The organism is Methylocella silvestris BL2 (assembly GCF_000021745.1).
Classification (GTDB): Bacteria; Pseudomonadota; Alphaproteobacteria; order Rhizobiales; family Beijerinckiaceae; genus Methylocapsa; species Methylocapsa silvestris.
In genome coordinates this window covers 112,164-169,116 of the sequence record NC_011666.1, presented here as the reverse complement: position 1 = coordinate 169,116, position 56,953 = coordinate 112,164, and the positions used below count along the sequence as shown (strand labels likewise).

Below are 56,953 nucleotides of genomic sequence, written 5' to 3'. Positions count from 1 at the left end.
TCTATGAGAGCTTCATCCATCCTGTGACAATTCTCTCGACGCTGCCCTCGGCCGGCGTCGGCGCGCTGCTCGCCTTGATCGCCTTCGGCTTTGAGCTCGACGTCGTCGCCGTCATCGGCGTCATTTTGCTCATCGGCATCGTCAAGAAGAACGCGATCATGATGATCGATTTCGCGCTGGACGCCGAACGCCATCAGGGGCTTGCGCCGGAAGACGCCATCTTCGAGGCCTGTCTGTTGCGTTTCCGGCCGATCCTGATGACCACCATGGCGGCCCTTCTCGGCGCCTTGCCGCTGATGCTGGGACAGGGCGTCGGCTCGGAGCTGCGCCAGCCGCTTGGCGTTTCCATCGTCGGCGGCCTCATCGTCAGCCAGGCGCTGACCCTGTTCACGACGCCGGTCATCTATCTTTATTTCGATCGCCTCGCGCGTCGCCTCAGCGGCCGCGCCGCGCCCGGCGCGATCATCGAGGAGGCCGTCTGAGGTGAATATCTCGGCGCCCTTCATTCGGCGTCCGGTCGCGACGATTTTGATCGCCGCGGGGATCGGCCTTGCCGGCGCGCTCGGCTTTCTGAACCTGCCCGTCGCACCTTTGCCGCAAGTCGATTTTCCGACCATCGCAGTGTCCGCCACGCTGCCGGGCGCGAGCCCGGAAACGGTCGCATCGAGCGTCGCCAGCCCGCTCGAGCGCTCGCTCGGCCAGATCGCCGCGGTCACCGAGATGACCTCGCGCAGCACCATCGGCCAGGCCACGATCACGCTGCAATTCGACATCGATCGCGATATCAACGGCGCCGCGCGCGACGTCCAGGGCGCGATCAACGCGGCGCGCGCCGATCTGCCGACAAGCCTGCGCAGCAATCCGACCTACCGCAAGATCAACCCCGCCGACGCGCCGATCCTGCTGCTTGGGCTGACCTCGAAGACGAAGACCGCCGGCCAGATCTATGACATCGCCACCAACATTTTGCAGCCGCGCCTGTCACAGATCGAGGGCGTCGGCCAGGCGAGTCTCGCCGGCTCGGCGCTGCCCGCCGTCCGCGTCGAGATCAATCCGCATGCGCTGTCGAAATATGGCATAGGCCTCGAGGACGTGCGCGCTGCGCTGGCCGGCGCCAACGCCAACAGCCCGAAGGGCTCGATCGAGGGCGACGACCGTCATTTTCAGATCTATACCAACGATCAGGCCAATGTCGCCGCGGACTACCGCAATCTCGTGATCGCCTACCGCGACGGCGCGCCGGTGCGTCTTTCCGATGTCGCCGAGGTCCTCGATTCCGTCGAGGATCTGCGTAATGAGGGGCTCATCAACGGAAAAACCGGCGTCCTCGTCGTCATCTCGCCGGAGCCCGGCGCCAACATCATCCGCACGGTCGACACGATCAAGGCGGAACTGACGCATCTGCGTGCGGCAATGCCCGCCGACATCGACATGATTGTCACCGGCGACAGAAGCAACACCATTCGCGCCTCGGTGCAGGACACTGAGCAAACACTCCTGTTCTCGATCGCCCTCGTCACGCTGATCGTTTTCCTGTTCCTGCGCGACTGGCGCTCTGCCTCCGTTCCCGCAGTCGTGACGCCGCTCTCGATCATCGGCGCGTTCGGGGCCATGTATCTTGCGGGCTTCAGCCTCAATATTCTCTCGCTGATGGCGCTGACCATCGCGACCGGCTTCGTCGTCGACGACGCCATCGTCGTTCTGGAGAATATCGCGCGCCATATCGAGGAGGGCGCCCGGCCGCTTGAGGCTGCGCTCGCCGGCGCGCGCGAGGTCGGCTTCACCGTCATCTCGATCAGCGTCTCGCTGATCGCCGTGTTCATTCCGATCCTGTTCATGGGCGGCATCATCGGACGTTTGTTCCGCGAATTCGCGCTGACGCTGACCTTCGCCATCATCATCTCGCTCGTGCTGTCGCTGACGCTGACGCCAATGATGTGCGCGCTGGTGTTGAAGGCGCGGCCTGTGATGGCGAGGGCCTCGCGCCGCTTCGATCCCTTTGCAGCGCTCCAGCGCGGCTACGGCCGCACGCTTGGCTGGGCGCTGCGCCACAGCGGCTTCGTCATGCTGGCGCTGTTCGCCACCATCTGCCTCAATATCTCGCTGTTCACGATCATCCCCAAGGGCTTCTTCCCGCAGGTCGACACCGGCCGCATCATGGGCTCGATCGTGGCGGATCAGAGCATCTCCTTCCAGGCCATGCGGGAGAAGCTGCGCCAGCTGCAAGATATCGTTCAGCGCGACCCGGCCGTCTCGAGCATCGTCGGATTCACCGGCGGCAGCGAAACCAATTCCGGGCGGTGCTTCATCAATCTGAAGCCGCGCGCCCAACGCGACGTCTCGGCCGATGAGGTGATCGCGCGGCTGCGCGGCCCGCTCGCGAGGGTGCCGGGCGTCACGCTCTACCTGCAAGCCGTGCAGGATCTGCGCATGGGCGGACGCCTCGCCAATGCGCAATATCAATATACGCTGCAGGGCGACGACGCGAATGAGATCTACCGCTTCGCGCCAAAGCTGGTCGAGGCCTTGCGCAACAGCCGCGTAATCGCCGACATCAACGCGGATCAGCAACAGGGCGGCCTCGCCTCGCAGATCGTCATCGATCGCGACGCGGCCGCACGGCTCGGCGTCACCATGAACGAAATCTCGCAGACGCTTTACGACGCGTTCGGGCAGCGGCAGGTTTCGACGATCTTTTCCGCCGTCAACCAATATCATGTCGTGATGGAGGTCGCGCCGCGCTATTGGCAGGACCCGTCGATCCTGAAAGACATTTATGTCAGTCCCGCCGGCGGCAATCCCAGCGGCTCCGCGCAAAGCGCTCTGCCCTCTGGGACGGTGACCAGCGCCGCGAACTCGAGCGCGTCGGCCTCCGCGCAGGCGGCCGACGATTCAGCGCGCAACGCCGCGACAAATGCGATCGCTTCAACCGGCAAGTCGAGCGCCTCCGCCGGCGCCGCCGTCAGCACGTCGAAGGAAAAAATGATTCCGCTGGCGGCGCTCGCACATTTCGAACCGGGCAAGACCTCCCTCAATATCAATCATCAGGGGCTCTTCGTCGCCAGCACGCTCTCCTTCAATTTGCGGCCGGGCTTCTCGCTCGGACAGGGGATCACGGAAATCAACAAGGCGTCGGCGCAAATCGGCATGCCGGCCTCGATCCGCGGCGTCCCGCAGGGCGCGGCGCAAGCCTTCCAGGCCTCGCTCGGCAACCAGGGCGTATTGTTTCTGGCGGCGCTCGCGGCGGTCTATATCGTGCTCGGCATTCTGTATGAGAGCTTCATTCATCCGATCACGATTCTGTCGACCCTGCCCTCGGCCGGCGTCGGAGCGGTGCTGGCGCTGCTGGCCTTCCATCTCGAATTCAGCGTCATCGCCATGATCGGCGTGATTCTCCTGATCGGCATCGTCAAAAAGAACGCCATCATGATGATCGACTTCGCCCTCGCGGCCGAGCGCTCCCGGGGCCTCAGCCCAAGGGAGTCGATCTTCGAGGCCTCGATGCTGCGGTTCCGGCCGATCATGATGACCACTTTCGCGGCGATTCTCGGCGCCGCGCCGCTGGCGCTCAGCGCCGGCGAAGGCGCCGAATTGCGTCGGCCGCTCGGCGTCGCGATCGTCGGCGGCCTTATCGTCAGCCAGATGCTGACGCTGTACACGACGCCGGTTCTTTATCTCTACATGGACCGCTTCCGCCTCGCCGCGAAGGGGCGCTGGCGCCGGCTTTTTCCGCGGCTCGCAACGCCTTCGACCGACCATGCAAGCTGAAGCTGGCGTCTGCTAACCCCTTGTTTTGATGGCTCACACCATTCTGAAAGATGGCGTCCTTTTCGGCAAAAGGCCGCGACCGCTTGCGTCGGGGTCAGCAATTCCTTGACTTCGCGGAGCGAAATCGCCAGTTTCCGCCCTCCCCGGCAACCGATTATTTGACCATGACCTTTCCCGTTTCTCCGCAAAACCAGGCTTCGCCGCGGCCGGCCTCGACGCGGAGCTATCTCGATTTCGAAAAGCCCGTCGCCGAACTCGAGGCGAAGGTGCAGGAGCTGCGCTCGCTCGCCGCCGACGGCGAAGGCGTGCAAATCAGCGACGAATTGTTCCGGCTCGAGAGCAAATCCGAGAAGGCGCTGGCCGATCTCTACGCCAGCCTGACTCCGTGGCAGAAGACGCAGGTCGCGCGCCATCCGCAGCGCCCGCATTTTGTCGATTACGTCAAAGGACTCATCACCGATTTCAGCCCGCTCTCCGGCGACCGGCAATTCGGTGAAGACGCGGCGCTGATCTGCGGCCTTGGCTGGTTTCGCGGCTATGCCGTCTGCGTCATGGGGCAGGAGAAGGGCACCGACACCGCGGCGCGAATCAAGCATAACTTCGGCATGGCGCGCCCCGAAGGCTATCGCAAGGCGGTGCGCGTGATGCAGCTTGCCGCTCGTTTCAATCTCCCGGTGATTTCGCTGGTCGATACGCCCGGCGCCTTTCCCGGCGTCGACGCGGAAGAGCGCGGCCAAGCCGAGGCGATCGCGCGCGCGACGGACGCGTCCCTCTCGCTCGGCGTGCCGAATATCGCGGCGATCGTCGGCGAGGGCGGATCGGGCGGCGCCATCGCCATCGCCACCTGCAATCGCGTGCTGATGCTGGAGCACGCGATCTATACGGTCGCCTCGCCCGAGGCCTCGGCCTCGATTTTGTGGCGCGATGCCGCGAAAGCCGAGGACGCCGCGACGACCATGAAGATCACGGCGCAGGATCTCTACCGATTCGGCATCATCGACGCGATCATCGCCGAACCGATCGGCGGGGCTCATCGCGACCCGGCAGCTGCGATCCAGGCGGTCGGCGACGCCGTGCAGCGGGCGCTCGAAGGCCTGTTGCCGCTGTCGCATGAGGAGATCAGGCGCAGTCGCGCCGATAAATTTCTGGCGATCGGCCGCACGATCTGAGCTTGAGCAGGCGCCCGCGAGCGTGGCGCCACGGCAACGCCGGGCTGGAATCGACGGCCGCGCGCAGGCGCCATGATCGGCCGCAGGCTTCAGACAAGGTTAGCGAGAGATAAACCGCCCGGAGATAAAGCGCGCCGTCGGCCGGCTTTGCTCTCGTCTGCGGCTCGTTTCTGGCGCGAGAACGCGATATCGCGCCCATTTTTCGGCTTTTCAGCCGTAATTTTCTTGAAAACGGCGCAAAACGCTCCGGCTGGCCGGCCAAGCACGTGGCGTCTTCGCGCTTGCGGAGCATGACGGCTCCGCCACATTCCCGCCGTAGTGACGGCTGAGGCTGGGCCAACCCAAGCTCGACGGGCGGCATTGGCGCCCCGATTCTGGCGCCTAGACTTTTCCGGCCTTCTATGCTGGGCGAATTAGCCTTGGCCAAAACGCCCCGTTACTGAAAAAGCTAAGAGTTTATTTACCGTTTTGTGTAAAATTGCTGGGTCTCAACTCACTTGCGAGGATTGGCTCGGCGCGGTAGACTGCATCCGCATCATGGATGCAAACCTTATAAAACGCGCGAGACGCCCATGAGTTCCAGTCGCGACTTCCCCGTCCGCCTCGGTCTTATCGCCATGGCCGCCGCCGCCGCCATTTCCCTGGCCGGTTGCGAAGACGCAGGCCTCAACAGCATCAGCGCCCGCGCCAACGCTCCCGTCCCGGCGGAAACTGTCGCGTTGATGAAGGAAAAGGGCACGACCCCGGACGCGCCCGTCCTGATCCGCACCTATAAGAAAGAATCCGAGCTCGAAGTCTGGAAGATGAAGGCGGACGGCAAATATGCGCTGCTCAAGACCTATCCGGTCTGCCGCTGGTCCGGTCAGCTCGGTCCGAAGACGCGCGAAGGCGACCGGCAGGTCCCCGAAGGCTTCTATTCGATCACCCCGGCGCAGATGAAGCCGAATTCGGCCTATTATCTCGCCTTCAACGTCGGCTACCCCAACGCCTATGACCGCGCGCTCGGGCGCGACGGCGGCGCGATCATGGTGCACGGCATCTGCTCCTCGGCCGGCTGTTTCTCCATGACCGACCCGCAGATCGGCGAGATCTACGCCCTCGTCCGCGACGGTTTCTCCGGCGGCCAGCGCGAAATCCAGATGCAGTCCTATCCCTTCCGGATGACCGCCGAAAACATGGCGAAATACCGGGCCGATCCGAATATCGGCTTCTGGAAGCAGCTCAAGGAAGGCTCCGACAATTTCGAGGTGACCAAGCAGCAGGTCGCGGTCGGCGTCTGCAGCAAGCGCTACGTCTTCAACGCCGAGCCTGCGACCGGCCGCTTCGATCCCTATGGCCCCTGCCCGCAACTGAAGCAGGATGAGAGCGTCCGCAGCGAGGTCGCCGCCAAAGCCGCTCGCGACGACGTGAAGGTGGCTGAGCTCGCAGCGCAGGCGAAGCCAATCCGCACCCTCTATGTCGATGGCGGTCAGCATCCGCAATTCGCCTCGCTGTCCGCCTTCGCCAGCCGTCCGGAGGCGCTCGCGCGCGGGCCGGTCGACATTGTGATCGAGGACGCGAAGACAAAACTCGCCTCCGACGATGGCAAGGCCCGCAAGACCCGCGTCTCGCCCGTCGTCCAGATGGCCAAGGCCGCTCCGCCTTCCGCCGCTCCCGCCGTCAAACTGGCCGACGCCGGAGACGTCACTGGGTCGGTGGGCGGCGCTTCCGCCAAGGAGCCGGATCGGCTGGCGATGATTACGGGCTGGTTCGGCGGCAAGAAAACCGAGCCGGCTGCGGCCGTCGCCGCTCAGGAGCCGCTGGTGCCGCAATTCGCCGATGTTCCGACGCCCCCGCAGCGCGCCGACGCCTCGGCTAAACCGGCGACCGCGACCTCCGCAACGGCCGGCCCCGCGGCCATGGCCCAGATTGTCCGCCAGTAAGGTTCGCGCGACGCAGGCGCCGGACCCGGCGTCTGCCCGTCGCGCTTGAAGCGGACCGGCCCGCGGCCCATCTTGCTGGGATGAGCAAGGCTTTTACCAAGGAAAGCGAGAGCGACGACGTCGATCTCGACGATGAGGCGCCAGCCCTCCCGGCCGGCGTCAAGAACTACATCACGCCCGAAGGGTTGCGACGGATGCAGGACGAGTTCGATCGCCTTCACCGGATCGAACGGCCCAAAATCGTGGAGACCGTGACCTGGGCCGCGGGCAATGGCGATCGCTCCGAAAATGGCGACTATATTTATGGCAAGCGCCGCCTGCGCGAGATCGACCGCCGCATGCGCTTCCTGCGCAAGAGAATGGAGATCGCCGAAGTCGTCGATCCCGCGCGCCAGACCAATCGTGACCGGGTGTTTTTTGGCGCGAAGGTCGAATATCGCAACGCGCGGAACGAGATGAAGACGCTGCGAATCGTCGGCGTCGACGAGGCGCGCTCCGAGCTTTCCGAAGTCAGCTGGATCTCGCCGATCGCAAAATCGCTGCTCAAGGCCGAGGAAGGCGATGTGGTCGAGGTGAAGACGCCAAAGGGAACCGAGCGGATCGAAATCGTCAAGATCAGCTACTGACGGTCGGGCGGCGGCGCCATTTGCGGCGCATCAAACTGTAACGCCGGTCTGCGATATAGTCTGCCCTGCTGGGATAGAGGAGATCGACGCTCATGGCCGACGCGCCAGCTGCGACTTACGACAAGACAACGATCTCGCTGCATTGGGCGAGCGCCGGTCTTATCGCCCTGCTCTGGATCGGCGGCCAGACCGGCGACTGGTTTTCCGGCCAGCCGAAGCTCATCGCCTGGTCGACGCATGTGACGCTGGGCTTCGCCCTGACGCTTGTCCTTGTTTGGCGACTGGTCTGGCGCAGGAGCAGTGGGCGGCATCTGCCCCCGGCGAACTCCGGCGCGTTGCAAATCCTCGCGCAATCCACGCATCACCTGCTCTATGGGTTGCTGCTGATTGTTCTCGCGCTCGGAATCGTCAACGCTTTTGTGCGCGGCTTCAATCTGTTCGGCGTCGCCAGCCTGCCGCAACTTGGCGACCGCGAATGGCGCAAGCCCATCACCGAACTGCACGGGCTGGCCGCCAATATCCTGCTCGGCCTCGCCTTTCTTCACGCCGCCGCCGCGCTGGCGCATCATTATCTGCTCAAAGACGGCGTGCTGTCGCGCATGCTGCCTGAGCGCGCCTCCGAAAAGCCGTCGGTCCATTAATCCAGCGCGGCGGCTGAGGCTGTCGCCACTCTCGTGACGCTCCCGTCTCTCCGTCAGAAGCGACAGTCCGTTGGCTGGCCGATTGCACACTGAAGCCCATCTTATCGACCGAATCGGCTGGCTGCGCGCCGCCGTCTTGGGCGCCAATGACGGCATCATCTCTACCGCAAGCCTGATGCTGGGCGTCGCCTCGGCCTCGAGCGCGGCGAGCGAAGTGCTGGTGGCCGGGATCGCCGGGCTGATCGCCGGCGCGATGTCGATGGCGGCGGGCGAATATGTCTCGGTCAGTTCACAGGCCGACACGGAGCGCGCCGATCTCGCGCGCGAGCGGCAGGAGCTCGCCACCGATCCTGAATTTGAAACGCGCGAGCTGACGCAGATTTATGTGCGCCGCGGCGTCGATCCGGCATTGGCGCGAAACGTCGCCGAGCAGCTCATGGCGAAGGACGCCCTCGGCGCGCACGCGCGCGACGAACTTGGAATATCCGAAGCCGTCACAGCAAAGCCGATTCAGGCGGCGTTGACGTCCGCCGCGACCTTCGCGGTCGGCGCGGCGCTTCCAATCGCCGCCGCGCTGATCGCCCCGCCGCACCTTTTGCAATGGGTGGTTTCCGGGCTGTCTTTGATCTGCCTTGCGGGCCTTGGCGCTGTGGGCGCGAAGGTCGGCGGCGCCAAAATTTTGAAGCCGACGCTCCGCGTCGCCTTTTGGGGCGCGCTGGCGATGGCGATCACCGCAGGCATCGGCGCGCTGGTCGGCCGAGCGGTCTGAGGCCTCCTCACCCCAGATTCAGCTCTTTGAAGAAATCATTGCCTTTGTCGTCGATAATGATGAAGGCGGGGAAATTCTCGACCTCGATGCGCCACACCGCCTCCATGCCGAGTTCGGCATATTCCAGCACTTCGACCTTCTTGATGCAGTCTTGCGCCAACCGCGCCGCGGCGCCGCCGACCGAACCGAGATAGAAGCCGCCATGCTTGGCGCAGGCGTCGCGCACTTTCGGCGAGCGATTGCCCTTGGCGAGCATCACCATGGAGCCGCCAGCGCCCTGGAACTGCTCGACATAGGAATCCATGCGTCCCGCCGTCGTCGGGCCAAAGGAGCCGGAGGCAAACCCCTGCGGCGTCTTGGCGGGGCCGGCGTAATAGACGGGATGATTCTTGAAATAATCCGGCAGGCTCTCGCCGCCCTCGAGCCGCTCGCGGAGCTTGGCATGGGCGAGATCGCGCGCAACGATCATCGGCCCCGTCAGCGAAAGGCGCGTCTTGATCGGATATTTGGTGAGTTCGGCCAAAATTTCCGGCATCGGCCGGGTGAGGTCGATCTTGACGACGTCGCCGCCCAACGACGCTTCATCGATCGCCGGCAGGAAGCGCGCCGGATCATGTTCGAGCTCCTCCAGAAAGACGCCGTCGCGGTTGATCTCGCCGAGCGCCTGCCGGTCCGCCGAGCAGGACACGCCAAGGCCGATCGGCAGCGACGCGCCGTGCCGCGGCAGCCGCACGACCCGCACGTCATGGCAGAAATATTTGCCGCCGAACTGCGCCCCGACGCCCGATTGCTGCGTCATTTTCAGGATTTCCGCCTCCATTTCGAGATCGCGGAAGGCGTGGCCGTCCTCGCCGCCCTGGGTCGGAAGCTGGTCGAGATAATGGGTCGAGGCGAGTTTGACCGTCTTGAGATTGAGCTCGGCGGAGGCGCCGCCGATGACGATGGCGAGGTGATAGGGCGGACAGGCGGCGGTGCCGAGCGTCAGGATTTTCTCATGCAGAAAATCGAGCAGGCGGTCGCGCGTCAGCAGCGAGGGCGTGCCCTGGAACAGAAAGGTCTTGTTGGCGGAGCCGCCGCCCTTGGCGACGAAAAGGAATTTATAGGCGTCCTCCCCTTCGGCGTAGATCTCGATCTGCGCCGGCAGATTGTTTTTCGTGTTGACCTCGTCGAACATGGTCAGCGGCGCGAGCTGCGAATAGCGCAGATTTTTCTTTTCATAGGCGTCCCTGACGCCTTCGGCGATCGCGCTGGCGTCATCGCCCTCGGTGAACACCAGCCGCCCCTTCTTGCCCATGACGATCGCAGTGCCGGTGTCCTGACACATCGGCAGCACGCCGCCGGCGGCGATATTGGCGTTCTTCAAAAGATCATAGGCGACGAATTTGTCGTTCGAACTCGCCTCCGGATCGTCGAGAATTTTGACGAGTTGCGCCAGATGGGCCGGACGAAGGAGATGGTTGATATCGATCATCGCCGCCTCGGACAGCGCGCGGATGGCTTCGCGGTCGACGACCAGGAATTCGCGCGATCCAAAGTTCTCCACCCGCACCCCGCCGCATTCGATCTTGCGAAAAGGCGTCTTGTCCTTGCCGAGAGGAAAAGGCGAATGATATTGGAAAGTCATGGCGATGGCCTCGTTCCTGCGATTCCGGTCCTGCGTTTGGACGAATTCTAGAACAATGGACGAAAAAACGCAGGCGTTTTTGCGCGGACGAAAACGAGACGGCGCCACGCGAGGGAACCCTCGCGCCTGTCGACGCTTTCCCCGCCTCTAAACTTCGGCGCGAGAGTATGACTCATGCTCCAGTGGAGAAAGGCGTTCGCTTGGATTTTCCTTTCCCGATCATGCTGTGCGACATCGGCGGGACGAACGCCCGATTCGCCCTGAAATCGGCGCCCGGCGCCCCTCTTTTGCCGGGACCGCCGATCAAAACGGCGGATTATTCGTGCTTCGAGGCGGCTCTTTCGACTGCTTTCGTCGGTTTTGCAGTAAAGCCGCGATCGGTGATCGCCTGCGCGGCGGGTCCGATTTCCGGACGCAGCGCCAAGTTGACGAACGCCGCCTGGGAGATCGACGGAGCGGCCATCGCGCGAGAATTGTCGCTCGACCAAGGGCTGCTCCTCAATGATTTTGAGGCGCAGGCCTTGACGCTCCCCGTGCTGGAGCATGACTGGACGACGCATATCGGGCCCCCGGTCGAGGCCGCGCCCGGCGTCCGTCTGGTCATCGGCGTCGGCACCGGCCTCGGGGCGGCCGCGCTCGTCGAGGTCGAAGGCCGCTATCTTGCCCTCGCAAGCGAAGCCGGACATGTCGATTTTGCGCCGGTCGGCGCGGTGGAGGCCGCGATCTGGCCGCATATCCGCATGTCCGACCAGGGCCGGATCAGCGCCGAGACGATCCTGTCGGGTCATGGCATTGCGAGGCTACATCAGGCGCGCTGCGCCGCGGCCGGCCTGCCGCCGCCGACGCTCGACGAGATCGGCGTCGTTCGAGAAGCGCTGGCCGCGCCGGACGGCGAGGAGGCCCGCACGCTGGGGCTGTTCTGGGTGCTTGTTGCGCGCTGCGCCGGCGACCTGACGCTCAATCTGCTGGCCAAGGGGGGCGTCATTTTTTCAGGCGGAGTGCTGCCGCGCCTCACCGCTTTTCTCGATCCGGCGCAGTTTCGCGCCCGCTTCGAGGACAAGGCGCCGTTCGGCGAAATGATGCAGCAGATCGGAACCCGCTTGGTCATCGCCAATGAGGTGGTGCTGCCAGGACTGGCGGCAATCGCCGTCGATCCGGACCGTTACATCATCGACTATGCGGCGCGCGCCTGGCGATGAGGCGCGTCAGGCGGCGTGCGAGGCCGCTTCCTCGGTCAACACCGAATACAGCGCGTTGACGTCGCGCGCGGCGCGCAGCTTTGTGGTGATCGCCGGTTCGCGCAGCATACGGGCGAGGCGGGCCAGCGCCTTCAGATGATCCGCTCCGGCCGATTCCGGCGCGATCAAGAGGAAGATCAGATCGACCGGAGCGCCGTCAATCGCCTCGAAATCGATCGGGCGTGGGGCGCGGGCAAAGATGACCAGCATCCCGGCCGCCTTGGCGAGCTTGGCGTGCGGGATGGCGATCCCGTCGCCGGCGCCGGTGGAGCCGAGACGTTCGCGCTGCAGCAGCGCGTCATAGATCTCGCGGGCGGAGAGGCCGCCAAGCTCGGCGGCGCGATCGCTCAATTCCTGCAATGCCTGTTTTTTGCCGGTCGCCTTCAAGGCGGGAATAATCGCCTCGGGTGAGATCAGATTGGTCAACACTGTTTGTCCAAGCAGTCTGAGCAGCGCCGGGGTTGCGGCCGGGCGGCTCGAGGAAATTGAAACGCTGCGCCCGCCTAGCGCGCCCGCCCGCCGAATGGATCATTCGTTGGACGAGAAATCGCGCCCGATTCAAAAGGTTGAGCACATTCTCGTCGATCGGATCGATTCAATCTCATCGGAATAGGCCTCCGGTCGCGACGCGCCATGGCCGCTCGTGATCCTGCAAGCGATATCGAACCGTGCATGGACGCCGAAGATGGCTGCGCTGTGACGGCGACGGCTTTATCCCCTTGAGAGAGTCTCATCCCCGATGAACAACCAAGTCCAAGTTTCACGCCGGAGTTCCGCGCTGCGCTTGCAAGAGAGCGCCGCCTTGGCGCTTCTGCCGATCGACAGATAGGGGTTCGTCCCAAAAGCGCAAAGCCATTGTCTTCCTCCGCCTCTGGCCCCGATGCCGGGTCCTATTTTTTGGCAGAGTTAGGCGGCTCGATCAATGAAGTCAAGAGTCTCGCGCCCGACCCTAAATGGCGAGGCCCGGAAAGATTGTGCAACAAAAAAAGCGAACTCGAGCCTTCCGGCGGCAACCGGACGTTGCGTTGTACAGGTGTTTTTGTGAGCAAACATTTTACATATTCTAATTCTGTCCCTCACAAATTGTGAGATCACGACTTTGTTCTTGTCATCGAAGCGCTTCTTCCGCACGGCGAAGCTTAATACATGTGAGATTTTTCGCGCCGCCGCTCCACCGAGGAGCGGATTTTGAGGCTCTCGCGATATTTGGCGACGGTGCGCCTCGCAATGTCGATGTTGACGTCCTTGAGTTTGGCGACGATCGCATCGTCCGACAGAATGTCGGTCGGGCTCTCCTGCTCAATCATGTGGCGGATGCGGAAGCGCACCGATTCCGCCGAATGAGCGTCGCCGCCATTGTTCGAGGCGATCGAGGCGGTGAAGAAATATTTCAGCTCGAACAGGCCCCGCGGGGTCGCCATATATTTGTTGGAGGTGACGCGCGACACGGTCGATTCATGCATTCCGATCGCTTCGGCGATGGTCTTGAGATTCAGCGGGCGCAGATGTTCGACGCCTTGGCGGAAGAAGGCGTCCTGCTGGCGGACGATTTCACTCGACACTTTCAAAATCGTCCGCGCCCTCTGCTCGAGGCTCTTGGTCAGCCAGTTCGCGGTTTGCAGGCAGGTCGACATGAAGGTCTTGTCGACATCGTTCGACTGGGATTTCGTGACGCGCGCGACATAGCTGTTGTTGACCAGAATGCGCGGCAGCACCTCGGTGTTGAGTTCGACATGCCATGCCCCGCCGGGCGCCGCGCGGACAATGACATCGGGCACGAGCGGCTGAATCGAGCCGCCGCCAAAAGCGCGGCCAGGCTTCGGATTGAGCTGGCGAATCTCCCCCAGCATGTCGGCGACGTCCTCCTCGTCGACATTGCAGATCTTGCGCAGGGCCGCGAAATCGCGCTTGGCCAACAGACCAAGATTGGCGACCAGCGCCTGCATCGCGGGGTCGAAGCGATCTTTTTCGCGCAGCTGAATGGCGAGGCATTCAGCCAAATCGCGGGCGCCGACGCCCGAGGGATCAAAACCCTGAATGATCGACAGCACGCGCTCGACGCGCGCGATCGGCGTCTTCAGCCGGGCCGCCGTCTCGGCCATATTGTCGACGTAGTAGCCGGCGTCGTCGATGCAATCGATCAGCATCAGGCCGATCATTCGCTCGGCGGGGTTGGAGGTGGCGAGCATCAGCTGAGCTTCGAGATGATCCTTGAGATTGGTCGGGTTCGCCGCATAGGCCTCGAGATTGGCGCCTTCGCCGTCGCCCTGCCCGGCCGAGGAGCCGGTCCAGGATGTCGCCGACAGGCCGGCCCCTTCGGCAAAATCCGCCGCTGGCGCGGTGCGGTCATCGTCAAAAGCGTTGCTCAGCTCGGTCCCGAGACTGGCCTCCAGCGCGCCGCGATCGACGGCGAGCGACTCCGAACTCCAGTCCGTCTCGCCCGGATCGTTGAAATCGACGCTTCCGCCGCTTTCGGCGGCGTCCGACAGGGGCTCCACGTCAGCGAGCAAGGCATGCGGATCCGGCGCGTCATCGGTGCGCTCGAGCAGGGGATTGCGTTCAAGCTCCTCCTCGACGAAGGCGTTGAGCTCCATGTTGGAGAATTGCAGAAGCTTGATCGCCTGCAACAGCTGCGGGGTCATCACCAGGGACTGTCCCTGGCGCATCATGAGCTTCGTGCTGAGAGCCATGCTAACTCGGCCTTGTAAAGCGAAAAAAGGAAACGGCCCGTTTCTTGCTTTACACTATAAAAGCCTAGGTTGCACGCCGTGTCCAAAAAAAATTTAGCCGATTGGGGTGAGACATTAGGAAGCAAGCATCGCTTCCCTTATTGCCCGAGGGCCGCGCCGGGCGCGCTCCATCGTCCAGCGCCGGCAATCGCCCTGATTTCGCGCCGGCCGAAGACCGGCGGCTACGCCCTCGCGCCAAAGCGTCACATGGGCGTAACGATGTTGCGCTAGGCGCCCGCGGCGCCGATCCGCCTGTCAAGCAGGCACGCCCGTCGACCCAATCCGATAGCCGCGTGTTTACAGGACGAAATCATCGCCGAGATAGAAACGCCGCGCCTCGGCGTCGGCGACAATATCCGCCGGCGTTCCTTGTGTCAGCACGCGCCCGGCGTGAATGATATAGGCGCGGTCGATAAGGCCGAGCGTCTCGCGAACGTTGTGGTCCGTGACCAGCACGCCGATGCCTCGCGTCTTCAAATGCTGCACGAGAGTCTGGATGTCGGCGACGGCGATCGGATCGATGCCGGCGAAAGGCTCGTCGAGCAGGATGAAAGACGGGCGGCACGCGAGCGCGCGGGCGATCTCGCAGCGCCGCCGCTCGCCGCCGGATAGCGCCACCGACGGCGACCGCCGCAGCGCCGCGATGTCAAACTCCTCCAGCAAAGCGTCAAGCTCGCGCTCCCGCTTCTGCTTGTCGCTTTGGGTGATCTCCAGCACGGCGCGGATATTGTCTTCGACGGTCAGGCCGCGGAAGATCGAGGGCTCCTGCGGCAGATAGCCGATGCCGAGCCGGGCGCGGCGATACATGGGAAGCCGCGTCACGTCATGACCGTCGAGCTCTATTCGGCCGGCGTCCGGCCGGATCAGCCCGGAAATCATGTAAAACAGCGTCGTCTTGCCGGCGCCGTTCGGACCGAGCAAGCCAACGGCCTCGCCGCGGCGCACGGTGAGGCTCACATCCTCGATGATTCGGCGCATCTTGTAGGATTTGCGCAGGCGCATGACCGAGAGCACGCCCTCCGAATCGGCAGCGGCGGCGGCATGATCTTGTCCGCCCTCGGCGAAGGAGCGATCGCCGAACGCGTCCGCCGCGGAGGTCATGCGCGCGGTCGGCGCGGCGCTCGCAGCGGAGGCCTCGCTGCGAGACGCGCCGGCGATCTGATCCGCCTTGGGCCGGCGCCGGAGCGCCCGCGGAGCGCCCCGCCCGCCGAACCCCATGAGGGCGACGGCGCAGGTGAAATCTGGAAGCAGGCGCAGCAGCAATCGCGGACGTCCTTCGCCGATCGCCCGCCGATGCCGGGCAAGGGCCGTTCAAAATCTCTGCGCAGCCTCGGCGCGAGAGCAGCGCAAAACCGGTTATTGGCATAGTCGGGGGAAGAGGTCCAACATTCCGGTCGCCGCGACGCCGGCGCGGGCTCGCGGAGGCGATTTAAGTTTTCGGCTTCTTGGGCTTGGCGGCGTCGTCTTTCGGGGCAGCGCTTTTCGCGGAATTGTCTTTCTGCGCCGTGGTTTCCGGCAGGAACATGCTCTTCACGCGGCCGGTCACGATCGCCTTTTTCGTCGTGAGGTCATAGGTCATTTTGTCGCCCTTGGTGACATTGGTCCCCTGGGTCACAGTCACGTTATCGTAAAGATAGAGCTTGTTTTCGGCCTTCTCATAGACGCCGCGATCGCCCGTGCTGACCTGGTCCTTGGTGATCATCGTCACTGGGCCGGTCGCCTCCATGCGGCGCAACTGACTCGAAGAGGACGGCACGCCAGCCTGATCGGGATCGGATTTCGGCGTCAGATATAAAATGAGGATCGTCGATTTGAGCGTGCTTCCGCCCTGCGTCGCGACGACGTTTCCGGTATAGATGAGCTTCTGCTCCTTATCGAAATAGTCGAGCTTGGCCGCCTCGATATGGATCGGCTCCTTTGAATCGCCGCCGGGCAGAATCGAGCTGCCCTGCTGCTCCGCCGCGCGCGCGGCGACGCTCAGCGCCAAAGCGGCGAAACCCGCAGCCGCAAGCGCGAGGCCAGGGCGGTTCAAACGGATCAGGCGTTGCGTCAATTGCCCTACTCGGTCACCGGAGGGGTTAAAGGCAGCTCCTTGGCGTCGGAGCCGGAGTCGATCGTCGATCTGACCTCCCCCTCGAACGAAATAACGCCGTCATTGCCGATGTTCATTGTGTCCGCGGCGACATGTCCACCCTTGAGCACCACTTTGACCGGCTCGCGGGAGATCAGTCCGCCGGTCTTGAAATCCATCTGCGCGGTTTTCATGAAAATAGCATATCCGACCTCGTTGCGGATCTGCGCCGACCCGTCAAGCAAAAGACTGTCATGCTGATTGTCGTACGAGCCGTGTTCGGCGGTCAGTTTCAGGGTCGAGGCGTCGCGCATGCCGATTCTGGCGTCGATGCCGTTCAGTTCGACGAGATTGGGGTTGGTCGTGTCCTGCAGACCCGTGCGCGCCGTGATCTCATAAGGCCGGCCGTCTCTTTGGAAGCCGCTGATCTTCGGCGTTTCAACCGTGATCCGGGTCCCGTCGACGTGAACCTGCCCGATCGTAATGTTGCCGGGAAGCCGGCGGAACGGATCGAACAGGCCGACGATCGCCACCGCCGCGCCAGCGACGACGCAGAAAATGACAATGGACCAGCGCAGGAAACGCACGCGCGCAGAATGGCGCCCCGCCGCCTTGACGGCGCCGCGCCAAGGCGATTGCGCGACCTCCAGGACATCGCCAAGACGCTGCCTTGGCCGTTCACGCAGAAGCTCGCCCGCGGTCTGCGCCGGCCAGTCGGTATCGCCTGAGACATCCGTCATTCGAAATGCTTCGTTCCAAAGGTCCGCGGGGCGCGGCCCGCGGAAAGGGCCTTCCCTCAGACAGCAAGCAAGCAAGGCGAAGTCAAGGCGAGGTAAATTTTGGGCTCATTGGTGCGAAAAAATATCCGAATCGCCCCAGCCCATCAAATCGAGCTTCGCCCGGGTCGGCAAAAAGGCGAATGACGCCTCGGCGAGCGCCCTGCGCCCCTCTCGCTCGAGCATGGCGTCAAGCTTCGTTCGCAAGGCATGCAGATGCAAAACGTCCGACGCCGCATAGGCAAGCTGCGCCTCGGACAAAATGTCGCCGCCCCAATCCGAAGATTGCTGCTGTTTCGACAGTTCGATTCCGAGCAGCTCCCGCGCCAGATCCTTGAGGCCGTGCCGGTCCGTATAGGTCCGCGCTAGTTTCGAGGCGATCTTGGTGCAATAGATCGGCCCGGTCATCACGCCGAAGGTTTTGTAGAGGACAGCGATGTCGAACCTTGCGAAATGGAACAGTTTCTCGACCGCTGGGTCCGCGAGCAGGCGCGTCAGATTGGGCGCAGCGGTCTGAGCCGGCGCGATCTGGACAAGATCAGCCGAGCCGTCTCCGCGCGACAATTGAACGAGGCAAAGCCGATCGCGGCCGGGCACGAGACCCATCGTCTCGGTGTCGATCGCAACGGCGCCGGAAAACGCCTCGCCCTCCGGGAGATCGCCCTTGTGTAGGCGGATCGTCATGGGCGGAGGCTTTTTAGCGATGGGATTTTTGGCGTGGCGTGAAGGTTCTGCATCCGGGGCGCCTAGCATTCCGCGGCGTTCGAAGCAAGCGCCGCGCCCTCCGCTCCCGACTTTTTGCCGGAACCCGCAGTGCTCGGGGGCGTTAGGCCGCCGAAATCCGAACAGGGTGGGAGACCAACATGCAGAGAAAGTTTGGGATCGCCGTCGTGGCGGCGTTGATCGCGACCCCGGCCGCCTTGCAGGCGCAAGGTCTTGTCGGCGGCGCGCAAGGCGGCGCCCAACGCGGCGCGGCGCAAGGCGACGCCCTCGGAGGCCCCATTGGCGGCGTCGTCGGCGGAGTAGTCGGCGGCGCGACGGGAGCCGCGACAGGCGTTCTTGGCCTCGATCAGGCGCCGCAATTTCGCGACTACGCGCTGCGCGAACACCGCTCCAGCTTCCGCTTTGACCGCCAGCTTCAGCCGGGCGAAAGGCTGCCCTTGAGCGGAGTGACCTATTATCCGGTTCCGAAGGAATATGGCGTCGATCCGCGCTATCGTTACACCGTGGTGAACGACCATGCTGTGATCGTCGATCCGCAGACACGCCGCATCGTGCAAGTCATCGATTAGGTTGGAAGCGACGAGAGCGCCCTTTGAGGCGCTCTTTTTCATTCAATCGGCGTTCAGGCGGCGACGATCTTGCGATAAAGCCTCCAGGTGGCGAAGCTGAGCACCGGGACGGCGACCAGCAGACCGAGAAAGAATGGCAGCGCGGCGACGAAAAGCGTCGCGAAAACGATTCCCGCCCAGATCAGCATGGGCGCCGGGCTTGCAGCGACTGCGCGCAGACTGGTGATCATCGCGGTGACGAAATCCACCTCGCGGTCGAGCAGCAGCGGGACGGATATGACCGTCAGCGAAAACACGGCGAACAGCGCCGCCGCGCCGAGCAAATTGCCGACGATGAGGAAGAGCCAGCCTTCAGGCGTCGTTACAACCAGACCGAGAAACCCCGTCAGCGTCGAGAACGCGCGCAGGCCAAAGAAGATGGCGACAAGCATCTGCGCGGCATACATCCACGCCATGAAGACAAACAGCGTCACGAACGCCATCCAGGCGAGTTCGGCGCCGCCCTGCGCGACCAGCGTGCGGGCGATCGCGCCCCAGGACGGACGCTCGCCCCGTTCCTTCAGCCGGCTGACCTCATAGAGACCGACGGCGGCAAAGGGGCCGATCATCGCGAAGCCGATGATGGCGGGATACATAAGATAGCTGAGGCCGCGTTCATACGCCCAGGCGGCGATCGCGATCCCGCCGAGGGCGAAAATCGCGCCGAAGACGAGGCCGTAAACTGGCGCGTTTTGGAAATCGCCCCATCCCTGCCTCAGCGCGTCATAGACGTCATCGGTCGAGATCGGGCGGACAATCAAGGCCGCCCCTGTGGAGTCGCGCGCCGTATGCGTCGCGTCAATGGGAATTCTCTCGCTCATGGCGCCCTCGAAATAACGTCTCTCCCCGGCGCCGCTTCGTGGCGGCGCTCCGCTCCAAGAGTGCATCTGCGCGCGAGATTTGGCAACGCTTCTTCGATCTTTAGAAGCGAGAACGGATGGAGCGCAAAGGATCAAGGGAAACGCATGGCGCGCGCGCTGCATCGCAACATCAAGCCTTTGTAGACAAACTAACTGGCAGTGGCGCTGGGGCGCAGCGCAGACCAAGCTGTCGGCGCCGAATTTGTTGCTGCACGAAGGGTTAGAGGCGGGCATCGACCTGCCGCAGCGCCCAATAACACCAAAGCACGAAACTTAAGAGCGTATTTGCGACGGCTTTGCGCTCAAGCGGAGCAGGGAAGCAACGGGGGACGGGAATACCTGGCGTTGCCGGCCGCCTGCCGTCTATGCACCGGTTCAACCCTTGTATTGCTTGAGGACTTGCGCGGCGTCAAACGCCCCCTGCGCGCCGGATTCGTTAGCATGGAACATGGTCATAGTAACGCCAACGCTGGCTGTTCGACGGTATAGAGGCGTGGAGAATCCACTCCCGTTGACCGTAGCGAAGTTCTGGCCCCCTGAGACCGTCGCGTCTCCCGAACTATAGGTCCCTGCGTATTCAGAAGCTTGGCCGACCTGCGCCTGATCGAATCGAAAGTGGGAATAGCCATTCTGCAACGTTAACTCGGCGGCACGGCGCATCGTTTGAGCTGGAGCCTGCCCAACAAATAAAAGCCCGGACGCCTGAGTGTCTAGACGAATTACATTCGGTGCAAGAGGCATTTCTTGCGTAGTAACGCACGCAGCGCAGAAAAAACCCCCAGCAACGATTCCAATAATTCTAATTGCAATGGTCATTAAAGTCCCACAGACATTTTATGTATATTCGAACGTAATATCCGATCAAATTCACATTTGGTCCATGACAAGGAGGCTTTCCGCCGCGAGCTGAAGTCTGGCGCAACGATCAGGCAACGCTGTCAGCCAAAAATAGCCGTCGTCAAGGACAGTCAAAGCCACAGATGTATCCCCCAACGTATCACTGGCTGGGCCGCTGCGGGAGACCTAAGGCCTTGAAAACTTGCGGAAAAACACCAAAAGACTTGGTGCCCTGGAGAGGACTCGAACCTCCACGGCTTTCACCACTGGTACCTGAAACCAGCGCGTCTACCAATTCCGCCACCAGGGCACTTGCCGCTCTGATACGCAGGCCGGTTCCGTATTGTCAATCGGCGCCAGCGCCCGGCGGCAAAAAGCTGCATGGGTTTTGGCTCTCGTCCGCGAACGCATCAAACCGCTGTTGACGGCTCCTCTCAGGCCTGTACAGGCGCGGGCTTGGCGCTTAAAACGGCGCGGGAGCGCATCGACCTCCCGCGGCGAGGACGAAAACCATGGCGGATCAGCTGATCAGGACGAAACGGCTTGCAGTCGTATTCGGCGGCTCGGGCTTCATTGGCCGGCACGTCGTTCGCGCGCTGGCCAAGGACGGCTGGCGCGTCCGCGTGGCGTCGCGTCGGCCCGATCTTGCGTTCCATTTGCAGCCGCTGGGAAACGTCGGCCAGATCCACGCCGTGCAGGCCAATCTGCGCTATCCCGACTCGATTGAGCGCGCCCTGCGCGGCGCGGACGCCGCGGTCAATTGCGTCGGCATTTTGAGCCCCGCGGGCGAGCAGACGTTTGACGCGATCCACGCCTCGGGCGCCGAGGCCATCGCCAAGGCGGCAAAGGCGGCGGGCGTGAAATCCTTCGTGCAAATCTCGGCGATCGGCGCTGATGACGCCAGCGCCTCCGCCTATGCGAAGACCAAGGCCCAAGGCGAGGCGCTCGTCGCCGCGGCCTTCCCCGGCGCGGTCATTTTGCGCCCCTCCGTCGTGTTTGGCCCAGAGGATGAATTCTTTAATCGCTTCGCCGCCATGGCCCGCTTCATGCCCGTTCTGCCGCTGATCGGCGGCGGCGAAACCAAGCTGCAGCCGGTGTTCGTCGGCGATGTCGCCCGCGCCGCGGCGCTTGCGCTCGACGGCAAGGCAAAGCCCGGCGCCATCTACGAGCTCGGCGGGCCGGAAGTCGCGACCATGCGCCGAATCATGGAGTTCGTCTTAAAGGTGACCGAACGCAAGCGGCGGCTCGTGACGCTGTCCTTCGATCAGGCCAGAAGCGTCGGCGGCGTGACGGAAGTTCTCTCAAAACTGTCGCTCGGCCTGCTGCCCAAAATGTTCGAGATCACCCGGGATCAGGTCGAGCTTTTGAAACACGACAATGTCGTCTCGAAAGCCGCAATCGTCGAGGGACGGACATTGCAGGGCCTTGGCCTGGCGCCGGAATCCTTCGAGGCCTTCACGCCCACCTATTTGACCCGCTACCGCGCGACCGGACAATACGCCGACCGCCGCATGGCCTGATCTAAGTCTGATAAGGCGGCGTCGCGGGTCTCGCTCGCCGGATCGCCGCGGCGATCCGCGCCATGAAGGCGGCGCCAAAGAGCGGCGTCAGCAGATTGAGAACCGGAACCGCGAGCATGGCCGCCATGACGAGGCCCGCGCCGAACAGCTGCGCGGCGTTCGCCTTGCGCAGGCGGGCGACTTCCGCCGGGGGCAGATAGCGCAGCGCGGCAAGTTCGAAATAGCCGCGGCCGAGCAGATAGGCGTTGGCCCCGAAAAACGCGACAAGATTAACCCCCGGAGCGAAAAGCAGCAGCAGCGCCACGAGATTGACGGCGAGCGCGACCGCGGCGAATTCCACCGCGACGCGCGTCGCGAGCCCGACCGGCATTGGGCGGCCGATATCTTTCGGATCGAGCCCCGCCTCGACATGTTCGGCAAGGTCGTCGAAGAAAAAGCCGGCGACGAGGAAAGAAACCGGCGTCACCAGAAAAGCGAGGCCAATGAAAAGTCCGACGCCGCCGACAAACGACAGCGCCGTCGCAACCCACGGATAGGCCGCCATCGACGGCAGCGCCAGGCCGGCGATGATCAGCTTTTCGAGGCCGATCCAGACCAGCGCCAGCAGCGCGAGCGTAAGGCCGAGCGTTTTCCAAAGAACGCCGCGAAACGGCGGCGTAAAGATCTGGCCGGCGGCGGCGACAGCGGCGTCGAACACATTTGTCCCTTCGATTTTACTGGACATGAGCGGCGCCGCGCTTGAGCCATTTTAGGATCAAGTCTGGCGCGACCTCAAAAGGCCCTAGCGGCGTGGGCCGAGCGCGCGGCCGATTTTCTCATCCGTTTTGAACTGGCTCAGCGCATAGACCGCCCAAAGCGCCGCCGGAATCCATCCGATCAGGGTAATCTGCAAAATCAGGCAGATCACGCCGGCGACCGGCCGTCCAATGGTGAAGAACAAAAGCCAAGGCAGGAAAACTGCGATCAGCAGGCGCATGGACGTCCTTTCAATTTCGCGGCGGTCCCGATAGGCGGCGCGCCGGTCGCCCTAAAGATGCTCATGCGCCCGCGTTTCGCAAGGCTCCGCGCGCGTAAAGACGGCGCCCCGCCGCCCCGGCTCGGGTTGAAGCTGCGCTTTCATTCCTATAGCCTTGAGCACAGATCCCGTCGCTTCCCATCGCGGCGGCGAGCCGGCGCACAGCCGAAAACGCACTCCGGAAAGCGAACGCATGACACATCAGGCCGCCGACCCGTTCACCCGGCATGATTGGACTCTCAGCGAAATTATCGAGATCTATAAATCGCCGCTGCTGGAGCTGATCGCGCGGGCGAATGCGATCCATCGCGAATTTCATGACGTCAACGACGTGCAGAAGGCGAGCCTCCTCAGCATCAAGACCGGCGGCTGCCCGGAAAATTGCGGCTATTGTCCGCAATCGGCGCATCACAAGGAAGTGCATCTCGACCGCATCCATATGATGAAGCCGGATGAAGTCCTTGAGATCGCGGCGCGCGCGAAGGCGGCGGGCGCAGACCGTTTCTGCATGGGCGCGGCCTGGCGCAGCGTGCGCGACGGCCGCGAATTCGATTCGGTGATCGAGATGGTGCGCGGCGTGCGCGAACTCGGGCTGGAGGCCTGCGTCACGCTCGGCATGCTCAATGCGGCGCAGGCCGGGCGGCTTAAGGAAGCCGGCCTCACGGCCTATAATCACAACCTCGACACCGGCCCCGACTATTACGACAAGATCGTAACGACCCGCAGCTATGACGACCGGCTCGATACGCTGAAGGCCGTGCGCGGCGCCGGCATCGAAATGTGCTGCGGCGGCATTGTCGGCATGGGCGAGAGCGTCGCCGACCGCGCCGCGATGCTGCAGACGCTGGCGCGCTTTGATCCGCATCCCGAAAGCGTGCCGATCAATGCGCTGGTGCCCGTCGAAGGCACGCCGCTGGGCGAGCGCGAACGGATCGATCCGCTGGAATTCGTGCGCATGATTGCGGTCACGCGCATCGTGCTGCCGGCCTCCCGCGTGCGGCTTTCGGCCGGCCGCTCCGTGCTGAACCGCGAGGCGCAGGTTCTGTGCATGGTGGCCGGCGCGAATTCGATTTTTTATGGCGAGCAGCTGTTGACGACGCCGAATGTCGGCGAAACCGATGACGACGCCCTCTTCGCCGCGCTGGCGCCGCAATGCCAGCTGAAAGACGCCCTGCCGACGGATTAAAAGAAGAGCCGCCAAAATGGTCTTGAGGGAGAACGCCCGCCGCAACGGGGGCTGCACGTTGATGCTCGGCGCGCTGGCGCTGTTTGGATTGGTTCTTGGTCCCGCTTGGGCGCAGGAGACTGCGCCAACGCCCGCAGCGCCGGAGATGCCTCTCGACCCCGGGATGGCCGCCCGCCACGCCGCCGCTGCGCGCCTCAAGCCGAATCTCGCCAAAATCAAGCTGCCGCCTGGCTTCGAGATCAGCGTTTTTACCGTCGCGCCCGGCGCGCGCACGATCGCGGTCGGGCCGCAGGGCAAAGCGATTTTCATCGGCACGAAGGACGAAAAAATCTTTGTGGCGCCCTACCGCCATGAGCAGACATTCACCGACGAAGTGTCCGAGTTCGTCACCTCGGCAAATATGAAGATGCCGCACGGCCTTTGTTTTGCGCCGGACGGCACGTTGTTCGTTGCGGAACAAAACCGTATCCTATCCTACGCCAACGCCGAATGGGGATATCACGACCCGTTCCTGCCTGCGGAGACGGTCGTCGCGCAGGGCAAACTGATCCCCGCGCAATTTGAATCGACGAACCACTCGACGCGCGTCTGCCGCGTCGGCGCGGACGGCAAGCTCTATGTCTCGCTCGGCCAGCCTTACAATGTGCCGCCGAAAGACAAGCAAGCCAATTTCGTCAAGCTCGGCATCGGCGCCATCATCCGCATGAATCGGGATGGATCGGAGCGCGAGATTTTTGCAAATGGAATCCGCAATTCGGTTGGCCTTGATTTCAACCCCGCCGACCAGACGCTGTGGTTTACCGACAATCAGGTCGATCAAATGGGCGACGACCGGCCGCCCGGCGAATTGAACCGCGCAACAGCGAAAGGCCAGAATTTTGGCTTTCCGTGGTATGGCGGCGGCCATGTGCGGACCGACGAATACAAGGATGAAGCGCCTCCCGCGGGATTGGTTTTTCCCCAGGTCGAAATGGATGCGCACGCCGCCGACCTCGGCATGATTTTTTATCGCGGCGCGCAGTTTCCATCCGACTACAAGGGCGGGATTTTCTCCGCCCAGCACGGCTCATGGAACCGCACGACGCCGATCGGCGCGCGGATCATGTTCACGCCGGTAAAACCGGACGGGACCGCCGGCAAGGCAAGAGTCTTCGCCGAAGGCTGGCTGGAAAAAGACGGCTCCTATTGGGGCCGCCCTGTGGATGTGGCGGAGCTGCCGGACGGCTCGCTTTTGGTCTCCGATGACTACAATGGCGTCATCTACAGGATTGCGCGCACACAACAGTAACCCGCGACAGTTCCGTTCCGTCGCCGCCCCGCTTTACATCCCGCCGAGGTGTTCGGCGACGGTGAAAATATCCTTGTCCCCGCGGCCGGAAATATTCACCACCATCAGATGATCCTGCGGCTTCAACGGCGCGATGTCGCCGACCTTGGCCAGCGCATGGGCCGGCTCCAGCGCCGGGATGATGCCCTCAAGCTTCGAGCATTGCTCGAAGGCGGCCAGCGCTTCCGCGTCGGTCGCGGACAGATAGGTCACTCTGCCGGATTCCTTCAGCCAGGAATGTTCGGGGCCGATGCCCGGATAGTCGAGGCCGGCCGAGATCGAATGGCCTTCCTCGATCTGGCCGTCCGCATTCATCAGGAGATAGGTGCGATTGCCGTGCAGCACGCCGGGGCGCCCGCCCGCGAGCGAGGCGGCGTGCTTGTCATCAAGGCCAAAACCCGCCGCCTCCACCCCGTAAATCTCAACCGACGGATCGTCGAGGAAAGGGTGAAACAGGCCGATGGCGTTCGAGCCGCCGCCGATGCACGCCAGCAAGGAATCCGGCAGGCGGCCCTCGGCCTCGCGCATCTGACGCCTCGTCTCATCGCCGATGATGCATTGGAAATCGCGCACCATCGCGGGATAGGGATGCGGCCCCGCCGCGGTGCCGATGCAATAAAAAGTATCGGCGACATTGGTGACCCAGTCGCGCAGCGCCTCGTTCATGGCGTCCTTCAGCGTCCTCGCGCCCGATTCCACCGGCACGACCTTGGCGCCGAGCAGTTTCATGCGAAACACATTGGGCTTTTGCCGCTCGACGTCGACCGATCCCATATAGACGACGCAATCGAGCCCGAAGCGCGCGCAGGCGGTGGCGGTCGCGACGCCATGCTGGCCGGCGCCCGTCTCGGCGATAATGCGCGTCTTGCCCATGCGCCGCGCCAGCAGAATCTGCCCGAGCACATTGTTGATCTTATGCGCGCCGGTGTGGTTCAGATCCTCGCGCTTGAAGTAGATTTTTGCGCCGCCCTCGCTTCCGGCGTCGGCCGCTTTGCGTCGAAAAAACTCGGTCATGCGCTCGGCATAATAGAGCGGGCTCGGCCGGCCGACGTAATGGGTAAGGAGATTATCGAGTTCGGCCTTGAAGGCGGGATCGGATCGTGCGGCCTCATAGTGACGCTCGAGGTCGAGAATCAGCGGCATCAGGGTTTCGGCGACGAAGCGGCCGCCAAAGACGCCAAAATGGCCGCGCTCGTCGGGGCCGGTGCGATAGGAATTGAGGTTTTGCGCAACAAAAGCCTGGCTCATTTGGCCGCCTGTGATCGGACGAGGGCCGCGCCGCGCCAAGAGCCGCAGGCTGGCGCTGCGCGCCGGACCTCAAAAAACGAAAATCTCGCGTGTTTCCAATGCCGCGCCCGCCGGCGCAAGCGCCCTCTGTCTAGCCGTTTCGCCGCGCCAAACCAAGCTTCTCCTGCAGCCCGGCCTTGCCGCGCGGCGCGGATTTGGCGGTTGGGGCGACGCCCGGCGCTTCGGCGCGCGCGGCCTGGATGAAGGCGGCGATCTTGTCGGCGTCCTTGACGCCCGGAGCGCTCTCCACGCCGGATGAGACGTCGACGCCATGCGCGCCTGAAGCGCGCAGCGCCTCCGCCACATTGCCGGAATGAAGGCCGCCGGCGAGCAGCCAGGGCCGGCTGATTTTCTGCCCGGCAAGCAGCTTCCAGTCGAATGGAGCGCCATTGCCGCCGGGATGCGCAGCATTCGCCGGCGCCTTGGCGTCGAACAGCAGCATGTCGGCGACCTCGTCAAAGATGCGGATTCGGTCGAGGCCGGCGCGGTTCTCGATTTCGATCGCCTTGATGACCTTCAGACCGAAATTGGCGCGGATGGCGGCGACCCGCTCAGGCGTCTCCTTTCCGTGCAATTGCAGATAGGCGGGCCCCAGCGCGGCAATCGCGGCGGCGAGCAACGCATCGTCGGCGTCGACGGTCAACAGCACCTTGGCGACGCCCGGCCCGACGCGCGCGCCCAGCTCCTGACCCTGCTGCAGGGAAATATGCCGTGGGCTTTTTTCGAACACGACAAAGCCGACCATGTCCGCGCCGGCGGCCATGGCGGCGTCGACGGCCTCGGGGGCCTTGAGGCCGCAGATTTTGATCAATGTGCTCATGATGCGCCTCGGCGCTGCGCCTTTGCGGCGGCGGCCTGCAGATGTTTCACTTAACGCGCATTCCGGCCGGACGATCGCATACCGCGCCGGATAATTCGCGTCATGGTCCTGAATGGATAGGGATCAATCCGTTAGGAAGCGGGGCGGAACTTTGCTCTTTGATTGACGCATCCCCATTGAACCGAAAAGTCTGCGACTTCTCGGCGCGATGCTAGACGCCCTTGCGATGCTCGATCGCCGGATGCAGCGTCTGGCGCGCCCGTTCCGCATTGACGCGGCGCAACTCGGCGCGGGCGCGCCGGCCCGCCCGCCGCTGGGCGCCCTGCCCCATCCAGGTCGCGACGCCGCCAAGCGCCACGCCAACCATCAGCGTCAGGAAAAGCACCAGATAGAAGGGGGCGCTCAGCTGCGGACCGTTGACCCCGCCATTGGGAAACGGATCGAGATAAAGCGTCACCGCATGCCGGTTCGCTAGCGCAAGGGCCAGCGCCACGAAGATGACGGGAAGCAGGATCAGCCATTTCAGAAAACGCGCCATCGCATCCGCCGGCTTGGGTTCAAGCGCCTGAAGCGCATGTCGTGATTGAAGTTTCGCGTGACAGGTCCGGATCCTTAACCCCGAAACGCCCGGGGCGCCAAGGCCCGCAAATCGTGGGGCAGACCGAAGGGTTCAGTCGTCCACCCCATTGTTCAGCCTCTCGCGCATTTCCTTGCCGGTCTTGAAGAAAGGAACCACTTTTTCATCGACTGACACATGCGCGCCCGTGCGCGGATTGCGTCCCACCCGGGCGTCCCTGTGTTTTACCGAAAAGGCGCCAAAGCCGCGCAATTCGACGCGGTCGCCGCGCGACAAAGCATTGGTGATCTCGTCCAAAATGGCGTTGACGATTTTTTCAACGTCGCGAAGGTAAAGATGCGGATTACGGTCGGCGATACGCTGCACCAGCTCGGATTTGATCATTCGCCTCGCCCGTTAAAGGACTTCCGCATAGATTAAACAGGGGGCAGCTTGAGCGATGTAGAAGCGCTTCGCAAATCGATCTTGCAGCTCAAGAGCCGCTGCCGCCGTCGCTCCCCCCTCGCAGCGACGACGACCGTCAGACCGCCAAGGCCTTCAATTCGCGCCGTCAACTTGCCAAATCGAGACCAGACCGTCAAGCATCCGCGCCTCGACAAACTGGCTGGAGCGCCCCAAAAGCCGGCTTAATTCGTCTAAATGAAAAATGCTTGCGGCGCGTGCGGCAAAGCTGAACAGACCGATGCGGCCGAACGAGCCCTGCTGCTTCCAATCGCGAATTTTCAGCCCCTTTGGCACAGCTCTTTCCTGCTCCAGCCACGCGATCGCCTCCCTCTCGCCGCCGAGGCGATCGACGAGATGCAGACCAAGCCCCTGCCGGCCGGTAAAAACGCGGCCGTCATCGACCGCGGCGAGTTGCGGCGCGGTCAGATTGCGGCGCTCGCGCACGAGATCCTTGAACCAGACAAAACTGTCGTCGACCAGCGAGGCGAGCGCAGCGCGCGCCTCGGGGCTTGTAGGCTCAAAGCCGTTCGGGGCCGCTTTCAAGGGCGATGATTTGACAGCTTCGACCTTGACCCCGACCGTATCGAGCAGCTTCGTCACATTGGGATATTCGACAAGGACGCCGATCGATCCGACCAGCGAATTGCCCAGCGCGACGATCTGGTCGGCCCCAAGCGCGGCGATATAGCCGCCGGAGGCGGCAAGCGAGCCGACGACAGCGACCGTCGGCTTCTTGGCCGAAAGGCGGCGAAGCTGGTCGTAAAGCCGCTCCGCGCCCGCCGTTGTGCCGCCCGGACTGTCGATCGACACCAGCACCGCGGCGGCGTCCGACTCCTCGATCCTGGAAATAAGTTTGAGCGTGTCGCGGTCGCCGGTGATCAAGCCGCTGATCGACAGCCTTGCGATATGCGGCGCAAAGCTCACCGAGTCGTCCGATGAGGCAAGCCGCAGCCCAATCGCCAGAACGCCGATCACGGCGGCTCCGAAAGCGAGGATGCGCCAGAAGGAAAGCCGCCGACGCAAGAGCCTGCGTTCGACGAGATAATCTGCGAAGTGGGGCGCTGCCATGGACAATCCAGGTTTTGGATCACGATGAGTTGGATCGATCCAAACTCATAACGCGACCGATGCCAATGTTCAGAGCGCGACGTCGGGGCGGCATGCTCCAGGCGGAACGCGATTTTGCCGCGGACCCTCGTGAATTACATGGTTTGCCGCGGGACGATAGGAGGCCAGTGGGCGCGAGGCAAATGAATTAGGGGCGCCCGCGTCAGCCCGGCGGCTGGCGCAGATCGATCGTCACATGGATAACGCCGTCCTCCCGCCTGACGGTCAGGGGCAGACCGGCGCCCTTGAACACCGAAAGCATGGCGAGATTGTTGGCGAGAACTTCGGCCTCGAAGACGCCGACGCCATTGGCCTTTGCGAGTTCAACGAGCTTGCGCATCAGCGCGCGCGCCAGCCCCTGCCCCTGAAAATCCTCCTCGATGGTGAAGGCGACTTCGGCGCGATGGGGGGGATTGTTGTCGTCGAGCCCAAAATAGCTGGCGCCGCCGATGACGATCTCCTCATCGCCGACCCGGGTCGTGACGAGAAGCGAGACATCGTGGACAAAATCGACGCCGGTAATATGTTCGAGCTCCGCCTCGGTGACATTGGTTTTGTAGTTGAGAAAGCGCTTGTAGACCGTCTCGGCGTCGAGATGCCGGAAGGCCTGACGGATTCCTTCATTGTCGTCCGGCCGCGCCGGGCGAAGCGTTGCCAGGGCGCCATTTTTTTAGCTTCAGCTCGACCGGAAGCAAATCTTTCGCAAGCGCCATTGCCCTAACTCGACTTGAATGCTCGCCGGTTCGCGCCGGCGCGCAGTTCGGCCAGCACAGTTTCACCGGCGACGGCTTTTGAGCCAACCGTCACCAGCGCGCGCGCCGTCCCCGGCAGGTAGACATCGACGCGCGAGCCGAAACGGATCAGCCCGATGCGGTCGCCGACCCCGATCGACTCGCCCTGCCGGACGAAACAAACGATGCGCCGCGCGACGAGGCCAGCAATCTGCACGACGCCGAAGCGGCCGGCCGCGGTCTCGATCACGAGGCCGTTGCGTTCATTGTCCTCGCTCGCCTTGTCGAGGTCGGCGTTGAGGAACAAGCCGGGCTTATAGGCGATCTTGACGATGCGGCCCGCCACGGGGGCGCGATTGACGTGGCAATCGAACACCGACATGAAGACGGAAATGCGCTGCAGCGGCTCAACGCCAAGGCCAAGCTCCGGCGGCGGCGGGAAAAACCCTACGGCCGAGATCACGCCGTCGGCGGGCGAGATCACCAGGCCCTCGTCGAGCGGGGTCTGCCGCACCGGATCGCGGAAGAAATAGGCGCACCAGGCGGTCGCAAAGGCGCCGATCCAGCCGAGCGGGCTGAAAAATGAGCCGAGCACCAGCGTTGCGACCCCGAAGGAGGCGATGAACACATAGCCTTCGGGGTGGATCGGCGTGACCTGCTTGCGAATGGATTCGATGAGCGACATGGAGCTCTCTTGCTGCGCGATCTTTGGATCACGATGGGTTGGAGCATGATGTCAGTGCGAAAGTCTGAAACGTTTCGGCATCATGCTCCAAGATCCCTTGCGGGGACTGCGCGGACGGTGTCGCATAAAGAGGCGGAAATCCCAAGTCAGGCGTCACCCTGCGCTTCAAATGCCTCTCTGGGATGAAGCGCCGACGTCAGGCCGCCGCGGGACCTTTCCCAACGCCAAGCAGCGGCGCGCCTTCGTCTTCCTCCGCCGACTCGCCCGGCTCGATGCTGATGCTGATCCGTTCGCCATCCTCGCGCGCGGCGCGGCGCAGCACCTCTTCGGCCTGACGGATTTCATATTGCCGGCTCCACATGGCGGCATAGGCGCCGCCGCGGGCGATCAACTCGTCATGCGAGCCGCGCTCGATGATCGCGCCCTTGTCGAGCACGATAATCTCGTCGGCGTTGACCACCGTCGCGAGCCTGTGCGCGATGACCAGCGTGGTGCGGCCCCTGGCGACGCGGTCGAGCGCGTCCTGGATCTCATGTTCGGTGAAGGAATCCAGCGCCGACGTCGCCTCGTCGAGCACCAGAATGGGCGGCCCTTTGAGGATGGTGCGGGCGATTGCGACGCGCTGTTTTTCGCCGCCGGAGAGCTTCAGTCCGCGCTCGCCGACCTGCGCCTCATAGGCGCCGGGCGCGCCTTCGATGAAGCGGTCGATCTGGGCGTGGCGCGCGGCCTCGCGCACCTCTTCGTCGCTTGCGCCCTCGCGGCCGTAGCGGATGTTGTAGGCGATGCTGTCGTTGAACAGAACCGTGTCCTGCGGGACGATGCCGATCGCCCCCCGCAGCGAGGTCTGTGTGACGAGATTGATGTCTTGCCCATCAATCAGAATCCGGCCCTTTGCCGGTTCATAGAAGCGAAACAGCAGCCGCGCGATGGTCGATTTGCCGGCGCCCGACGCGCCGACGATGGCGATGGTGCGCCCGGCCGGAATCTCGAATGACAACCCCTCGAGAATCGGCCGGCGCGGGTCATAGTGAAAAGACACATTTTCGAAGCGGATGGAGCCCCGCGCGACGGCGAGCGGCTTTGCGCCCGGGCGGTCCTTCACCTCCGGGTTTTGCGCCATGATGTCGAACATCATCTCAATGTCGATCAGCGACTGGCGGATCTCGCGATAGACCATCCCAAGGAAGCTTAGCGGCTGGAACAGCTGGATCATCATCGCATTCACGAGGACGAAATCGCCGATCGTATTCTTGCCGCTCATGACGCCCTTCATGCTCATGATCATCACCGCGGTCAGGCCGCAGGTGAAGATCACCGCCTGCCCCGCGTTGAGAAAGGCGAGCGAAGTGTAGGTCTTGACGCTCATGCGCTCATAGCGCGCGATCGACACGTCATAGCGCCGCTTCTCGCGCTCCTCCGCGTTGAAATATTTCACCGTCTCGAAGTTGAGCAGACTGTCGATGGCCTTGGTGTTGGCGTCGGTGTCGCTTTCGTTCATGGCGCGGCGGATGCCGATCCGCCAATTCGTCGCCGCCAGCGTGAAGGAGAGATAGGCGACGATCATGATCAGCACGGCGGCGACAAAGCGCCAGTCGAACTCGAAGAAGAACACCGCGAGGATCAGGCAGAACTCGACGAGGGTCGGCACCGCCGTCAGCATGGAGGTGCGCACGATCGTCTCGATCGAATTGCGCCCGCGCTCCAGGATGCGGGTGAGGCCGCCGGTCTTGCGCTCCAGATGAAACCGCAGCGAGAGAAGATGCAGATGCTCGAAGACGTCGCTCGCGAGGCGGCGGACGGCGTGCATGGCGACGTCGGCGAACACCGCGTCGCGGACCTGCGTGAACAGCGCCATGGCGACGCGCAGGAGCCCGTAGACGAGCGTGAGGATCAAAGGCGCGGCCAGAAACCCCGAAAACGGCAGATGGGCCGGATCGACAAGCGAATCCGTCGCCCATTTGAACGAATAGGGCACCGCTATGGTGACAAGCTTTGCGGCGAGAAGGAGCAGGATCGAGATATAGATCCGCCGCCGCAGATCGGGCCGCCCCGCAGGCCAGATATAGGGCATGAGCCGTCGCACCAGCGGGCCGACCTGCCCGCGCGGGCGCGGCGCCAACGGCGGCTTTTGCTGCGCCGGCGCGGCTTGGGACGGCTGCGACGCTTCGCCTTCGAGCGGCAGCGATCCGCCCGCGATTTTCTGCTGAAATGTCAAGCTTAAGATAAACCTTTCGTGAGCGACGCGCCCATGAGATCAAAATGAGGCCCTGCGCCTATATAGGCCGGGTTTTGGGCAAACGCACCGGCTCCCTGCAAGATCCGGCCGGCAGGCCGGGGGCTTTAGAGGCGGCGGCGCTTGATTCATTTTGGGCGGCAGGCCACAACGAGACATGATCGAGGCATTGAACGCGGCTGAGCGAGCCAATATCGACCGCATCGCGCCGGAGCGCATCCGCGCGATCTGCGTCTATTGCGGCTCGGCCAAAGGCGTCGAGCCCGCCTATGAGGCGAGCGCCGCGGCGCTCGGCCGGGCGATCGCGACGGCCGGACTCGAATTGATTTACGGCGGCGGCGACAATGGCCTCATGGGCGCTGTGGCCCGGGCCGCCATCGACGGCGGCGGCAAAGTCACCGGCGTCATTCCCGATTTCCTGCACCGCAAGGAAGGCCTCCTGGCCGATATTCAGGAGACCATCGTCGTCCCCGACATGCATACGCGCAAGCGGCTGATGTTCGAGCGGGCCGACGCCTTCGTCGCGCTCCCCGGCGGCGTCGGCACGCTCGAGGAGTTGGTCGAGCAGCTGACCTGGGTGCAGCTGGAGCGCCACACCAAGCCGGTCGTGATCGCCGATATCGACGGATTCTGGCAGCCGCTGCTGGATCTCTTCGCGCATATGCGCGAGCGGCGCTTCATTCAATCCTCGTTCGAAATCCGCTATCTGGTGGCCGAGAAAATCGAAGACGTGCTGCCGATGATCTGGACCGCCGCAGCGCGAACCGATCTGCTCGGCATTCGCAAGGAGACGGTGGATCCGCGGCTGTGAGAGAAAATGCTGCAGAAGACTTTTCGCGGCGATGATGCCTCAGCGATCCTGACCGGCGCCTGCGCGGCGCCGGGCGGCCAAGATGACTCGCTCTTGACGGATGAGTCGGCGCTTACGGCCGGCGCCGAGGACCATCTGGCCGAGCCGGCTCCCGCTGCGGAGGCGTCGCGGCGGCGGTTCTGGCTCATTCTCGCCGCCTGCCTCTTCGCCCATGCGCTGATTCTCGCCGCGATCCTTTACGAAAACAATGTGCAGCCGCCGATCGCCCCGGTCGAGGAGATCCCGGTCGAGCTCGTGCAGGAGATTCCGCAGCCCAAGGTCGAACCTCCGCCTCCGCCGCAGCCCCCTAAAAAAGAGGAAAAGCGGCCGAAGCAAAAAATAGAAGACGACGACCGCGTCGCCTACGACGCGCCGCGTGCGGAGAACAAGGAAAAGATCGAGCGCGAGGCGCCAGATCCCGAGACCAAGGCGCAGCGCCAGGCGCCGCCCTCCGAGCAGACGGCCGAGACCCCGTCCCCGCCGCAAAAGGCGGAGGCGCCGCCTATCGCCACAGTGATCGCGCCGCCCGAGGAAGCGCCGGCGAAAATCGCCGACGACAAACCGGACGCCGAGCCTCTCGACAAGGCCACGCCCTCGCCAAAGAAGAAGCCGACCGAGGCGAAGTCGCCGGTCGTCTCAAAGGCGCCGCCGACCAAATCCAAGAAGCAGAGCGTCGCGGACCAGCTCGCCTCGCTGGCGCCGACGCCCGACTACAAGGTGGGATCGGCGGCAAAGCCCTCGCCCGTCGCCGGCGGCGCGGCCAAGACGACCTATCTCTCGATCCTCTACGGCCTCATCATGCGCCAGATGCATGTGCCGGCGGACCTTCAGAATGGCCATCAGCAGGCCGACGGCATCGTCGCCTTTTATGTCGACGAAAGAGGCAATCTCACGCATCAGGCGATCTATCGCGCCAGCGGGCGCCCGGACTTTGACGCGGCGGCGCTGAATGCGGTGCGCCGCGCCGCGCCCTTCCCTGCCCCGCCGCGAGGCGATCCACACTCGATCTGGTTTCACTACGATACGCGGTGACGTTATATTTGGCGCATAATGCCGAAAGTCTGCAACTTTCGGCATTAGGCTTTACGCCCCCGCCTTCAGCAGCTTGTAGGTGATGGCGTCGGTCAGCGCCTGAAACGAGGCGTCGATGATGTTGGCGGAGACGCCGACGGTCGACCAGGTCTCGCCGGAGGCGTCGCGGAATTCCACCAACACGCGCGTCACCGCATCCGTGCCGCCCTGGAACACGCGCACGCGATAGTCAACGAGCTCAAGATCCTCGATGAAGCGCTGATAGCGGCCAAGATCCTTGCGTAGCGCGAGATCGAGCGCATTGACCGGACCCTCCCCCTCGGCGGCCGAGATCGAAGTTTCGCCGTCGATGCGCACCTTGACCACCGCCTCCGAAACCGTGACGAGATCGCCCTGCGCATTGTGGCGGCGCTCGACGTCGACGCGAAAACGCTCGACCTCGAAGAAATCGCGAATGTCGCCGAGGACGCGCCGCGCCAGCAGCTCGAAGGAGGCGTCGGCCCCCTCATAGGCATAGCCGAGCGCCTCCTTCTGCTTGACCTCGTCGAGCAGCCGGCCAAGCCTCGGATCGTCCTTGTCGAGTTTTACGCCGATGCGTTCGAGCTCGGCGAGAATGTTCGACTTGCCGGCCTGATCCGACACGAGCAGGCGGCGCTTGTTGCCGACGGATTCCGGCGCCACATGCTCGTAGGTTCGCGGCTCCTTCATCACGGCGGAGGCGTGGATGCCCGCCTTTGTCGCGAAAGCCGAGGCGCCGACATAAGGCGCCTGGCGGTTCGGCGCGCGATTTAACAGCTCATCGAGCGTGTGGCTGATCTTGGCGAGGCTCGAAAGCCTCTCCATCGGCACGCCGATGTCAAATTTTTCGGAGAAATCCGGCTTCAGCAACAGGGTTGGAATGATGGACGTCAGATTGGCGTTGCCGCAGCGCTCGCCAAGCCCGTTCAGCGTCCCTTGGATCTGCCTTGCGCCCGCCCGCACCGCCGCAAGCGAGTTCGCCACCGCGTTCTCTGTGTCATTGTGGGCGTGAATGCCGAGTCGGTCGCCGGGGGCCCTCGCGCAAACCTCGGCAACAATGCGCTCGACTTCATGCGGCAGCGTCCCGCCATTGGTGTCGCATAGAACAACCCAGCGCGCGCCTGCCTGAAGCGCGGTCAGGACGACGGACAGCGCATAAGAGGGGTTGGCCTTGTAGCCGTCAAAGAAATGCTCGCAGTCGAGAATGACCTCGCGCTGGCGCGATTTCGCCGCCTCGATCGACTCCCCGATCGAAGCAAGGTTTTCTTCAAGCGTCACGCCGAGCGCGACGCGAACATGATAGTCCCACGCCTTGGCGACGAAAGTGATGGCGTCGGCCTTGGCTTCGAACAGCATGGAAAGGCCGGGATCATTGTCGAGCGAGCGGCCGGCGCGTTTGACCATGCCGAAGGCGGCAAAACGCGCGTGGCCGAAGCGCGGCGGATCCTGAAAAAACGCCGTATCGGCCGGATTGGCGCCTGGATAGCCGCCCTCGATATAATCCACCCCAAGCCCGTCGAGCAGCGCGGCGATATGGCGCTTGTCGGCCAGCGAGAAATCGACGCCGGCCGTCTGCGCGCCATCGCGCAAAGTGGTGTCGAACAGGATCAGTCGCTCTTTTGGCGAAAAGTCTCTCGTCATTGCGGCGGTCCCGCCGGCAGCGCCTTCTTCATGCGGGTGTTGCCGAGCCAGGCGTCCTCATAGGCGACCGTGTTGCGCCGCTGCGCGACATAGCCGCGCTTGTCGAACAGGGGTTTTGCCGTATCGCTGGCGTCGACCTCGAGCGTCGTCAGTTTACGCGCCGCGGCGAGCTTTTCGATGGCGTCGAGCAGCGCGTCGGCGACGCCGGTGCGCGCAACCGCGGGATGCACATAGAGCTGGTCGATCCGATTGCCCGTGAGCACCACAAAGCCGACCGCCGCGCCATCGCGCAAGGCGACGATGCTGAGGCCGCCTTTCAAGATTTTCTCAAGCACATCCTCGTCGCTTGCCGCCTCGGCCCAGGCGCGGCGCTGCGAGTCGTCGTAATCGTCGGCGGTCAGTTCCTCGATGGCCGACAGCCTGATCTCGTAGAGCAGCGGCAGGTCGGCGGCGAGATAGGGCCGCAGCGAGGGCGCGGACGCGGTCGGTCTTACGCTCATGGTTTCAGCTCCCAGCTTGTCGCGCCGCCCTTGTTGTCTTTCAGGACCACGCCCATCGCGGCGAGCTTATCGCGCAGGCGATCTGACTCCGCCCAATTCTTGTGTTGCCGCGCCGCCTCGCGCTCGGCGATCAGCGCCATGATCTGTTCGAACGCGCTTCTTGGAAGCGCGCGTTCTTCCTCGCCAAGATCGGCTAGATCGACGCCGAGCAGGGCGAGCCCGCCAAGCAGCGCGCCGGGACGCTTCGCCTTCAATGCGTGGAGTTCGGAGATCGCGCGCGGCGTGTTGAGATCGTCCGAGAGCGCGTCGATAAAATTCGCGTCCGGCGCCTCGGGCTCCGCGCCTTCAGCGGCGTGGCGCCATTCGCTCAGCGTGCGTTCGGCTTCTTCCAGCGCCTTCACCGTAAAGTCGATCGGCTGGCGGTAATGCGTGCGCAACATGGCGAGCCTCAGCACGGCGCCGGGCCACTTCCGGCCGCCAAAACTGTCGCTGTTCAGCAACTCATGGATCGTCACGAAATTGCCGAGGCTTTTCGACATTTTCTCGCCTTCGACCTGCAAATGGCCGTTGTGCATCCAGACATGGGCCATGACGCTGTGGCCAAAGGCGCAGCGCGTCTGCGCGATTTCGTTCTCGTGATGCGGAAAGACGAGATCGATGCCGCCGCCGTGAATGTCAAAAACCTCGCCGAGATGGCGCCAGCTCATCGCCGAGCATTCGATATGCCAGCCTGGCCTTCCGCGTCCCCACGGACTCTCCCAGCCGGGTTCCGACGGCGCGGCCGGCTTCCACAATACGAAATCCATCGGCCCGCGCTTGTAGGGCGCGACCTCGACCCGCGCGCCGGCGATCATATCGTCGAGCGGCCGTTTCGACAGCGCGCCATAGTCCGGCATCGCCGGCACGTCGAACAACACGTGGCCCTCGGCGATATAGGCCGCGCCCTTGTCGATGAGTTTCTGGATGATGGCGATCATTTCCGCCATATGTTCGGTCGCGCGCGGCTCCACGGTCGGCGGCAGGCAGCCGAGGCCGGCGGCGTCCTCATGGAAGATCGCCGTCATCTCGTCGGTCAGGACGCGGATATCGACGCCGCGCTCCGCCGCGCGGGCGTTGATCTTGTCGTCGACGTCGGTGATGTTGCGGACGTAGCGGACATGATCTTTCCCATAGACATGCCGCAGCAGCCGGAACAGGAGATCGAATACGATCAGCATCCGCCCGTTGCCGATATGCAGATGATCATAGACCGTCGGGCCGCAGGCGTAGACGCGCACATCGGCCGGATCGATCGGCGTAAAAGCCTCTTTCTGGCGGGTCAGCGTGTTATAAAACCGCAGCGACATAAAATTCCCTCGAGCCGGCCCGACGTCAGGGCCTCGGAGCCTGTTCCGACCCCGAACGAACCGATCGGGGGCAGGAAAGCGCTGGCCGGCTAAGGCGTCGCTGTTGAACTCTTTATGAGGACAAGACGGCTCCAGCCAGCGGCAAGGCTAGCGGATACAAATGGACGCGATCAACGTCCGTTCAAGGCGGGCAGCCTGCGTCATGGACGAGTTTTATGCGCGAGAGGGCGCCGCCGCGTCAAGTTTTTCCGCGAGCGCCGACGCTCAAGGGCGATTAACGGAATTTTCAAACGAATTCGACACAATTCCTGCAGAACTTCACCAGATCGCGCGAGAGCCTCATGTCCCCAGTCACCCTGTCCGCGGTCCGGCGCCTCCCGCCGAGGTCGTCTTCGCTCGGACCCGTCCCCAGCAGGGCTTTTCCGCACAGGGCGCCTGCCACCGGGCTCACGCGACGCCAGCGCCAAAGATTGTTTCGCGCGGTGCTGTTTGCGATGGGCGGCCTGCTGGCGCTGTTTGCGCTTGCGCAATCGGCGAGCGCGCAGGTGCTGATCATCCCCGAAAATGACGGCTATGGCTTCGATGAATGCCTGACGACGAAGTCGGCCTGCGGCGCGGTCGTCGCCGACGCCTGGTGTGAAGCGAACGGCCTCAAGGCGTCCAAGGCTTTCGGCCGAGCGGAAGATTTTTCTGCGCCGCCCGGCGAGGAGCGGCCGGCCGATATCCGGCCGGGCTCGTTTTTCGTCGCCTGCGGCGAGAAAATCTAGCTCAAAGGCGCCGCGCCCGGCCCTGACGCGCGCCGAAAAGGCGTCTCGACGAATGCGTCATGGCGCCCTCGCGGCTCAAGACGGCCCTTCGGTCCTCCTCGCGGGCTCTTGGAACATGAGGGCGCTCGAGAGAAGCGAACCCGCGCCAAACCTCTATCCCTTGACGAAATCCGCGCATTTCAGCGCTTCGCCCGAAGCGCCCCACGGCTGGATCGGCACCGTCGAGGTCGAGTTCTTCGGCGAGCCTTCGATGAGCTTGTCGCTATAGACCATATAAACCAGCACGTTGCGCTTGGCGTCGCAGCCGCGCACGATCTGCATGCGCTTGAAAATCAGCGACCGGCGCTCACGGAACACAACGTCGCCCTGTTCGAACTTGTCCTTGAATTTGATCGGGGCATATTGCCGACAGGCGAGCGAAACGTCGGACGCCTCCTCGGCGACCCCGAACATGCCGGCGACGCCGCCTTTTTCCGGAATTGTATAATAGCAGGCGACGCCCTCGACGCTCGGATCGTCGATCGCATAGGTCGCCAGCTTGTCGTTCGGGGTCAAAAGCTTGAATACGGTGGATTTTCGGAAAATGAGGTCCGGATCGCCGGAGTCCGCGCGCGCGCTCCCTGCGACGAGCGCGAAAGCGGCAAGGGCGCCAAGGACAAAAGACCGGGAACGGATCGAAAGCATGAACGTGGCGTCTCCGCAGGATGAAGGCTCACATATGCGGGCTCGCCTGTGCGCCCGCAATAGAGCCGCATTGGACAATCGGGCGCGCCCGAACAATCGCTTGATCGCCAAAGCGGTTCAAAGCCTATAAACAAGCGCCCGGCGCGCTTGCGCCGAAGCCACGCTTCCACCATGAAGCCGTGACAGGACAACGCTCAATCGAGGCTCTGCTTTTATCGGCAGGACTTCCTTTGCAGCGCCCGCCGAGGACAGGCTGAAGGCCCTTGATGACCGACCGGTTTCCGTTTCGCGGCTTCTTCTTGCGATGCTTCAAGGACTTCTGGCTGCCCGCGCGTCGTCTCAGCTTGGCCAAGGCGACTTTCGCGGTGGCCCTGTTTGCGCTGACTCTCGGCTCAACCGACGCGCTGACGCAGACGTATGATTGCGCCGGGCTGCAGGCCAAGATCGCTGAAATCGACCGCGGCGGCGGGCGCCCGGCGCGGGGCGCCGGCCCCTCGCGCGAGCAGGTCGCCAATTTGAATCGGATCATCGGCGTCGCGCGCTCGCTCGGCTGCGACCGGCCCGAGGTCGCCTTTTCCGGCGCCGCGGGCAACCGCTGCCCCGGCCTCAATGCGCAGATCCGCGACTTGCAGGCTGCGGTCGGTCAGGCGCAATCCCAGGGCGGACCAGCAGACCGGGCGGCGGCAAGGGTCGAACTGGTCGCGCGGTTCAACACCTATTGCCGCAATCAGCCGCCGCGCCAGCGCGGCTTCTTCGAGCAGCTGTTCGGCATCCCGAGCGCCCCGGAGACTCAGCCGCAACCGGAAATGCCGGGCGTCCCCGAGGAGGCGCATGAGGAGGAGTCGCGGCCGCACGGCGGCTCGCAGGCGCTTTGCGTGCGCACCTGCGATGGCGGCTTCTTCCCCTTGAATGTATCGGCGCGAGGCGCCGATTCGGGACAATTGACGAGCCTCTGTCAGGCGCTTTGTCCGAATACGACCGTCGCGGTCTATACGCGCGCGCCGAACCGTGAGGTCGAAAGCTCAGTCTCGCTCGAAGGCGGCCTCTATTCGGAAATGCCCAACGCCGGCAAATTCGAGAAATCCTTCGATCCGGCCTGCACCTGCAAGCCGCCGGGGCAGAGCTGGGTCGACGCGCTCGCCGGCGCAGACAATGTGCTGAACCAACAGCGCAAGGGCGATATATTGGTGACGCCGGAAAAATCCGCCGAGCTTTCCGCTCCCAAGGCGCCCGCGCGCGCGGGCGCGCCAGACGCGGGCTCTCCTCAGGCCGCAAAAAGCCCCGGCCCGGCCGGCGCCGGCGGCCCCGAGGCCTATCGCGAGGTGGTCGGTCCGGACGGCGTCAAGCGACGCGTCCGCATAGTCGGGCCGACGCCCTGAACCGGCCGATCAACGGCAGCAGCGCCGCGAGCTCCGGCCCGTTTTCCTGACCCGTCAGCGCGAGGCGCAGCGGGTGGAACAGCGCCCTGCCCTTTCGCCCCGTGCGCTCTTTCAGAACATTGATCCACACGCTCCAAGTCGCCTCGTCGAAAGGCTCCTGCGGCAGGGCCGCGGCGGCGTCTTTTAGAAAGGCTTGGTCCCCCGGCTCCGGGGCGGACGGCGCGATCTCGCCCTCGACGACGCGCCACCAGTCGACGACGTCCAAAAAAACCGACAGATTGCCGCGGACGGCCAGCCAGAACGGCTCGGCTTTGTAGCCGACGATCTCATGCGCTCCGAGACGGTCGCGCACCGCCTCGAAGCCAAGCCCATGCAGCGTGCGGGCGGACAGAGCGGCAAGTTCCGCCGGATCGAAGCGCGTCTGCGTGCGCGAGAGCTGCTTGAAATCGAGGATAGAGGCAAGTTCGGCGAGGGAGACGACCGGATGCAGCGGGAGAGACGAGCCGATCAGCACGGCGGCGGCTGCGACCGCAAGCGATTCAAGGCCCGCGTCGCGCAAGCCGCCGATCGACAGCGCGCCGGTCCGCTTCGAAAGTCCCTCCCCGCTGACCGACGACAGCAGATTGTGATGCCCGAAGCCGGGCGCCGCGCCCGCGCCGGCCAGCGCCTCGAACAGTTCGATCTGCACGGCCGTATTGGTGACGTGATCCTCGCCGCGGATGATCGCCGTCACCTTGCAGTCGAGATCGTCGACCACCGACGGCAGCGTATAAAGAAACGTGCCGTCCTCGCGAATCAGCACCGGATCCGACAGCGAGGCCGAATCAATGTGGCTCTCGCCGCGAATCAGATCGTCCCAACGCACGATCCTGCGCTCAAGCAGGAAGCGCCAATGCGGGCGGCGGCCCTCGGCCTCGAGCCGCGCCTTGTCTTCCGCGCTCAGAGCCAGCGCCGCGCGATCATAGACCGGAGGCTGGCCGCGCGCCTGCTGGCGACGGCGCTTGCGCTCGAGCTCCTCGGCGGTCTCATAGCAGGGGTAAAGCCGCCCGGCGGCGCGCAATTTTTTGGCGGCGGACTCGTAAAGCGCGATCCGCTGCGACTGCCGCAGCACGCGATCCGGGACGATTCCGAGCCAGGCGAGATCGACCTCGATCGCCTGCGCGTACTCTTCTTTCGATCTTTCGGCGTCAGTGTCATCGAAGCGAAGAATGAATTCGCCATGATGTTTTTTCGAATGAAGAAAGTTCAACAAAGCCGTTCGCGCGTTGCCAATATGGATGGCGCCGGTCGGCGAAGGCGCAAAACGGACGATGGGATGCGGCATCTAGGTCCTGCAACTGTTCCGGAAGCTGTATCATGCGGGAAGGCGCCCCGGCGCGTCCCCGACGATTTTAGGACTCTTATCCAACGCCCCTCAAGAAAGGCTAGCCCCGGAGCGCGCTCATGACGTCGATTTATGCGGCCGCTTTTTTCTGCTCGACTCTGATTCTGCTGAATCTCGTCAGCGTCGGCATTGCGATGGTCCGGACAAGGCCGAAAATGCGTGCCGCGCCGACGCCCGCGCCAGCGCCCGGCGTCAGCATCGTGCGGCCGGTCTGCGGGCTCGACAATTTTTGCGAGGAGACGTTGGGGTCGAGCTTCTCGCTCGATTATCCGCTCTATGAGATCATTTTCTGCGTCGCGCGGGGGTCCGACCCCGTCGCGCCGCTGGTGCGGCGGCTGATCGCAGCTCATCCGAAAATTCCAGCCCGCCTCATCGTCGGCGACGAAAAAGTCAGCGCCAACCCCAAGCTGAACAATTGCGTGCGCGGGTGGGACGCCGCGCAGCATGACTATATTGTGCTGGCCGATGCGAATGTGATGATGCCGAAAGATTACATCCAGCGGCTGCTGGCGGGCTTTGGCCCGACGACCGGCCTGGTCTGCTCAATGCCGCTCGGCTCGCGCCCGCAAAATCTCTGGGCCGAGCTCGAATGCGCGTTTCTGAACACTTTTGAGGCGCGCTGGCAATATGCGGCGGCGGGCGTCGCCGGAGGCTTCGCACAGGGCAAGAACATGATGTGGCGGCGGCAGGTGCTCGAGGCGGGCGGCGGCATCCGCGCGCTCGCCGCCGAGATCGCCGAGGACGCCGCCTCGACCAAGCTGGTTCGGGCGCAGGGCTTGACCGTCGATCTCGTCGACAGGCCGTTCGAGCAGCCGCTTGGCCGACGCAGCCTGCGCGACGTCTGGATGCGGCAGCTGCGCTGGGCCCGAATGCGGCGAAAGACTTTTCCGCTGCATTATGCCCCGGAGATTTTCGCCGGGGCCGCTCTGCCCTGTCTTGTCGCCGCCTATGGCGCGCACGCCCTCGACGCCAGCGCGTTCGGCGTTTTGGGCGCGGCCGTTCTGACGGCGCTGGTCTGGCACATCCCGGAAATGATTTTGGCGCGCACGGCAGGGTGGCATTTCTCCTGGCGCATGCCGCTGATGTTCGTGCTGCGCGACCTGATGTTGCCAATCATGTATGTCGACGCCTGGTTCGTCGATAATTTTACCTGGCGCGGCAATGAGATGAGCGTCCGCGAGGAGCCGAGCGCGCACGGTGGGTGAAGCAACGCGCGCCTCAGCCGGCGTGAGCTTCCGCTAACCGGTACCGATCGGCCGGCGTCGTGCGCGACAGCTTGGGCGACATCGCCCGGCGCGCCGCCTCGAACGCATCCCATTCCGCTATGTCCAGCAGCGCCGGGATGGTGACCAGTTCGCCCTGGTCAAAGCCCGCCAGCGCGGCGTCGACCATATCTTCCGCCGTCATCACCATCCCCTCCGGCAGATTCTGGTGCGGGAGACCCGCGATCTCCCAAAACTCCGTGGCCGTCGCCCCCGGCAGCACCGCCTGAACGCGGAGCCCTTTCGCGGCCAGTTCATGCTGAAGCGAAAGACTAAGCGCCAGGACAAAGGCTTTGGTCGCGCCGTAGACGCCGTTCAGGGATTCCGGCGCAATGGCGACGACCGAGGCGATATTGATGATGGCGCCCGAGCCCCGCGCGACGAAACCGGGCGCTGCGGCATAGGTCAGCCGGGTCAGCGCGGTGACGTTCAAGGTGATCATCTGCTCCATCTTGTCGACATCGGATTGCAGCAGGGGCGTCACAGCGCCCACCCCGGCATTGTTGACGAGCAGCGTCAGGCGAGTCTCCTCGCAGAGTCTGGCTTCGACACGGGCGAGATCGTTCCGATCGCCAAGGCTCGCCGCGATCGTTTCGACAGAGCGACCGGTTTCGCCCCGCAACCGCTCGGCCAGCGCGTCGAGCCGCGCCTGATTGCGCGCGACCAGAATGAGATCATAGCCGCGCTTGGCCAGTCGATCCGCATAGACGGCGCCGATGCCCGCGGAGCCGCCGGTGATCAGCGCGACGCCCTTTTGTCCGTTATTCGTCATGTTCGTTCCCTCTGTCCGCCGATAGCCGGCCTCGCATGAGGTTTACGCTTGCCGCTCTGCGTCTCAAATGTCATATAAACGTTCTTTTAGGACATAACGAGCCATCCATGCAGCGCGTCGGTTTCACCATCTTTCCCGGCTATTCGATGATGGGCCTTGCGGTGGTCTCGGTATTCGAGCTTGCGAATATGCTGGCGGAAAAGTCCGTCTATGACGTGCGGCTGCTCTCGGAGAGCGGCGGCCTGGTCCAAAGTTCAGTCGGCATGCGGATCGAGACGGAAGCGTTCGATGCCGGTGACTACGACACGCTCATCATCGGCGGGGGGACCGAGATTGCGCCGCCAAGCCCCGGCCTCACGGCCTTTCTACGGCAAACGCCCGGCCGGCGCCGGCGCACCGCATCGATCTGCACGGGCGCGTTCGTTCTGGCGGAAGCCGGACTGCTCGATGGACGGCGCGCGACGACGCACTGGTTTCACGCACGGCAGTTGCAGGCGCTGTTTCCGAAAGTGAAAGTCGATGAAGATCGGATCTTTGTCGTGGACGGCCCGATTTATACATCGGCCGGGATGACAGCCGGAATCGATCTTGCGCTCGCCTTGGTCGAGGAGGATCTGGGGCTTGAGATCGCGCGCTCGGTCGCTCGCAAACTCGTGGTCTACCACCGCCGCGCGGGCGGGCAGTCTCAATTTTCGGCGCTGCTGGAGCTCGAACCGAAATCCGATCGCATCCAGAGCGCGCTGGCTTACGCCAAGCGCAATCTGCACATGCGGTTGACGGTCGAGCAACTGGCCGAGGCGGCTCACCTCAGCCCGCGCCAGTTCAGCCGCGCCTTTCATGCTGAAACCGGGCAATCGCCGGCAAAGGCCGTCGAGCATCTCCGCATCGAGGAGGCGCGAATGATGATGGAGCAGGGAACGCGTCCGATCGACAGCATCGCGCGGGATACCGGCTTTTCCGATCGCGATCACATGCGCCGCGCGTTTTTGCGCGCCTTCGGCCAGCCGCCGCAGGTCATTCGGCGGAACGCCCGCGGCGAGGCAAGAATTTGATCTATGCCGATCGCGCCTTATCTATGGATCGCAAAGGCAGTGCCATTCGGCTCCGCCCCTAGCCGCCATCCGAGACAAAGGACGACTCCCTTGAAGCGCATGACCTTGTTTCTTTCCTTTTGCCTCGGGATTTTCGCCACCGGCGCGATGGCGGCGCTTAAGCCCGGCGACGCCGCGCCAGACTTTTCGCTTGAGGCGGCGCAGGGCGGCAAGCCGTTCAAATTCTCGCTTGCCGAAGCCCTGAAAAAAGGGCCGGTGGTCGTTTATTTCTACCCAAAATCCTTCACCAGCGTCTGCACTCAGGAGGCGCATGAATTTGCCGAAAGCATCGAGGATTTTGCGGCGGCTGGCGCCAGCGTCATCGGCGTCTCAAGCGATAATATCGTGACGCAACAGGAGTTTTCGAGCAAGGAATGCCGCGACAAATTCCCGGTCGGCGCCGATCCCGATTTTTCGGTGATCAAGGCCTATGACGCGGCCTTTACCTTGCCGATCGCCGGGCCGGCCTATGCGCACCGCATTTCCTATGTGATCTCGCCGGCAGGAAAGATCCTGTCCGCCTATGCCGATTCGGGCGCGGAGAAACATATTTCGACGGCGCTCGCCGCCGTGCGAAAGTGGCGCGAGGCGCATAAGCCCTGAGCGCTGCGACCCACAAAAGCCAACCGTGATAAACAGGCAGCCGTCCTTGTTTCCACACACGGAAGCTGCCTATGAAAAAATGGTTGGCCGCGGCGCTGGGCTATATTCCCCGCTGGATCGCGTTTCAGCTGCGTCAGCAGGACTTGCCGGGCGTCGCCGTAGCGATCACGGCCGACGGCAAACTGGCGCTCGATTGCGCCTTTGGAATCGCCAATCGCGCTGCCGGCGCCGCCCTGACGCCGGGCCATAATTTCCGCGTCGCCTCCCATTCGAAGACTTTCACTGCGGTAGGACTCCTCAAATTGGCCGATGCGGGCCGGCTCCGCCTCGACGACGCCGTCGGCCACTATGTCGAAGGGCTCAATCCGCAGATCGCCAAGGCAAGCCTCGCGCAGCTTCTCAGCCATTCGGCGGGCGTCGTTCGTGACGGGCGCGACGGCGGCCAATGGGTCGATCGCCGGCCGTTTCTCAACGAGGCGGAATTGCGCGAGGCTCTCGCCGAGCCGCCCATTCTGGAACCCAATCTCCGCTTCAAATATTCCAATCACGCTTTTGGCCTGCTCGGGCTTGTGATCGCCGCCGTAACGGGCGAATCCTACAATGACTGGGTCGCGCGCGAGGTGGTTGCGGCCGCCGGTCTAACCGGAACCTACCCCGATGCGAACGAGGGCGCCCGCGCCACACTCAGTCAAGGACACAGCGCAAAGCTGTTGTTCGGCGAGCGCCTCGTCATACCGGGCGACAATCCGACCTATGCGTTGGCGGCGGCGACGGGATTCATCAGCTCGGCCAAAAACCTTGCGCAATTCTACAGCCAGCTCAATCCGGACGCAGACCAAAGCATCCTCAGCGTCGCGAGCCGGCGCGAGATGACGCGGCGCCATTGGCGCGTTCCCGACACGAGCGCGGAGCGGCATTATGGACTCGGCCTCATTCACGGCGATATCGGCGATTGGCCCTGGTACGGTCATTCCGGCAGCTTTCAGGGCTTCGCCACCCACACCGCCGTGTTGCCGTCGCAAGAGCTCTGCGTCTCGGTGCTGACGAATGCGAGCGACGGCGGGGCGGCGCAATTGTTCGACGGCGTCACGCATATTTTGCAGGCTTTTGCTCACCATGGCGCGCCGCACGAAGACGTCGCTCACTGGACGGGGCGGTGGTGGACTCTCTGGGGCGCGACAGATCTCACGCCCATGGGCCACAAGGTGTTGGTCGCGCTTCCGGCGCAGTTAAATCCATTCGCCGACGTCAGCGAGCTGACGCCCTGCGGCGCCGACGCCGCCACAATTACAAAGGCTGGCGGATTCGGCAATTTTGGCGAGCCGGCGCGGCTCGTTCGCAATGACAAAGGGGACGTCAGCGAAGTTTGGCTGGCGGGCGACAGGCTGCAAAGCGAACAGGCCTTTTCCGACGAGGCAAGACGGCGCTACCCGCGCGAATGAACCCCGGCGCTACACAACATCATCGGCCGGAGCCACGCCCAGGCCGCTCGGCCCTCGCTTTTCGGGCGCCGGGGCGGGAGCGCCCGAATCGCGGAATTTGTTGAGGATCGGGTAGCGGCGGTCGCGGCCGAAATTCTTCTTCGTCACTTTGACGCCGGGCGCCGACTGGCGGCGCTTGTATTCGGCGAGATAAAGCAGCCGTTCGACCTTCTTCACCGTTTCAGCCGTAAAACCCGCCGCGATCAGATCGGAGACGCGCATCTCCTTTTCGACCAGCCCTTCCAGAATGGCGTCAAGCTCTTCATAGGGCGGCAGCGAATCCTGATCCTTCTGATTCTCGCGCAGCTCCGCCGAGGGCGGCTTCACCAGAATATTTTCTGGAATCACCACGCCATCGGGTCCGAGCGCGCCTTTCGGCTTCCAGCGGTTGCGCAGGCGGCACAGCCGAAAAACCTCCATCTTGTAGAGATCTTTCAACGGATTGAAGCCGCCATTCATGTCGCCATAGATGGTGGCGTAGCCAACCGACAATTCCGACTTGTTGCCAGTCGTCACCAGCATCGCGCCAAATTTGTTGGAGATTGCCATCAGCGTTGCGCCGCGCACGCGGCTCTGGATGTTTTCTTCCGTGAGGCCCGGGGGAGTTCCAGCAAACAATGGCCGCAGCGTCGTCTCGAAGCCGGAAACGATCGGCTCGATCGGCAAAATGTCGTAGCGGACGCCAAGCGCTTTTGCGCAGCCTTCCGCGTCGAAAAGGGACTCATTCGAGGTGTAGCGATAGGGCAGCATGACGCAATGAACGCGGGCGGCGCCCAGCGCGTCCACGGCCATGGCGGCGCATAGCGCGGAATCGATCCCGCCCGAGAGGCCGAGCACGACGCCGGGAAATCCGTTCTTCTCGACATAGTCGCGAAGCCCGACCACACAGGCGCTGTAGTCGGCCTCCTCGCCCTGTTCGATGGCGGCCTTCGGCCCTTCAACGCAGACAAAGCCGTTGTCGCCGCGCCGCCACACGGTTCTCGCCACCACGGAAGTAAAGGCCGGAAGCTGGAAGGCGAGCGTCCGGTCGGCGTTGAGGCCGAAGGAGGCGCCGTCGAAAACCAATTCGTCCTGGCCGCCGACCTGATTGAGATAGATCAGCGGCAGGCCGCTCTCGACGACCCGGGCGGCGACAATGGCGAGGCGCTCGTCAGCTTTGCCGCGCCAATAGGGCGAGCCGTTGGGAACGAGCAGAATTTCGCCGCCCGTTTCGGCGATGCATTCGACCGGATCGGGCCCCCAGATGTCTTCGCAGATCGGCACGCCGATGCGCACGCCGCGCAGCGTTAGGGGGCCCGGCATGGGTCCCGGGGCGAACACGCGCTTTTCGTCGAAAACGCCGTAATTCGGCAGATCGACCTTGTAGCGCACGGCCTCGACGCGGCCGCCGTCGAGCAGCGCATAGGCGTTGTAGGCAAGCCCGTTTTCGACGAGCGGAACGCCGACGAGAATCGCCGGACCGCCGTCGGCGGTGTCGCGCGCAAGGTCGTCAAGGGCCGCTCGGCAGGCCTCCAGAAAGGCCGGCTTCAGAACCAGATCTTCCGGCGGATAGCCGGCGATGAAGAGCTCCGAAAACATCACGACGTCAGCGCCGAAACCCGCCGCTTCCGTGCGGGCTGCGCGGACGCGCGCGACATTGCCGGCGATATCGCCAACCGTCGAATCAATCTGCGCGAGGCCGATGACGAGCGTGTCGGTCATTGGAGAATGCAGCCTTGCGCCAGCGTCATCAAATGTCCTCGCTTACTGCCAAATGGCTGACGCAAGCGCATGGCCCGGCTCCGGGAACGCATGTGGCTGCGCTTGTCCGCCATTCTCGTTGTGGTGATCGGCTGAGATCAAAAGGCCGCGCGCTTAAGGCGCGGCTTTTGTCTCATTCGGCGGCGGCGGGATGGGCCTGCAGGCCCTTGCCCATACGGCCGGTCTTCAACAGTTCGGCGATCAGGAAAGCCACCTCGATCGCCTGCTCTGCATTGAGGCGCGGATCGCAATAGGTATGATAGCGATCATGCAGATCGGCGTCGGAGATCGCGCGCGCGCCGCCGGTGCATTCGGTGACGTTCTTTCCGGTCATTTCGAGATGCACGCCGCCCGGATAGGTTCCTTCGCCCTGGTGGACCGCGAAGAAGGAGCGGATCTCGCTCATGATCTTGTCGAACGGCCGCGTCTTGTAGCCGGAGGCGGCCTTGACCGTGTTGCCATGCATCGGATCGCAAGACCACACGACGCTGCGTCCTTCCTGTTGAACGGCGCGGATCAGGGTCGGCAGGCTGGCCTCGACCTTGTCGGCGCCGAAGCGGCAGATCAGCGTCAGGCGCCCGGCCTCATTGTCCGGGTTCAGGATGTCGATCAGCCGGATCAGCTCATCAGGGTTCAGCGTCGGGCCGCATTTGAGGCCGATCGGGTTTTTAACGCCGCGCGCATATTCGATATGGGCGTGGCCGGGCTGACGCGTGCGGTCGCCGATCCAGATCATATGGCCGGAGGTCGCGTAATAATCCCCGGTCGTCGAATCGACGCGCGTCAGCGCCTCCTCGAAGCCGAGCAGCAGCGCCTCATGCGAGGTGTAAAAATCGGTCTGCCGCAGCTCCTGATGGGACTCGGGATCGAGCCCGATCGCCCGCATGAAGCCGAGCGTTTGGGTGATGTGGTCGGCAAGCTCCTGATAGCGCGCCGACTGCGGGCTGTCCTTGATGAAGCCCAGCATCCATTGATGCGCGTTTTCAAGATTGGCGTAGCCGCCCGTCGCGAAGGCGCGCAGCAGGTTCAAGGTCGCCGCCGCCTGCCGATAGGCCATGAGCTGGCGCGCGGGGTCTGGCACGCGGGCGCTCGCCTCAAACGCAATGTCATTGACGATATCGCCGCGATAGCTCGGCAGCGACACGCCGCCGACGGTCTCGTTCGGCGCCGAACGGGGCTTGGCGAACTGGCCGGCGATGCGGCCAACCTTGACCACCGGCAGCGCGGCGGCGAAGGTTTCCACCACCGCCATCTGCAGGAAGACGCGGAAGAAATCGCGAATATTGTCCGCCGAATGCTCGGCAAAGCTTTCGGCGCAATCGCCGCCCTGAAGCAGAAAAGCTTCGCCATTGGCGACCTTGCCGAGCATGCGCTTCAACTTGCGCGCTTCGCCGGCAAAGACGAGCGGAGGAAAGCCGGCGAGCTGCCGTTCGACATCCGCGAGCGCCGCGGCGTCGGAATAGACGGGCGACTGCTCGATCGGCTTGGCTCTCCAGCTCGACGGCGACCAGGACTCGACGGACATTTTAATACTCCCGAGCGGTTCCGGCCGCTCCCAATGATTGAATTTTGGGCCGGAGCCCAGACGGCGCAGATCCTCCGCGTCCTAGATAGGACTTTTTGGAAAGAAAGCATCTAGCAGGCGCGGCCCCCCGGATGCAATGTTTGCGCTTTGAGCCTATCTGAGACGCCGCGCCGGATTGCTGGCGACGGTCGCGCCCGCCGCGACGTCGCGCGTCACAACGCTTCCCGCGCCGATGATGCAATCATCGCCGATCGTCACGCCGGGCAGGATCAACGCCCCCGCGCCAATCCAGCAATTGGCGCCGATGCTGACCGGACGCCCCGATTCGAGCATGGCCCGACGCTGCGCCGGATCGCGCGGATGGTCGGCCGCGAGGATCTGCACGGCCGGGCCGATTTGCGTCATTTGGCCGATGCTCACCGCAACGACATCGAGGATCACGCAGTTGAAATTGAGGAACGCGCCCGCGCCGATGCGAATGTTGAAGCCATAATCGCAATGGAACGGCGGCCGGATATTGACGCCAGCGCCGACCTCGCCAAGCAATTCCGCCAGCGCCGCGTGACGCTCCGCGATCGAGGCCGCGAGCATGGAATTGTAGCGCTCAAGCCAGATACATGCCTTACGGTGGGCGGCCGAGATCTCCGGGTCGTCGGCGCGATAAAGCGCCCCCGCGAGCATTTTCTGCATCTCGCTTTGGCTCATGAGCTCAAATCGGCGAGGCGGGTCATCCGTTCAAAAACTCGGCGTCAACGGCGTCGGGCGCCTCCGGGCCCGCGGTCGCCCGCTCGAAGCGCGCCGTGCGGGCGCGCATCGTCACAAGCTCCTCGGCCGAGGTTGGATGCACGGCGATGGTCGCGTCGAAATCGGCTTTCTTGGCGCCGAGGCGAATGGCGATGGCAAGGACTTGCGCCAGTTCTGCGGCGCCTTCGCCGAGAATATGGACCCCAAGCACGACGTCGCTACGGCCGTCGACGACGATTTTCATCATGGTTTTCTCGGTCCGGCCCGAAAGCGTCGCTTTTAGCGGGCGAAAGCTCGCCTGATAGATATCGACGCAGTCGCAGACCTCGCGCGCCTCAACCTCGGTGAGGCCGACCGCGCCGAGCTCCGGTGTCGTGAACACTGCGGTCGGCACATGGGCGTGATCAACCGCTGTCGGCTTGTCGCCGAACACCGTATCGGCGAAGGCGTGGCCCTCGCGGATGGCGATCGGCGTCAGCTGAATGCGGTTGGTGACGTCGCCGACGGCGTAGATCGATTTGACGTTCGATTGCGAGAAATGATCGACGATCACGGCCCCGACGCCATCCAGCTTCACGCCAGCGCGCTCGAGGCCGAGTCCCTTCGTGTGGGGGCGCCGGCCGGTCGCCATCATCACCTGATCCACATCGAGCTGAAGGCCCGAGGTGAGATGAACTCTTAAACCCCCGTCGATCTTTTCGATCCGCGTCGGAAGATGGCTGAAATGCATCTCGACGCCCTCCTCCACGAGCGCGTCGCGCACGCCGCAGCGCATGTCGTCGTCAAATCCGCGCAGCACATTTTCGCCGCGCGAGGCGATCGCGACCTTCGATCCGAGCCGCGTGAAAATCGAGGCGAACTCCACCGAAATATAGCCGGCGCCGACGATCAGGAGACGCGGCGGCATGACGGGAAGATCGAAAACCTCATTCGAGGTGATCGCCAGTTCGCGACCTGGAATCTCCGGCTCAAGCACAGGCGTCCCGCCGGTCGCGACAAGGATGATTTTGGCGCTGAGCCTGCGGCCATCGGCAAGGACAATGCTGTTTGGATCTTCGATCTCGGCGCGGCTGTCGATCATCGCGACGCCGGCTTTTTCGAGATTGGCCCGATAGATCGCGGACAACCGCGAAATTTCGCGCTCCTTGGCGGCCACGAGCTTTGGCCAGTCGAAGGCCGTCTCAGGGATGGTCCAGCCAAACCCGGCCGCATCGTCAAATTCGTCACGAAAGCGGCTGGCGTAGACCATCAGCTTCTTCGGCACGCAGCCGCGAATGACGCAGGTTCCGCCGACGCGGAATTCCTCGGCGATGGCGACCCGAGCGCCATAGCCCGCGGCGATGCGGGCGGCGCGCACGCCCCCGGAGCCGGCCCCGATTACGAAAAGATCAACATCGAAATCGGTCATTCGCCTCGCCTTGGACTATCGGACGCCGCGGGGCGCACGCGGTCACGCGCTCAGATGTCGTGGCCCTTTTTCTTCATTTCTTCCCGCACCCGGGTCATCATATCGGTCGATATCTTGCCCTGCCAGCCCTGCATGGCGGTCACGATGTCGCTGAGGACGGCCGGTTGCGACGCCACGTAATTCTTGCCGGCGGCGCTGGTGAAAAAGGCGACCGCCGTATTGATGTCGGGCTCGCTGAGATGCTGGGCGAAAATCTGCGCCGCGAAACCGGTCATTTGATCCGGCAAACGTTCGAATTCCGGCTGCAGATTGGTCAAAACCTCTTTGAGATCCTGGGTCAACTCCGGGCGGGTTTGGCTCAGCGACGCGCCGATCTGATCGACGAATTCGGGGATGATGGCGGTGAAGGAGCGCGCCATGCCGGAACTCAGCACCAGCGCGCGCGCCGCGGCGAGGTGGGACGGTTTGATGACGCCGGCTGGCGCGGGCGCCGCGGGGGGCGCCGCCTGGGGGGCGGACTTCTGCGCCGTCGCGAGACCCGCAAAACCCGCGATGAAAATCGCGCAGGCCGCTGTCAGCCTGATGGAACGAAAAACGCTCTGCAACCGAAGTCTCCCTGAAATCTTCTCGTTAAGACCTGGATCTATTCGTCTTGAGACCTGGGTTGTTTGTATCGCGAACCGTCGCGGCTCAGGGCGGCGCCTGTGCTTCGAGCCGGCCGAAGATCTCGATTCCGCCCGGGCCGGCGCAGATCACCGCTTTAGCAAGGCCGATGAAGAGGCCGTGCTCGACGACGCCCGGGATCGCACTGAGATCCTGCGCCAATTGCTCAGGACGCGGCAGCGCGCCGAAATGGCAGTCGAGGATGAAATTGCCATTGTCGGTGATGAAAGGCTGACCGGGGCCCTTGTCGCGCAGCACGATCTCGCCGGCGCAGCCCGCCTCCTCCGCCCTGGCGCGGATCAGCCGCCGCGTCGCCTCGAGGCCAAACCGGGTCACCTCGACCGGCAGCGGGAATTTGCCCATGATCTCCACATGTTTGGAGACGTCGGCGATCACGACCATCGTCTTCGAGGCCGTGGCGACGATTTTTTCCCTGAGCAATGCGCCGCCGCCGCCCTTGACCAGCCGCAGACTGTCATCGAACTCGTCGGCGCCGTCGACGGTGAGGTCGAGCTCGGGCTCGGCGTCGATCGTCGTCAGCGCGACGCCGAGCGCCGCCGCCTGGGCCCGCGTCTCCTCCGAGGTCGGCACGCAGAGGACATCGAGCCCCGCGGCGACGAGGCCGCCGAGAAGATCGACGAAATGCCGCGCCGTGGATCCCGTGCCAAGGCCAAGCTTCATGCCGGGCCTGACGAGCTTGATCGCCTCGGCGGCCGCGGCGCGTTTGGCCTCATCGGGGCTTAGGGTGGTCATTTCTGCGTTGTCCTCGCTGCCGTGGGCCAGGAATGACGGCTCGCAAGCGGCGTAGTCCGTTGCGGGGCGCTCCGTCAAGGCGCGGCGGAAGATGTCGTCGCCGGTCAGCGCGCCTGCGGCGTGCACACCACCGCCTCGTTCAGGACATAGCAGATCGACATCATGCCCGTGCGCAGATCGACCCGAAAAACGCCCCCCTCGCGTTCATGCCGGGAGGCGACCAGCGAATATTCGCTCGAGGCTTGCGGCCCCGCGCCTTCCCCGGGCGCATAGCAGAGCGTGACCCCGACCGAACCGTCCTTCAGCCCATATTGGCAGGCCCCAACTTCACCCGTGGCGCGATCGAGCCGGTAGACGCGATTGAGGTCGGTATGGGGCGCCGCCAGAAATTCATAGTTCGCGGCGGCGGCTCCCCCCGCCCCGCCGGCCGCGGCGGCGAGCCCGGCGATGCAGGCCGCAAGATGCGAAAGGCGCCGCGCCTTTGAAAAACCGATGCCTCGCATATAAACTCTCCGCCGGTTCCGGCCCTTCCCGGCCCTTGATTTCGATAGTCTTCTACACCAGGTCGCCCCGACATCGAAAACCATACGCGCCCGCGCGTGACGAAATGACCGGAAACCGCGGCTTGCGTTGGGCGCTGTCTTCCCCGAAGCTTTCCGCCAACCGTGACCTCAGGCTGAGCAGGAGCCCATGAACAAGTCTCTCGCAATCCCGCCGCTGCTGGTCTTCGACCTCGACGGCACGCTGGCCGACACCGCGGCCGACCTCGTCTCGACCCTGAACGCCATCTTGACCCAAGAAGGACTGGCGGCCGTCTCTTTCAAGGACGCGCGCGCAATGGTCGGCGCCGGAGCCAAGGCGCTGCTGCAGCGGGGGCTCAAGGCAAATGACGTCGTCGTCGAAGAAGAGCGGCTCGATCAATTATTCGCCGACTATCTCGATCATTACGAGGCGCATATCGCCGATGAGAGCGTGCTCTATCCAGGCGTGACCGCCGCGCTCGACCGTTTCGAGGCGGCCGGCTGGAACTTTGCCGTCTGCACCAATAAATTCGAGGCGCCCTCGCGCCTGCTCTTGACCGCCCTCGGCATCGCCGACCGGTTCAAGGCGATCTGCGGCAAGGACACATTCGCAGTGAGCAAGCCGGAAGGCGACGCTCTGCTGCAGACGATCGCCAAAGCCGGCGGCGATCCGCGCCGTGCGATTATGGTCGGCGATTCCAAGACCGATATCGACACGGCCCATAACGCCAAGGTTCCGGTCGTGGCCGTCACCTTCGGTTATACGGATCTGCCGGTCGAAACGTTCGAGCCGGATCGGATCATCGGCCATTTCGACGCGCTTTGGGACGCGGTCGAAGAGATTTCCGCCGTCTTCCACGTCGCCTGACGGCCGCGGAATAGCGTTATTGTCTCTCGGAGCGGGCGGCGTCACGGCGCCGCCACGCCCGCCTGCACATTTCACCGCGCCGGGCGAAGATCGGATCATGAAGGCTGGCCGCGATCTTGCCTTTCCACTGAGCAATTCATGCAATCGGTTCGGGCCATTCTGGAGTGACGCGATGAGCGCAGGCGACGGCAAGCTCACCTTTGAAAATGACGCGTTGATTTCGGATCAACCTCGTCCGGCGGCCGGTTCTCGCCTCGACGGCCTGCGTCAGTTCGCCGAAATGAGCGTGCTTTACGCAATGGCGACCGTCTCCTTCTTCCTGATCTTCTTCAAATTCTCCGCCGACGCCAGCTTCGTCTATTTTTACAATATCATTAATGACATCAAGCTTGAGTCGGACCTTGTAAGCGTCGAGCAGTTCAAGCAGCATTATTTGAGTTCGAACTCGATTAACTACCCAAGATTTTTGGGAAATCTGATTGTCTACGATCTGTCGAACTGGATCGGCGCGCTGTTCAAATCAACCGATCCGCGCCTCAATCCGCTGCGCTTGTCGGCGGTGGTCATCACATGCCTGTCCTTCTATATCGCGACATTGCCGCCCGTCCTCAACGCAAGATTGCTCGAC

53 protein-coding genes and 1 tRNA gene (2 of these 54 only partly in view) are annotated in these 56,953 nt (G+C 63.6%); 22 read left to right on the top strand and 32 right to left on the bottom strand.

Annotated features, from left to right (window positions below):
• The 7 genes from MSIL_RS00880 to MSIL_RS00845 all read left to right on the top strand — a co-directional run.
• Positions 1-482, top strand: partial view of a multidrug efflux RND transporter permease subunit gene (locus tag MSIL_RS00880; protein WP_012589220.1) — the 3' end only. 2,629 nt of this gene lie to the left of the window's left edge; 482 of the gene's 3,111 nt are visible here — the last part of the coding sequence; its start codon lies beyond the left edge, outside the window; the stop codon is at positions 480-482.
• A 1-nt stretch (position 483) separates the two neighbouring features.
• Positions 484-3,768: an efflux RND transporter permease subunit gene (locus MSIL_RS00875; RefSeq protein WP_012589219.1), complete on the top strand. Its 3,285-nt coding sequence runs from the start codon at positions 484-486 to the stop codon at positions 3,766-3,768.
• Between the two features lie 164 nt (positions 3,769-3,932).
• The gene (locus MSIL_RS00870) at positions 3,933-4,937 is read left to right on the top strand and encodes an acetyl-CoA carboxylase carboxyltransferase subunit alpha (protein WP_012589218.1); all 1,005 of its coding nucleotides are present in this window, start codon (positions 3,933-3,935) and stop codon (positions 4,935-4,937) included.
• 572 nt (positions 4,938-5,509) lie between these two features.
• Positions 5,510-6,859: a L,D-transpeptidase family protein gene (locus tag MSIL_RS00860; protein WP_012589217.1), complete on the top strand. Its 1,350-nt coding sequence runs from the start codon at positions 5,510-5,512 to the stop codon at positions 6,857-6,859.
• An 80-nt stretch (positions 6,860-6,939) separates the two neighbouring features.
• Positions 6,940-7,485, top strand: a complete 546-nt coding sequence (greB, locus tag MSIL_RS00855) for a transcription elongation factor GreB (protein ID WP_012589216.1) — start codon at positions 6,940-6,942, stop codon at positions 7,483-7,485.
• Between the two features lie 92 nt (positions 7,486-7,577).
• Positions 7,578-8,126 (top strand): cytochrome b, encoded by a 549-nt coding sequence (locus tag MSIL_RS00850; protein ID WP_012589215.1) that lies wholly within the window; start codon positions 7,578-7,580, stop codon positions 8,124-8,126.
• 82 nt (positions 8,127-8,208) lie between these two features.
• Entirely contained in the window at positions 8,209-8,895 is a 687-nt protein-coding gene (locus tag MSIL_RS00845; protein WP_244406191.1) for a VIT1/CCC1 transporter family protein, read from the top strand.
• Between the two features lie 7 nt (positions 8,896-8,902).
• Here MSIL_RS00845 and MSIL_RS00840 read toward each other — a convergent pair whose 3' ends face one another.
• Complete coding sequence (locus MSIL_RS00840; protein ID WP_012589213.1) at positions 8,903-10,519, bottom strand: fumarate hydratase; 1,617 nt, start codon at positions 10,517-10,519, stop codon at positions 8,903-8,905.
• 200 nt (positions 10,520-10,719) lie between these two features.
• Between MSIL_RS00840 and MSIL_RS00835 the strand changes: the two genes are divergently transcribed.
• On the top strand, positions 10,720-11,718 hold the full coding sequence (locus MSIL_RS00835) for a glucokinase (RefSeq protein ID WP_244406190.1): 999 nt from the start codon (positions 10,720-10,722) through the stop codon (positions 11,716-11,718).
• Positions 11,719-11,724: 6 nt separating this feature from the next.
• Here the strand turns inward: MSIL_RS00835 and ptsN are convergent, their stop codons facing one another.
• The 6 genes from ptsN to MSIL_RS00805 form a co-directional block, all read right to left on the bottom strand.
• Positions 11,725-12,186: a PTS IIA-like nitrogen regulatory protein PtsN gene (gene ptsN / locus MSIL_RS00830; protein ID WP_012589211.1), complete on the bottom strand. Its 462-nt coding sequence runs from the start codon at positions 12,184-12,186 to the stop codon at positions 11,725-11,727.
• 710 nt (positions 12,187-12,896) lie between these two features.
• Entirely contained in the window at positions 12,897-14,447 is a 1,551-nt protein-coding gene (rpoN, locus tag MSIL_RS00825) for an RNA polymerase factor sigma-54 (RefSeq protein ID WP_012589210.1), read from the bottom strand.
• Positions 14,448-14,783: 336 nt separating this feature from the next.
• Positions 14,784-15,749: an LPS export ABC transporter ATP-binding protein gene (lptB, locus tag MSIL_RS00820; RefSeq protein ID WP_012589209.1), complete on the bottom strand. Its 966-nt coding sequence runs from the start codon at positions 15,747-15,749 to the stop codon at positions 14,784-14,786.
• Between the two features lie 166 nt (positions 15,750-15,915).
• Positions 15,916-16,539: an LptA/OstA family protein gene (locus tag MSIL_RS00815; protein ID WP_012589208.1), complete on the bottom strand. Its 624-nt coding sequence runs from the start codon at positions 16,537-16,539 to the stop codon at positions 15,916-15,918.
• Between the two features lie 5 nt (positions 16,540-16,544).
• Positions 16,545-17,297 (bottom strand): LPS export ABC transporter periplasmic protein LptC, encoded by a 753-nt coding sequence (lptC, locus tag MSIL_RS00810; RefSeq protein ID WP_012589207.1) that lies wholly within the window; start codon positions 17,295-17,297, stop codon positions 16,545-16,547.
• A 105-nt stretch (positions 17,298-17,402) separates the two neighbouring features.
• Complete coding sequence (locus MSIL_RS00805) at positions 17,403-18,017, bottom strand: ribonuclease D (protein ID WP_012589206.1); 615 nt, start codon at positions 18,015-18,017, stop codon at positions 17,403-17,405.
• Positions 18,018-18,196: 179 nt separating this feature from the next.
• On the opposite strand from MSIL_RS00805, the gene MSIL_RS00800 reads away from it, so the two are divergent.
• Positions 18,197-18,625, top strand: coding sequence for a DUF1236 domain-containing protein (locus MSIL_RS00800; protein WP_012589205.1), 429 nt, complete (start codon positions 18,197-18,199; stop codon positions 18,623-18,625).
• A gap of 53 nt (positions 18,626-18,678) precedes the next feature.
• On the opposite strand, the gene MSIL_RS00795 is transcribed toward MSIL_RS00800, so the two are convergent.
• Both MSIL_RS00795 and MSIL_RS00785 read right to left on the bottom strand, forming a co-directional pair.
• Complete coding sequence (locus MSIL_RS00795) at positions 18,679-19,485, bottom strand: DUF2189 domain-containing protein (RefSeq protein ID WP_012589204.1); 807 nt, start codon at positions 19,483-19,485, stop codon at positions 18,679-18,681.
• Positions 19,486-20,586: 1,101 nt separating this feature from the next.
• A tRNA-Leu gene (locus MSIL_RS00785) sits at positions 20,587-20,671 on the bottom strand.
• A gap of 202 nt (positions 20,672-20,873) precedes the next feature.
• Here MSIL_RS00785 and MSIL_RS00780 point away from each other — a divergent pair.
• On the top strand, positions 20,874-21,881 hold the full coding sequence (locus MSIL_RS00780) for a complex I NDUFA9 subunit family protein (RefSeq protein ID WP_012589203.1): 1,008 nt from the start codon (positions 20,874-20,876) through the stop codon (positions 21,879-21,881).
• Between the two features lies 1 nt (position 21,882).
• Here MSIL_RS00780 and MSIL_RS00775 read toward each other — a convergent pair whose 3' ends face one another.
• Together MSIL_RS00775 and MSIL_RS00770 are read right to left on the bottom strand one after the other, a co-directional pair.
• Positions 21,883-22,605: a sulfate transporter family protein gene (locus MSIL_RS00775; RefSeq protein ID WP_012589202.1), complete on the bottom strand. Its 723-nt coding sequence runs from the start codon at positions 22,603-22,605 to the stop codon at positions 21,883-21,885.
• Positions 22,606-22,662: 57 nt separating this feature from the next.
• Complete coding sequence (locus MSIL_RS00770; RefSeq protein ID WP_012589201.1) at positions 22,663-22,857, bottom strand: YqaE/Pmp3 family membrane protein; 195 nt, start codon at positions 22,855-22,857, stop codon at positions 22,663-22,665.
• Positions 22,858-23,089: 232 nt separating this feature from the next.
• Here MSIL_RS00770 and bioB point away from each other — a divergent pair, with 232 nt between their 5' ends.
• Together bioB and MSIL_RS00760 are read left to right on the top strand one after the other, a co-directional pair.
• Positions 23,090-24,082 (top strand): biotin synthase BioB, encoded by a 993-nt coding sequence (gene bioB, locus MSIL_RS00765; protein ID WP_012589200.1) that lies wholly within the window; start codon positions 23,090-23,092, stop codon positions 24,080-24,082.
• 16 nt (positions 24,083-24,098) lie between these two features.
• On the top strand, positions 24,099-25,370 hold the full coding sequence (locus MSIL_RS00760) for a PQQ-dependent sugar dehydrogenase (protein ID WP_012589199.1): 1,272 nt from the start codon (positions 24,099-24,101) through the stop codon (positions 25,368-25,370).
• Positions 25,371-25,403: 33 nt separating this feature from the next.
• Here the strand turns inward: MSIL_RS00760 and trpB are convergent, their stop codons facing one another.
• From trpB to MSIL_RS00720, 8 genes are all read right to left on the bottom strand, one after another.
• The gene (trpB, locus tag MSIL_RS00755; RefSeq protein WP_012589198.1) at positions 25,404-26,657 is read right to left on the bottom strand and encodes a tryptophan synthase subunit beta; all 1,254 of its coding nucleotides are present in this window, start codon (positions 26,655-26,657) and stop codon (positions 25,404-25,406) included.
• 130 nt (positions 26,658-26,787) lie between these two features.
• A complete protein-coding gene (locus MSIL_RS00750; protein ID WP_012589197.1) occupies positions 26,788-27,516 on the bottom strand; it encodes a phosphoribosylanthranilate isomerase in 729 nt (242 codons plus the stop codon).
• 211 nt (positions 27,517-27,727) lie between these two features.
• The gene (locus MSIL_RS00745; protein WP_012589196.1) at positions 27,728-28,054 is read right to left on the bottom strand and encodes a lipopolysaccharide assembly protein LapA domain-containing protein; all 327 of its coding nucleotides are present in this window, start codon (positions 28,052-28,054) and stop codon (positions 27,728-27,730) included.
• Between the two features lie 132 nt (positions 28,055-28,186).
• The gene (locus MSIL_RS00740) at positions 28,187-28,477 is read right to left on the bottom strand and encodes an integration host factor subunit beta (protein ID WP_012589195.1); all 291 of its coding nucleotides are present in this window, start codon (positions 28,475-28,477) and stop codon (positions 28,187-28,189) included.
• A 153-nt stretch (positions 28,478-28,630) separates the two neighbouring features.
• Positions 28,631-29,605 (bottom strand): signal peptide peptidase SppA, encoded by a 975-nt coding sequence (gene sppA, locus MSIL_RS00735; RefSeq protein ID WP_012589194.1) that lies wholly within the window; start codon positions 29,603-29,605, stop codon positions 28,631-28,633.
• A gap of 202 nt (positions 29,606-29,807) precedes the next feature.
• The gene (locus MSIL_RS20450; protein WP_244406301.1) at positions 29,808-30,260 is read right to left on the bottom strand and encodes a GNAT family N-acetyltransferase; all 453 of its coding nucleotides are present in this window, start codon (positions 30,258-30,260) and stop codon (positions 29,808-29,810) included.
• A 101-nt stretch (positions 30,261-30,361) separates the two neighbouring features.
• Positions 30,362-31,081: a phosphatidylserine decarboxylase gene (locus MSIL_RS00725; RefSeq protein WP_280110221.1), complete on the bottom strand. Its 720-nt coding sequence runs from the start codon at positions 31,079-31,081 to the stop codon at positions 30,362-30,364.
• A gap of 175 nt (positions 31,082-31,256) precedes the next feature.
• Positions 31,257-33,179 carry an ABCB family ABC transporter ATP-binding protein/permease gene (locus tag MSIL_RS00720; protein WP_041368248.1) on the bottom strand — a complete coding sequence of 641 codons (1,923 nt, stop codon included), beginning with the start codon at positions 33,177-33,179 and terminating at the stop codon, positions 31,257-31,259.
• Positions 33,180-33,450: 271 nt separating this feature from the next.
• On the opposite strand from MSIL_RS00720, the gene MSIL_RS00715 reads away from it, so the two are divergent.
• Together MSIL_RS00715 and MSIL_RS00710 are read left to right on the top strand one after the other, a co-directional pair.
• Entirely contained in the window at positions 33,451-34,104 is a 654-nt protein-coding gene (locus MSIL_RS00715) for an LOG family protein (protein WP_012589191.1), read from the top strand.
• A gap of 6 nt (positions 34,105-34,110) precedes the next feature.
• Complete coding sequence (locus MSIL_RS00710; protein ID WP_012589190.1) at positions 34,111-35,175, top strand: energy transducer TonB; 1,065 nt, start codon at positions 34,111-34,113, stop codon at positions 35,173-35,175.
• Positions 35,176-35,226: 51 nt separating this feature from the next.
• On the opposite strand, the gene cimA is transcribed toward MSIL_RS00710, so the two are convergent.
• The 3 genes from cimA to cysS are packed head-to-tail and all read right to left on the bottom strand — an operon-like array spanning position 35,227 to position 38,680.
• A complete protein-coding gene (gene cimA, locus MSIL_RS00705) occupies positions 35,227-36,834 on the bottom strand; it encodes a citramalate synthase (RefSeq protein WP_012589189.1) in 1,608 nt (535 codons plus the stop codon).
• Positions 36,831-37,334, bottom strand: a complete 504-nt coding sequence (locus MSIL_RS00700; RefSeq protein WP_012589188.1) for a GNAT family N-acetyltransferase — start codon at positions 37,332-37,334, stop codon at positions 36,831-36,833. The genes cimA and MSIL_RS00700 overlap by 4 nt, the downstream gene beginning before the upstream one ends.
• The gene (gene cysS / locus MSIL_RS00695; protein WP_012589187.1) at positions 37,331-38,680 is read right to left on the bottom strand and encodes a cysteine--tRNA ligase; all 1,350 of its coding nucleotides are present in this window, start codon (positions 38,678-38,680) and stop codon (positions 37,331-37,333) included. Before cysS ends, MSIL_RS00700 begins: the two co-directional genes overlap by 4 nt.
• Positions 38,681-39,021: 341 nt before the next feature.
• Here cysS and MSIL_RS19935 point away from each other — a divergent pair, with 341 nt between their 5' ends.
• Positions 39,022-39,447, top strand: a complete 426-nt coding sequence (locus tag MSIL_RS19935; protein WP_012589186.1) for a hypothetical protein — start codon at positions 39,022-39,024, stop codon at positions 39,445-39,447.
• A 153-nt stretch (positions 39,448-39,600) separates the two neighbouring features.
• On the opposite strand, the gene MSIL_RS00685 is transcribed toward MSIL_RS19935, so the two are convergent.
• Entirely contained in the window at positions 39,601-40,131 is a 531-nt protein-coding gene (locus tag MSIL_RS00685; RefSeq protein WP_012589185.1) for a CreA family protein, read from the bottom strand.
• 266 nt (positions 40,132-40,397) lie between these two features.
• On the opposite strand from MSIL_RS00685, the gene MSIL_RS00680 reads away from it, so the two are divergent.
• Positions 40,398-41,510 carry a DUF2865 domain-containing protein gene (locus tag MSIL_RS00680; RefSeq protein ID WP_012589184.1) on the top strand — a complete coding sequence of 371 codons (1,113 nt, stop codon included), beginning with the start codon at positions 40,398-40,400 and terminating at the stop codon, positions 41,508-41,510.
• Here the strand turns inward: MSIL_RS00680 and MSIL_RS00675 are convergent.
• Complete coding sequence (locus MSIL_RS00675; RefSeq protein ID WP_012589183.1) at positions 41,473-42,834, bottom strand: glutamate--tRNA ligase; 1,362 nt, start codon at positions 42,832-42,834, stop codon at positions 41,473-41,475. The genes MSIL_RS00680 and MSIL_RS00675 overlap by 38 nt on opposite strands.
• 119 nt (positions 42,835-42,953) lie before the next feature.
• Here MSIL_RS00675 and MSIL_RS00670 point away from each other — a divergent pair, with 119 nt between their 5' ends.
• The gene (locus MSIL_RS00670) at positions 42,954-44,099 is read left to right on the top strand and encodes a ceramide glucosyltransferase (RefSeq protein ID WP_012589182.1); all 1,146 of its coding nucleotides are present in this window, start codon (positions 42,954-42,956) and stop codon (positions 44,097-44,099) included.
• A gap of 13 nt (positions 44,100-44,112) precedes the next feature.
• On the opposite strand, the gene MSIL_RS00665 is transcribed toward MSIL_RS00670, so the two are convergent.
• A complete protein-coding gene (locus tag MSIL_RS00665) occupies positions 44,113-44,928 on the bottom strand; it encodes an SDR family NAD(P)-dependent oxidoreductase (protein WP_012589181.1) in 816 nt (271 codons plus the stop codon).
• Between the two features lie 107 nt (positions 44,929-45,035).
• Between MSIL_RS00665 and MSIL_RS00660 the strand changes: the two genes are divergently transcribed.
• The 3 genes from MSIL_RS00660 (at position 45,036) to MSIL_RS00650 (ending at position 48,064) form a co-directional block, all read left to right on the top strand.
• Positions 45,036-45,980 carry a GlxA family transcriptional regulator gene (locus MSIL_RS00660; protein ID WP_012589180.1) on the top strand — a complete coding sequence of 315 codons (945 nt, stop codon included), beginning with the start codon at positions 45,036-45,038 and terminating at the stop codon, positions 45,978-45,980.
• A 99-nt stretch (positions 45,981-46,079) separates the two neighbouring features.
• Positions 46,080-46,622, top strand: a complete 543-nt coding sequence (locus tag MSIL_RS00655; RefSeq protein WP_049768233.1) for a peroxiredoxin — start codon at positions 46,080-46,082, stop codon at positions 46,620-46,622.
• A gap of 71 nt (positions 46,623-46,693) precedes the next feature.
• Positions 46,694-48,064: a serine hydrolase domain-containing protein gene (locus MSIL_RS00650; RefSeq protein WP_012589178.1), complete on the top strand. Its 1,371-nt coding sequence runs from the start codon at positions 46,694-46,696 to the stop codon at positions 48,062-48,064.
• A 9-nt stretch (positions 48,065-48,073) separates the two neighbouring features.
• On the opposite strand, the gene MSIL_RS00645 is transcribed toward MSIL_RS00650, so the two are convergent.
• From MSIL_RS00645 to MSIL_RS00615, 7 genes are all read right to left on the bottom strand, one after another.
• Positions 48,074-49,804 (bottom strand): NAD+ synthase, encoded by a 1,731-nt coding sequence (locus MSIL_RS00645; RefSeq protein ID WP_012589177.1) that lies wholly within the window; start codon positions 49,802-49,804, stop codon positions 48,074-48,076.
• Positions 49,805-49,976: 172 nt separating this feature from the next.
• Entirely contained in the window at positions 49,977-51,368 is a 1,392-nt protein-coding gene (locus MSIL_RS00640; protein WP_012589176.1) for a class II 3-deoxy-7-phosphoheptulonate synthase, read from the bottom strand.
• A gap of 153 nt (positions 51,369-51,521) precedes the next feature.
• Positions 51,522-52,073, bottom strand: coding sequence for a sugar O-acetyltransferase (locus MSIL_RS00635; RefSeq protein WP_041367415.1), 552 nt, complete (start codon positions 52,071-52,073; stop codon positions 51,522-51,524).
• A 22-nt stretch (positions 52,074-52,095) separates the two neighbouring features.
• Complete coding sequence (gene gor, locus MSIL_RS00630) at positions 52,096-53,520, bottom strand: glutathione-disulfide reductase (protein ID WP_012589174.1); 1,425 nt, start codon at positions 53,518-53,520, stop codon at positions 52,096-52,098.
• 50 nt (positions 53,521-53,570) lie between these two features.
• Positions 53,571-54,125, bottom strand: a complete 555-nt coding sequence (locus MSIL_RS00625) for a DUF2059 domain-containing protein (RefSeq protein WP_012589173.1) — start codon at positions 54,123-54,125, stop codon at positions 53,571-53,573.
• A gap of 85 nt (positions 54,126-54,210) precedes the next feature.
• The gene (rpiA, locus tag MSIL_RS00620) at positions 54,211-54,936 is read right to left on the bottom strand and encodes a ribose-5-phosphate isomerase RpiA (protein WP_012589172.1); all 726 of its coding nucleotides are present in this window, start codon (positions 54,934-54,936) and stop codon (positions 54,211-54,213) included.
• Positions 54,937-55,040: 104 nt separating this feature from the next.
• Positions 55,041-55,439 (bottom strand): hypothetical protein, encoded by a 399-nt coding sequence (locus MSIL_RS00615; protein ID WP_012589171.1) that lies wholly within the window; start codon positions 55,437-55,439, stop codon positions 55,041-55,043.
• Positions 55,440-55,626: 187 nt separating this feature from the next.
• Here MSIL_RS00615 and MSIL_RS00610 point away from each other — a divergent pair, with 187 nt between their 5' ends.
• Together MSIL_RS00610 and MSIL_RS00605 are read left to right on the top strand one after the other, a co-directional pair.
• A complete protein-coding gene (locus tag MSIL_RS00610; protein WP_012589170.1) occupies positions 55,627-56,325 on the top strand; it encodes an HAD-IA family hydrolase in 699 nt (232 codons plus the stop codon).
• Between the two features lie 172 nt (positions 56,326-56,497).
• A protein-coding gene (locus tag MSIL_RS00605) for a hypothetical protein (RefSeq protein ID WP_012589169.1) crosses the window boundary here: on the top strand, positions 56,498-56,953 show its beginning. It continues 681 nt past the right edge of the window; the window shows 456 of its 1,137 coding nt (coding positions 1-456); its start codon is at positions 56,498-56,500; its stop codon lies off the right edge, out of view.

Coding starts and splice junctions, on each gene's coding strand:
- MSIL_RS00870 (WP_012589218.1), top strand. CDS start 3,933: ATGACCTTTCCCGTTTCTCCGCAAAACCAGGCTTCGCCGCGGCCGGCC.
- MSIL_RS00860 (WP_012589217.1), top strand. CDS start 5,510: ATGAGTTCCAGTCGCGACTTCCCCGTCCGCCTCGGTCTTATCGCCATG.
- greB (WP_012589216.1), top strand. CDS start 6,940: ATGAGCAAGGCTTTTACCAAGGAAAGCGAGAGCGACGACGTCGATCTC.
- MSIL_RS00850 (WP_012589215.1), top strand. CDS start 7,578: ATGGCCGACGCGCCAGCTGCGACTTACGACAAGACAACGATCTCGCTG.
- MSIL_RS00840 (WP_012589213.1), bottom strand. CDS start 10,519: ATGACTTTCCAATATCATTCGCCTTTTCCTCTCGGCAAGGACAAGACG.
- rpoN (WP_012589210.1), bottom strand. CDS start 14,447: ATGGCTCTCAGCACGAAGCTCATGATGCGCCAGGGACAGTCCCTGGTG.
- lptC (WP_012589207.1), bottom strand. CDS start 17,297: ATGACGGATGTCTCAGGCGATACCGACTGGCCGGCGCAGACCGCGGGC.
- MSIL_RS00805 (WP_012589206.1), bottom strand. CDS start 18,017: ATGACGATCCGCCTACACAAGGGCGATCTCCCGGAGGGCGAGGCGTTT.
- MSIL_RS00800 (WP_012589205.1), top strand. CDS start 18,197: ATGCAGAGAAAGTTTGGGATCGCCGTCGTGGCGGCGTTGATCGCGACC.
- MSIL_RS00795 (WP_012589204.1), bottom strand. CDS start 19,485: ATGAGCGAGAGAATTCCCATTGACGCGACGCATACGGCGCGCGACTCC.
- MSIL_RS00780 (WP_012589203.1), top strand. CDS start 20,874: ATGGCGGATCAGCTGATCAGGACGAAACGGCTTGCAGTCGTATTCGGC.
- MSIL_RS00775 (WP_012589202.1), bottom strand. CDS start 22,605: ATGTCCAGTAAAATCGAAGGGACAAATGTGTTCGACGCCGCTGTCGCC.
- MSIL_RS00770 (WP_012589201.1), bottom strand. CDS start 22,857: ATGCGCCTGCTGATCGCAGTTTTCCTGCCTTGGCTTTTGTTCTTCACC.
- bioB (WP_012589200.1), top strand. CDS start 23,090: ATGACACATCAGGCCGCCGACCCGTTCACCCGGCATGATTGGACTCTC.
- MSIL_RS00760 (WP_012589199.1), top strand. CDS start 24,099: ATGGTCTTGAGGGAGAACGCCCGCCGCAACGGGGGCTGCACGTTGATG.
- trpB (WP_012589198.1), bottom strand. CDS start 26,657: ATGAGCCAGGCTTTTGTTGCGCAAAACCTCAATTCCTATCGCACCGGC.
- MSIL_RS00750 (WP_012589197.1), bottom strand. CDS start 27,516: ATGAGCACATTGATCAAAATCTGCGGCCTCAAGGCCCCCGAGGCCGTC.
- MSIL_RS00745 (WP_012589196.1), bottom strand. CDS start 28,054: ATGGCGCGTTTTCTGAAATGGCTGATCCTGCTTCCCGTCATCTTCGTG.
- MSIL_RS00740 (WP_012589195.1), bottom strand. CDS start 28,477: ATGATCAAATCCGAGCTGGTGCAGCGTATCGCCGACCGTAATCCGCAT.
- sppA (WP_012589194.1), bottom strand. CDS start 29,605: ATGGCAGCGCCCCACTTCGCAGATTATCTCGTCGAACGCAGGCTCTTG.
- MSIL_RS00715 (WP_012589191.1), top strand. CDS start 33,451: ATGATCGAGGCATTGAACGCGGCTGAGCGAGCCAATATCGACCGCATC.
- MSIL_RS00710 (WP_012589190.1), top strand. CDS start 34,111: ATGCTGCAGAAGACTTTTCGCGGCGATGATGCCTCAGCGATCCTGACC.
- cimA (WP_012589189.1), bottom strand. CDS start 36,834: ATGACGAGAGACTTTTCGCCAAAAGAGCGACTGATCCTGTTCGACACC.
- MSIL_RS00700 (WP_012589188.1), bottom strand. CDS start 37,334: ATGAGCGTAAGACCGACCGCGTCCGCGCCCTCGCTGCGGCCCTATCTC.
- cysS (WP_012589187.1), bottom strand. CDS start 38,680: ATGTCGCTGCGGTTTTATAACACGCTGACCCGCCAGAAAGAGGCTTTT.
- MSIL_RS19935 (WP_012589186.1), top strand. CDS start 39,022: ATGTCCCCAGTCACCCTGTCCGCGGTCCGGCGCCTCCCGCCGAGGTCG.
- MSIL_RS00685 (WP_012589185.1), bottom strand. CDS start 40,131: ATGCTTTCGATCCGTTCCCGGTCTTTTGTCCTTGGCGCCCTTGCCGCT.
- MSIL_RS00680 (WP_012589184.1), top strand. CDS start 40,398: ATGACCGACCGGTTTCCGTTTCGCGGCTTCTTCTTGCGATGCTTCAAG.
- MSIL_RS00675 (WP_012589183.1), bottom strand. CDS start 42,834: ATGCCGCATCCCATCGTCCGTTTTGCGCCTTCGCCGACCGGCGCCATC.
- MSIL_RS00670 (WP_012589182.1), top strand. CDS start 42,954: ATGACGTCGATTTATGCGGCCGCTTTTTTCTGCTCGACTCTGATTCTG.
- MSIL_RS00665 (WP_012589181.1), bottom strand. CDS start 44,928: ATGACGAATAACGGACAAAAGGGCGTCGCGCTGATCACCGGCGGCTCC.
- MSIL_RS00660 (WP_012589180.1), top strand. CDS start 45,036: ATGCAGCGCGTCGGTTTCACCATCTTTCCCGGCTATTCGATGATGGGC.
- MSIL_RS00655 (WP_049768233.1), top strand. CDS start 46,080: ATGACCTTGTTTCTTTCCTTTTGCCTCGGGATTTTCGCCACCGGCGCG.
- MSIL_RS00650 (WP_012589178.1), top strand. CDS start 46,694: ATGAAAAAATGGTTGGCCGCGGCGCTGGGCTATATTCCCCGCTGGATC.
- MSIL_RS00645 (WP_012589177.1), bottom strand. CDS start 49,804: ATGACCGACACGCTCGTCATCGGCCTCGCGCAGATTGATTCGACGGTT.
- MSIL_RS00640 (WP_012589176.1), bottom strand. CDS start 51,368: ATGTCCGTCGAGTCCTGGTCGCCGTCGAGCTGGAGAGCCAAGCCGATC.
- MSIL_RS00635 (WP_041367415.1), bottom strand. CDS start 52,073: ATGAGCCAAAGCGAGATGCAGAAAATGCTCGCGGGGGCGCTTTATCGC.
- gor (WP_012589174.1), bottom strand. CDS start 53,520: ATGACCGATTTCGATGTTGATCTTTTCGTAATCGGGGCCGGCTCCGGG.
- rpiA (WP_012589172.1), bottom strand. CDS start 54,936: ATGACCACCCTAAGCCCCGATGAGGCCAAACGCGCCGCGGCCGCCGAG.
- MSIL_RS00615 (WP_012589171.1), bottom strand. CDS start 55,439: ATGCGAGGCATCGGTTTTTCAAAGGCGCGGCGCCTTTCGCATCTTGCG.
- MSIL_RS00610 (WP_012589170.1), top strand. CDS start 55,627: ATGAACAAGTCTCTCGCAATCCCGCCGCTGCTGGTCTTCGACCTCGAC.